This window comes from Streptomyces sp. NPDC058751 (assembly GCF_042746485.1).
In the GTDB taxonomy this organism is placed as follows: domain Bacteria; phylum Actinomycetota; class Actinomycetes; order Streptomycetales; family Streptomycetaceae; genus Streptomyces.
On record NZ_JBHYPZ010000010.1, the window covers coordinates 1 to 56851 of the forward strand.

General features: G+C 71.5%; 50 protein-coding genes and 1 pseudogene. 33 read left to right on the top strand and 18 right to left on the bottom strand.

Annotation, left to right across the window (positions count from 1 at the left end; all coding sequences use genetic code 11):
- Positions 1-292: 292 nt before the first annotated feature.
- From ACFW6B_RS11835 to ACFW6B_RS11845, 3 genes and pseudogenes are all read right to left on the bottom strand, one after another.
- Positions 293-481: pseudogene (locus tag ACFW6B_RS11835) on the bottom strand (hypothetical protein); the annotation flags it as partial.
- A gap of 264 nt (positions 482-745) precedes the next feature.
- Positions 746-1174 (bottom strand): hypothetical protein, encoded by a 429-nt coding sequence (locus ACFW6B_RS11840; RefSeq protein ID WP_386594674.1) that lies wholly within the window; start codon positions 1172-1174, stop codon positions 746-748.
- Between the two features lie 122 nt (positions 1175-1296).
- Positions 1297-2508: a pyridoxal phosphate-dependent aminotransferase gene (locus ACFW6B_RS11845; protein WP_386594676.1), complete on the bottom strand. Its 1212-nt coding sequence runs from the start codon at positions 2506-2508 to the stop codon at positions 1297-1299.
- A 126-nt stretch (positions 2509-2634) separates the two neighbouring features.
- On the opposite strand from ACFW6B_RS11845, the gene ACFW6B_RS11850 reads away from it, so the two are divergent.
- Both ACFW6B_RS11850 and ACFW6B_RS11855 read left to right on the top strand, forming a co-directional pair.
- Entirely contained in the window at positions 2635-3279 is a 645-nt protein-coding gene (locus ACFW6B_RS11850; protein ID WP_386594679.1) for a hypothetical protein, read from the top strand.
- Between the two features lie 351 nt (positions 3280-3630).
- A complete protein-coding gene (locus tag ACFW6B_RS11855) occupies positions 3631-4515 on the top strand; it encodes a serine protease (protein WP_386594681.1) in 885 nt (294 codons plus the stop codon).
- A 20-nt stretch (positions 4516-4535) separates the two neighbouring features.
- Here the strand turns inward: ACFW6B_RS11855 and ACFW6B_RS11860 are convergent, their stop codons facing one another.
- Positions 4536-6164 carry an amidohydrolase family protein gene (locus ACFW6B_RS11860; protein ID WP_386594683.1) on the bottom strand — a complete coding sequence of 543 codons (1629 nt, stop codon included), beginning with the start codon at positions 6162-6164 and terminating at the stop codon, positions 4536-4538.
- 16 nt (positions 6165-6180) lie between these two features.
- Positions 6181-7458 carry an amino acid deaminase gene (locus tag ACFW6B_RS11865; RefSeq protein ID WP_386594685.1) on the bottom strand — a complete coding sequence of 426 codons (1278 nt, stop codon included), beginning with the start codon at positions 7456-7458 and terminating at the stop codon, positions 6181-6183.
- A 165-nt stretch (positions 7459-7623) separates the two neighbouring features.
- Between ACFW6B_RS11865 and ACFW6B_RS11870 the strand changes: the two genes are divergently transcribed.
- The 5 genes from ACFW6B_RS11870 (at position 7624) to ACFW6B_RS11890 (ending at position 12445) form a co-directional block, all read left to right on the top strand.
- Positions 7624-8748, top strand: coding sequence for a sugar kinase (locus ACFW6B_RS11870; protein WP_386595014.1), 1125 nt, complete (start codon positions 7624-7626; stop codon positions 8746-8748).
- Positions 8745-9512, top strand: coding sequence for an IclR family transcriptional regulator (locus ACFW6B_RS11875; RefSeq protein WP_386594687.1), 768 nt, complete (start codon positions 8745-8747; stop codon positions 9510-9512). The genes ACFW6B_RS11870 and ACFW6B_RS11875 overlap by 4 nt, the downstream gene beginning before the upstream one ends.
- A 7-nt stretch (positions 9513-9519) precedes the next feature.
- Positions 9520-9930: a RidA family protein gene (locus ACFW6B_RS11880; protein WP_386594689.1), complete on the top strand. Its 411-nt coding sequence runs from the start codon at positions 9520-9522 to the stop codon at positions 9928-9930.
- Between the two features lie 246 nt (positions 9931-10176).
- The gene (locus ACFW6B_RS11885) at positions 10177-11706 is read left to right on the top strand and encodes a GntP family permease (RefSeq protein ID WP_386594691.1); all 1530 of its coding nucleotides are present in this window, start codon (positions 10177-10179) and stop codon (positions 11704-11706) included.
- A 64-nt stretch (positions 11707-11770) separates the two neighbouring features.
- Positions 11771-12445: a hypothetical protein gene (locus ACFW6B_RS11890; RefSeq protein WP_386594693.1), complete on the top strand. Its 675-nt coding sequence runs from the start codon at positions 11771-11773 to the stop codon at positions 12443-12445.
- A gap of 79 nt (positions 12446-12524) precedes the next feature.
- Here the strand turns inward: ACFW6B_RS11890 and ACFW6B_RS11895 are convergent, their stop codons facing one another.
- Positions 12525-13892 (bottom strand): M14 family metallopeptidase, encoded by a 1368-nt coding sequence (locus tag ACFW6B_RS11895; RefSeq protein WP_386594695.1) that lies wholly within the window; start codon positions 13890-13892, stop codon positions 12525-12527.
- A 294-nt stretch (positions 13893-14186) separates the two neighbouring features.
- Entirely contained in the window at positions 14187-15869 is a 1683-nt protein-coding gene (locus ACFW6B_RS11900) for a chitinase (protein WP_386594697.1), read from the bottom strand.
- Positions 15870-16250: 381 nt separating this feature from the next.
- On the opposite strand from ACFW6B_RS11900, the gene ACFW6B_RS11905 reads away from it, so the two are divergent.
- From ACFW6B_RS11905 to ACFW6B_RS11975, 15 genes are all read left to right on the top strand, one after another.
- Positions 16251-17132: a hypothetical protein gene (locus ACFW6B_RS11905; RefSeq protein WP_386594699.1), complete on the top strand. Its 882-nt coding sequence runs from the start codon at positions 16251-16253 to the stop codon at positions 17130-17132.
- A 237-nt stretch (positions 17133-17369) separates the two neighbouring features.
- Positions 17370-18083: a Flp pilus assembly protein CpaB gene (gene cpaB / locus ACFW6B_RS11910; protein ID WP_386594701.1), complete on the top strand. Its 714-nt coding sequence runs from the start codon at positions 17370-17372 to the stop codon at positions 18081-18083.
- 339 nt (positions 18084-18422) lie between these two features.
- On the top strand, positions 18423-20042 hold the full coding sequence (locus tag ACFW6B_RS11915; RefSeq protein WP_386594703.1) for a CpaE family protein: 1620 nt from the start codon (positions 18423-18425) through the stop codon (positions 20040-20042).
- 353 nt (positions 20043-20395) lie between these two features.
- On the top strand, positions 20396-20671 hold the full coding sequence (locus tag ACFW6B_RS11920; protein WP_386594705.1) for a hypothetical protein: 276 nt from the start codon (positions 20396-20398) through the stop codon (positions 20669-20671).
- Between the two features lie 18 nt (positions 20672-20689).
- A complete protein-coding gene (locus tag ACFW6B_RS11925; RefSeq protein WP_386594707.1) occupies positions 20690-22030 on the top strand; it encodes a CpaF family protein in 1341 nt (446 codons plus the stop codon).
- Between the two features lie 163 nt (positions 22031-22193).
- Positions 22194-23135, top strand: coding sequence for a type II secretion system F family protein (locus tag ACFW6B_RS11930; protein WP_386594709.1), 942 nt, complete (start codon positions 22194-22196; stop codon positions 23133-23135).
- Between the two features lie 13 nt (positions 23136-23148).
- The gene (locus tag ACFW6B_RS11935) at positions 23149-24039 is read left to right on the top strand and encodes a DUF5936 domain-containing protein (protein WP_329301453.1); all 891 of its coding nucleotides are present in this window, start codon (positions 23149-23151) and stop codon (positions 24037-24039) included.
- Positions 24039-25550 carry a sensor histidine kinase gene (locus ACFW6B_RS11940; protein WP_386594713.1) on the top strand — a complete coding sequence of 504 codons (1512 nt, stop codon included), beginning with the start codon at positions 24039-24041 and terminating at the stop codon, positions 25548-25550. Before ACFW6B_RS11935 ends, ACFW6B_RS11940 begins: the two co-directional genes overlap by 1 nt.
- Positions 25543-26274 carry a response regulator gene (locus tag ACFW6B_RS11945; RefSeq protein ID WP_386594715.1) on the top strand — a complete coding sequence of 244 codons (732 nt, stop codon included), beginning with the start codon at positions 25543-25545 and terminating at the stop codon, positions 26272-26274. Before ACFW6B_RS11940 ends, ACFW6B_RS11945 begins: the two co-directional genes overlap by 8 nt.
- A gap of 114 nt (positions 26275-26388) precedes the next feature.
- Positions 26389-26592 carry a hypothetical protein gene (locus tag ACFW6B_RS11950; RefSeq protein ID WP_386594717.1) on the top strand — a complete coding sequence of 68 codons (204 nt, stop codon included), beginning with the start codon at positions 26389-26391 and terminating at the stop codon, positions 26590-26592.
- Positions 26589-27197, top strand: a complete 609-nt coding sequence (locus ACFW6B_RS11955; RefSeq protein WP_386595016.1) for a pilus assembly protein TadG-related protein — start codon at positions 26589-26591, stop codon at positions 27195-27197. The genes ACFW6B_RS11950 and ACFW6B_RS11955 overlap by 4 nt, the downstream gene beginning before the upstream one ends.
- 15 nt (positions 27198-27212) lie before the next feature.
- Positions 27213-27800 (top strand): hypothetical protein, encoded by a 588-nt coding sequence (locus ACFW6B_RS11960; RefSeq protein WP_386594719.1) that lies wholly within the window; start codon positions 27213-27215, stop codon positions 27798-27800.
- Positions 27801-27803: 3 nt separating this feature from the next.
- The gene (locus tag ACFW6B_RS11965) at positions 27804-28451 is read left to right on the top strand and encodes an OmpA family protein (protein ID WP_386594721.1); all 648 of its coding nucleotides are present in this window, start codon (positions 27804-27806) and stop codon (positions 28449-28451) included.
- An 84-nt stretch (positions 28452-28535) separates the two neighbouring features.
- Entirely contained in the window at positions 28536-29120 is a 585-nt protein-coding gene (locus ACFW6B_RS11970) for a dihydrofolate reductase family protein (RefSeq protein ID WP_386594723.1), read from the top strand.
- A gap of 41 nt (positions 29121-29161) precedes the next feature.
- Positions 29162-30043, top strand: a complete 882-nt coding sequence (locus ACFW6B_RS11975; protein ID WP_386594725.1) for an LLM class flavin-dependent oxidoreductase — start codon at positions 29162-29164, stop codon at positions 30041-30043.
- Positions 30044-30419: 376 nt separating this feature from the next.
- On the opposite strand, the gene ACFW6B_RS11980 is transcribed toward ACFW6B_RS11975, so the two are convergent.
- Together ACFW6B_RS11980 and mgrA are read right to left on the bottom strand one after the other, a co-directional pair.
- A complete protein-coding gene (locus tag ACFW6B_RS11980; protein WP_386594727.1) occupies positions 30420-30764 on the bottom strand; it encodes a DUF192 domain-containing protein in 345 nt (114 codons plus the stop codon).
- A 439-nt stretch (positions 30765-31203) separates the two neighbouring features.
- Positions 31204-32241, bottom strand: a complete 1038-nt coding sequence (gene mgrA, locus ACFW6B_RS11985; RefSeq protein WP_386594729.1) for an L-glyceraldehyde 3-phosphate reductase — start codon at positions 32239-32241, stop codon at positions 31204-31206.
- A gap of 145 nt (positions 32242-32386) precedes the next feature.
- Between mgrA and ACFW6B_RS11990 the strand changes: the two genes are divergently transcribed.
- The 4 genes from ACFW6B_RS11990 to ACFW6B_RS12005 all read left to right on the top strand — a co-directional run bounded on the left by ACFW6B_RS11990 (position 32387) and on the right by ACFW6B_RS12005 (position 37487).
- The gene (locus ACFW6B_RS11990) at positions 32387-33160 is read left to right on the top strand and encodes an isoprenyl transferase (protein ID WP_386594731.1); all 774 of its coding nucleotides are present in this window, start codon (positions 32387-32389) and stop codon (positions 33158-33160) included.
- A gap of 320 nt (positions 33161-33480) precedes the next feature.
- Positions 33481-34806 (top strand): PhoH family protein, encoded by a 1326-nt coding sequence (locus ACFW6B_RS11995; protein WP_386594733.1) that lies wholly within the window; start codon positions 33481-33483, stop codon positions 34804-34806.
- 427 nt (positions 34807-35233) lie between these two features.
- On the top strand, positions 35234-35932 hold the full coding sequence (locus ACFW6B_RS12000) for a transglycosylase SLT domain-containing protein (protein WP_386594735.1): 699 nt from the start codon (positions 35234-35236) through the stop codon (positions 35930-35932).
- Between the two features lie 136 nt (positions 35933-36068).
- Positions 36069-37487 (top strand): AI-2E family transporter, encoded by a 1419-nt coding sequence (locus tag ACFW6B_RS12005; protein WP_386594737.1) that lies wholly within the window; start codon positions 36069-36071, stop codon positions 37485-37487.
- Between the two features lie 122 nt (positions 37488-37609).
- Here ACFW6B_RS12005 and ACFW6B_RS12010 read toward each other — a convergent pair whose 3' ends face one another.
- Positions 37610-38143, bottom strand: a complete 534-nt coding sequence (locus ACFW6B_RS12010) for an alkyl hydroperoxide reductase (RefSeq protein WP_386594739.1) — start codon at positions 38141-38143, stop codon at positions 37610-37612.
- Between the two features lie 6 nt (positions 38144-38149).
- Positions 38150-38704, bottom strand: a complete 555-nt coding sequence (locus tag ACFW6B_RS12015; protein WP_386594741.1) for a peroxiredoxin — start codon at positions 38702-38704, stop codon at positions 38150-38152.
- A gap of 174 nt (positions 38705-38878) precedes the next feature.
- Here ACFW6B_RS12015 and ACFW6B_RS12020 point away from each other — a divergent pair, with 174 nt between their 5' ends.
- The 4 genes from ACFW6B_RS12020 to ACFW6B_RS12035 all read left to right on the top strand — a co-directional run bounded on the left by ACFW6B_RS12020 (position 38879) and on the right by ACFW6B_RS12035 (position 42072).
- Positions 38879-39853, top strand: a complete 975-nt coding sequence (locus tag ACFW6B_RS12020) for a LysR substrate-binding domain-containing protein (RefSeq protein WP_386594743.1) — start codon at positions 38879-38881, stop codon at positions 39851-39853.
- A 277-nt stretch (positions 39854-40130) separates the two neighbouring features.
- Positions 40131-41087: a MarR family transcriptional regulator gene (locus ACFW6B_RS12025; RefSeq protein WP_386594745.1), complete on the top strand. Its 957-nt coding sequence runs from the start codon at positions 40131-40133 to the stop codon at positions 41085-41087.
- 69 nt (positions 41088-41156) lie between these two features.
- On the top strand, positions 41157-41639 hold the full coding sequence (locus tag ACFW6B_RS12030; RefSeq protein ID WP_386594747.1) for a roadblock/LC7 domain-containing protein: 483 nt from the start codon (positions 41157-41159) through the stop codon (positions 41637-41639).
- Positions 41640-41643: 4 nt separating this feature from the next.
- On the top strand, positions 41644-42072 hold the full coding sequence (locus ACFW6B_RS12035) for a hypothetical protein (RefSeq protein ID WP_386594749.1): 429 nt from the start codon (positions 41644-41646) through the stop codon (positions 42070-42072).
- A gap of 57 nt (positions 42073-42129) precedes the next feature.
- On the opposite strand, the gene ACFW6B_RS12040 is transcribed toward ACFW6B_RS12035, so the two are convergent.
- Genes ACFW6B_RS12040 through ACFW6B_RS12050 form a run of 3 tightly spaced genes read right to left on the bottom strand, consistent with a single transcriptional unit; the run spans position 42130 to position 45724 of the window.
- Entirely contained in the window at positions 42130-44505 is a 2376-nt protein-coding gene (locus tag ACFW6B_RS12040; protein WP_386594751.1) for an ABC transporter permease, read from the bottom strand.
- On the bottom strand, positions 44502-45200 hold the full coding sequence (locus tag ACFW6B_RS12045; protein WP_386594753.1) for an ABC transporter ATP-binding protein: 699 nt from the start codon (positions 45198-45200) through the stop codon (positions 44502-44504). The genes ACFW6B_RS12040 and ACFW6B_RS12045 overlap by 4 nt, the downstream gene beginning before the upstream one ends.
- On the bottom strand, positions 45197-45724 hold the full coding sequence (locus ACFW6B_RS12050) for a PadR family transcriptional regulator (protein ID WP_386594755.1): 528 nt from the start codon (positions 45722-45724) through the stop codon (positions 45197-45199). Before ACFW6B_RS12050 ends, ACFW6B_RS12045 begins: the two co-directional genes overlap by 4 nt.
- Positions 45725-46196: 472 nt before the next feature.
- Between ACFW6B_RS12050 and ACFW6B_RS12055 the strand changes: the two genes are divergently transcribed.
- Positions 46197-48518, top strand: coding sequence for a transglycosylase domain-containing protein (locus ACFW6B_RS12055; RefSeq protein ID WP_386594757.1), 2322 nt, complete (start codon positions 46197-46199; stop codon positions 48516-48518).
- 83 nt (positions 48519-48601) lie between these two features.
- On the opposite strand, the gene ACFW6B_RS12060 is transcribed toward ACFW6B_RS12055, so the two are convergent.
- From ACFW6B_RS12060 to ACFW6B_RS12075, 4 genes are all read right to left on the bottom strand, one after another.
- Complete coding sequence (locus ACFW6B_RS12060; RefSeq protein ID WP_386594759.1) at positions 48602-50764, bottom strand: SpoIIE family protein phosphatase; 2163 nt, start codon at positions 50762-50764, stop codon at positions 48602-48604.
- 397 nt (positions 50765-51161) lie between these two features.
- Positions 51162-51854 carry a DUF402 domain-containing protein gene (locus ACFW6B_RS12065; RefSeq protein ID WP_386594761.1) on the bottom strand — a complete coding sequence of 231 codons (693 nt, stop codon included), beginning with the start codon at positions 51852-51854 and terminating at the stop codon, positions 51162-51164.
- Positions 51855-51969: 115 nt separating this feature from the next.
- Positions 51970-53373, bottom strand: a complete 1404-nt coding sequence (locus ACFW6B_RS12070; RefSeq protein ID WP_386594762.1) for a class II fumarate hydratase — start codon at positions 53371-53373, stop codon at positions 51970-51972.
- 193 nt (positions 53374-53566) lie between these two features.
- A complete protein-coding gene (locus ACFW6B_RS12075; RefSeq protein WP_386594764.1) occupies positions 53567-55234 on the bottom strand; it encodes a fumarate hydratase in 1668 nt (555 codons plus the stop codon).
- Between the two features lie 255 nt (positions 55235-55489).
- Between ACFW6B_RS12075 and ACFW6B_RS12080 the strand changes: the two genes are divergently transcribed.
- Together ACFW6B_RS12080 and ACFW6B_RS12085 are read left to right on the top strand one after the other, a co-directional pair.
- Positions 55490-56218 carry a DUF1707 domain-containing protein gene (locus tag ACFW6B_RS12080; RefSeq protein ID WP_386594766.1) on the top strand — a complete coding sequence of 243 codons (729 nt, stop codon included), beginning with the start codon at positions 55490-55492 and terminating at the stop codon, positions 56216-56218.
- Between the two features lie 196 nt (positions 56219-56414).
- Positions 56415-56786: a WhiB family transcriptional regulator gene (locus ACFW6B_RS12085; protein WP_328671196.1), complete on the top strand. Its 372-nt coding sequence runs from the start codon at positions 56415-56417 to the stop codon at positions 56784-56786.
- Positions 56787-56851: the final 65 nt, after the last annotated feature.

The following is a 56851-nucleotide window of genomic DNA, read 5'->3' on the forward strand; positions in this document are numbered from 1 at the left end:
GCATGTGAGCGTGGGGCCAGGCCTCAGAACACTGGCCTGAGACAGCCCAGTTGTGACCGGGCTATCCACTTGAATGGTGCGACCTCGTGTCGCACGCGGAAGCTGTACCGAAGCTGCACGGCCATCACGCTAGGCAGGTCGAACCCGCATCGCTACCGGGAACACACGAGCGAACCGTCACCGTCGCTGCAGAGTCCGGCTCCGCCGGAACGTCACCGCGACGCTCTGAGTCGCCACCGCAGAATTCGTTTCACCCCCGGCCCGAAAGCCGGAGCACTGCGAATGAATCCCGGTAGCCCTTGGCGGCGAGGGCCTTCACCACAGCCGGATCCGAGAAGAACTCCGCCTTCTCCGAACCGATCATTCCGTGCACGGTCTTCGTTGCCGTGCCCTTGTCCTGACCAGTGCGGCCCGCGACGACGGCTGCTGCCACTCCGCCGATCAACAGGACCGCCAGGACGATTCCCGCGATGCGTCTCACGCCTGGAGCGTGCACCCCGGAATCCAACGTTCCCCGCCTCGGGGGGTGAACACGGGGTGACCACCGGGTCCCGGTACGCAACCGGAGGAGGGGCTGCCGCTACGGGGCGGCGCGGAGCTCCCGCGGGGTCGGCGGGGCGGGGGTGGCACCCGGTCCGCGCGTCGCTTCGAAGACGCGCGGACCGAGGCCGTACGGGGGGCCTCGGCCCGGGCCCGGGCGGTCCGGGCGCGTGGGCGTGGCGGGTCCGGACCGTGGGCCGGGGATTCAGTGGGTGGCCAGCTCGCGGGGTTCGGCGGCGGACGCGTGGGCGTCCATCCGCTCGGCGGAGAGGATCGCCGCGGCCGTGTCGGCGCGGGAGGCCGCGACGACCAGCGCGCGGCCCGCGAGGGCGTGGGCCCGCCGGTGGAGTGTCGCGAGGCGCGACGCGCCGGGTGCCGCGTCGGCCGGGGCGGCCGGCGCGCGCGGCGGGGTGCCGCCGCGCAGCCGCGTCACCTGCTCGGTGAGCCGCTGGACGCCGGCGTCCAGGTCCGCGGACGGGGCGAGCGTACGGATCTCGTCCGTGACGGCGAGCAGTGCCGCGAGGTGACCGGCGAGCTGGATGTCCAGCTCCTCCTCGCGCGACCGGTGGGGGAAGTCCGAGGAGGGGGCGCCGGCCATCGCGTGGACCGACTTCGAGCGGATCGGTTCGTACATGGAATGGCCTCCTGTGCCTGACAGGAAGCCATCCTAGCTTGGATTTCGTCTAAAGTTGAGCAGGTTCGCATACTGGGACGCGGCGTGCACGCAGGGTGAGCGCGGGCCGCGCCCCGGCGGGATCAGGGCTGGCTGTAGCCGTCCAGGAACGAGCCGATCCGTGTCACCGCGTCCGTCAGATCCGCGACCGTCGGCAGGGTGACCACCCGGAAGTGGTCGGGCTCGGGCCAGTTGAAGCCCGTCCCCTGCACGACCATGATCTTCTCTTGGCGCAGCAGGTCGAGCACCATCTGCCGGTCGTCCCTGACCTTGAAGACCTTCGGGTCCAGACGCGGGAAGAGGTACAGCGCCCCCTTCGGCTTCACGCAGCTCACGCCGGGGATCTGTGTCAGCAGCTCGTGCGCGACGTCCCGCTGCTCCTTCAGGCGCCCGCCCGGCAGGACCAGGTCGTTGATCGTCTGGCGCCCGCTGAGCGCCGCGACGACTCCGTGCTGCCCCGGCATGTTCGCGCACAGCCGCATGTTCGCGAGGATCGTCAGACCCTCTATGTAGGAGGAGGCGTGCGCGCGGGGCCCCGAGACCGACATCCATCCGACGCGGTAGCCCGCCACCCGGTACGCCTTCGACATGCCGTTGAAGGTGAGGGTGAGCAGGTCCGGGGCGATCTTGGCGGTCGCGGTGTGCGTGGTGCCGTCGTAGAGGATCTTGTCGTAGATCTCGTCGGAGCAGACCAGCAGGTTGTGCCGCCGGGCGATGTCCGTCAGCCCCCGGAGCATCGCGTCGTCGTAGACCGCGCCCGTCGGGTTGTTCGGGTTGATGATGACGATCGCCTTGGTGCGGTCGGTGATCTTCCGCTCCACGTCCGCGAGGTCGGGCATCCAGTCGGACTGCTCGTCGCAGCGGTAGTGCACGGCCGTGCCGCCGGACAGGGAGACCGCCGCCGTCCACAGGGGGTAGTCCGGGGCCGGCACGAGCACCTCGTCGCCGTCGTCCAGCAGCGCCTGCATCGCCATCACGATGAGTTCGGAGACGCCGTTGCCGATGAAGACGTGGTCGACGTCCGTCTCGATGCCGAGGGTCTGGTTGTGCATCACGACCGCGCGGCGGGCGGCGAGCAGGCCCTTGGCGTCGCCGTAGCCGTGCGCCGAGGAGACGTTGCGGAGGATGTCCTCGAGGATCTCGGGCGGACACTCGAACCCGAAGGCGGCCGGGTTGCCCGTGTTGAGCTTGAGGATGCGGTGACCGGCCGCTTCGAGCCGCATCGCCTCCTCAAGAACCGGACCCCGGATCTCGTAGCAGACGTTGGCGAGCTTCGTGGACTGGATCACCTGCATGTCCGTGAGCTTACGACCGCCCGCCGCGCGCCGGGGCGTGTTTTTCACCACGTGGGACGCGTCGATGTCGGCAATTTTGTCCTCCGGCTGCACCGAACGCCCTGGTGGTCCCTACAATGCGCGATCATGTCCTGGCAGTCCGGAGACCCCGAAGCCCGGCCGACGGTGTACCTCCCGCAGAGCGACGGGGCGACGCCTTCGGCCTACGAGACGTACGCCGATCCCGCCGAGGCCCACGGCTGGCAGAAGGTCTACGCGGACGGTGAGGCCACCGCCGCCCTGCCCGTCGTGCCGGGCGATCCGGCCGGGCGGCAGGAGCGGCTGCTGAACCGCAGGCGCACCCGCCGCGGCCGGTTGAACCGGCGGCTGGCCGTGGCCGGGGGAGCGGTCGGCGTCGTCGTCCTCGGTCTCGCCGTCTCCGGGGTGTTCGACTCGGGGGCGGCCAAGGGGCCCGCCGGCACACCCGCGAGCACGAGAGAGCCGGTGCGCCTCCCCACCGGACCCGTGCAGGCGGACGACGGATCGACCGGGACCGCCTCCGCGCGGCCCCTGGAGGCCCCGCCGGCCACCACGTCGGCGCCCGCGGCCTCCTCCTCCGCCCCGGGCGGGACCGCCACCACGACCGCCTCCGCACCCGGCACCGCTTCCACGGCTCCCGCGCCCTCCGCCACCACCGCGGCGCCCTCGGCCTCCCCGAGCTCCTCGGCGACCGGCGCCACCGGCGGCCGTGGCCGCGGACAGGGGCGCGGCCACGGCGGCTGGTCCGACTGAGGGCCGTCCTGCAATCCCCGGTGGATCGGTGTGCGGCGTCAGCCGCGCCCCCACGGCCCGAAAGGCGTGGGTGGTGTCCCGGCACCGGATGCCGCGAGCCCCGTTCTCCGGGCGGACGACGCCGCGGGTCGGCGCACCCGGTGCCGCAGGAGGCGAACCCGGCGCCGCAAGGGGCGGGCCCGGCTCCGCCGCGGGCCCGTCTCGCCCGCCGGTAGGCCGGAAACCACTCCTTGTTCACTTTTCCCTCCCCCCTCACAATGCGCATGACAACAACTGACCGGAAGACCTCCGGTCAGCGGAAGGCGGCCGGACGACCTTCGGCCGCCCCAAGTCGCAAGAGGGGACCCCCACATGAGAAAGCCTCTCGTCGCCGTGCTGTTCGCCCTGGTGCTGTCAGGGGCGGGCGCGGCACCCGCGGGCGCGGCACCCGCTCCCCACACGGTGCCCGCGTCCCGGCCGACTCCCGCGCGCGCGGCGGACACCGGGGCGGCGCCCGCCGTCCAGGCCGTCAGCCTGGCCGGGACCGTCGCGCTCAGCAACTGCTCGGGCTCGGTCGTCCGCTTCCCCGGCTCGGCGGACACCGACCCGGCGCTCGTGCTCTCCAACGGCCACTGCCTGGAGACCGGTTTCCCGGACCCCGGTGAGGTGATCGTCGGCCAGTCGTCCAGCCGGACCTTCGGCCTGCTGAACTCGGCGGGCACCCGGGTCGCGACGCTGCGCGCGAGCAAGGTCGCGTACTCGACCATGACCGACACGGACATCACGATCTACCAGCTCACCAGCACCTACGCGACCATCAGGAACTCGTACGGCATCAGCGCGCTGACCGTGCAGGACACGCACCCGGTCGCCGGCACCGCCATCACCGTGGCCTCCGGCTACTGGAAGCGCCTCTACAGCTGCAACGTCGACGGGTTCGCGTACCGCCTCAAGGAGGGGGACTGGACCTGGAAGGACTCGGTCCGCTACACCTCGGCCTGCCAGACCATCGGCGGCACCTCGGGCTCGCCGGTCGTCGACCAGTCCACCGGCAAGGTCGTCGCCGTCAACAACACCGGCAACGAGGACGGCGGACGCTGCACCCTGAACAACCCCTGCGAGGTCGACGCGAACGGCACCGTCACCGTCCGCCAGGGCATCAACTACGCCCAGGAGACCTACCAGATCCCGGCCTGCTTCACGACCGGAAACCAGCTGAACCTGAGCCTGAGCGGGTGCGTCCTGCCCAAGCCGTAACACCGCGGGAGGGCGGGCGGTCACGCCGTGCGGCGGACCGCCCGTCCCGCCAGCACGTCCGTCCGGCGCCCGTCCTCGACGACGAAACGGCCGTCGATCAGGACGTGCGGGATGCCGGTCGGCAGGGTGCGCGGCGCCGCGAAGGTCGAGCCCGCCGCGACCGTCGCCGGGTCGAGGAGGACCAGGTCGGCGCGGTACCCCTCGCGGACGAGACCCCGGTCGGGCAGCCGCAGCCGGGCGGCGGGCCTGCCGGTGAGGTGCGCGACGCACTCCTCCAGCGTCAGGACGCCCAGCTCCCGCACGTAGTGGCCGAGATAGTGCGGGAAGGTGCCGTAGGCGCGCGGGTGCGGTTTGGCGCCGTGCAGGATGCCGTCCGAGCCGCCGGTGTGCACCCGGTGCCGCATGATCGCCCGGACGTTCTCCTCGTGGCCGACGTGCTGGAGGATCGTGGGGCCGAGCCCGTCCTCGACCAGCAGCCGCCGGGCGGTGGTCCAGGGCTCCTCGCCGCGCAGATCGGCCGACTCCAGGACGGTCCGGCCGACGTACGGGCCGAGGCCGGGGTCGTTCACCCCCGAGATCTCGATCGTCTCCCAGTCGACGGGCACGCCGTGGCAGCCGTCCGCGCCCACGACCTCCAGGTGGTGCCGGATCCGTTCGGCGGTGGTGTCGTCCCGCAGCCGCGCGAGCACCGCCTCCGGGCCGCCCTCGTTCGCCCAGCTCGGCAGCAGCGCCGCCAGGGTGGTGCACCCGGGGGTGTACGGATAGGTGTCGAGGGTGATGTCGGCGCCCTGCGCCAGCGCCTTGTCCAGCAGGGCGAGGAGCTCCGGCGCCCGTCCTTCGTTCACCGAGAAGTTCATGGTGGCGTGGGCGAGGTGGAGCGGGCAGCCCGCCTCCCGGGTGAGGGCCACCATCTCCTCGTACGCCTCCAGGGCGCCCGCCCCGTACGAGCGGTGGTGGGGGCACCAGTAGCCGCCGTGGTCGGCCACCACCCGGCACAGCGCGGTGAGTTCGGCGTCCCGGGCGTACATCCCGGGGGTGTACGTCAGTCCCGAGGACATGCCGACCGCGCCCTCCCGCAGCCCGTCCGCCACCAACTGCCGCATCCGGTCCAGCTCCCGAGGGGTCGCCTCGCGGTCCTCCCAGCCGACGGCCAGCATGCGGACGGTGCCCTGGGGGACGAGGTAGGCGGCGTTGACCGCGATGCCCTCGCCGCCGAAGCCGTGGTCGAGCCGGTCCAGGTACTCGCCCACGGAACGCCAGCCGAAGTCGATGTCGTCTCCGTCGCCGTTCCAGCCGGTGATCGTCCGGCGGACCTCGGCGAGCGTGCGGTCGTCGACCGGCGCGTACGACAGGCCGTCCTGGCCGATCACTTCGAGGGTCACGCCCTGGGCGGCCTTCGCGCTGTGGTCCGGGTCCCGCAGCAGCGCGAGGTCGCTGTGCGCGTGCATGTCGATGAAGCCGGGAGCGAGGACGAGGCCCTCGGCGTCCATCTCCCGCGTGCCGCGCGGCCGTTGGCAGCCGGCCGCCGCGGCCTCCTTGACGATCGCGACGATCCTGCCTCCCTTGACGGCCACGTCCGCGCGGTACGTCGGCGCGCCGCTGCCGTCGGCGACGTCCACGTCCTGGAGGACGAGATCGGCGTGATCCACGGTGTGTCTCCCGCTTCTAGAAGAACGTACGGACGTAGTCGACGACCGTGCCGTCCGGCTCGACCAGTGGGATGAGCTGCCACTTGTCGAAGGACGTGCACGGGTGGGACAGGCCCATGCCGACCCAGTCGCCGACCTCCAGGTCCGCCTCGGGGGCCGTGCGCAGCCAGGCGTGCTGGTCCGAGAGCCCGCTCACCTCGATGCCGGCCGCCGGCCGCTCGGTTCCGGCGCGGCGCACGACCTGGGCGACGGGCAGGTCGAGGTCGTGGGCCGCGTCCCGCTTGCCGGCGTTGGTGAAGGCCTGTTCGGGGGAGGGGCGTGAGACGACCTGCGACCACAGGCGGAACGCCGGGTGCAGGGCGCCCTCCCGCGGGACGCGGGTGAAGGGGGTGAGCCTGCGGTAGTGGCCGTCGTCGTGCGAGACGTACGCGCCCGAACGCAGCAGCTTCAGGACGGGCAGCGAGAGTCCGGGGATCTCCGCGAAGACGTCGGCGACCGCGTCGAACCAGGCGCTGCCGCCCGCGCTGACGACGATCGTGTCGGCGTCCTTGAACCGCCCGGCGCCGTCGAAGGCCGCCGCGAGCGCGGTCAGCCGCCGCAGCCAGGCGTGCACCCGCTCGGGGTTCGCGTCCGGCACCTCGCCCTCGTACCCGGCGACGCCCGTCAGCCGGAGCGTCCCGGCCGCCGCCACCGCGTCGGCGACCGCCGCGCACTCCTCCTCCGTGCGCGCCCCGGTACGGGCGCCCGCGCCCGCGGCGAGTTCGACGACGACGTCCACCGGGCGGGCGCTCCCGCGCAGGGCCGCGTCCATCAGCTCCACCCCGCGCACCGAGTCGACGTAGCAGACGAACCGGAAGTCCGGGTCCGCCGCCAGTTCGGCGGCGATCCAGCGCAGGGCGGCGGGGTCGACGAGCTCGTTCGCGAGGAAGATCCGGTCGATGCCGAACTCCCGGGCCACCCGCACCTGGTGGGGGACCGCGAGGGTGATGCCCCAGGCGCCGTGCTCGATCTGCCGCCAGAAGAGCTGGGGCGCCATGGACGTCTTGCCGTGCGGCGCGAAGGCGAGGCCGTGCCGGGTGGCGTACGTCTCCATGAGTTCGAGGTTGTGGGTCAGGCGCTCGGCGGAGAGGGCGAGGACGGGGGTGGTGAAGCCGTCCGTGAAGAGGTTGCGGCGCTGCGCGGCCAGCTCGCCGACGCTCAGACCGCCGGCGTCCGGCGGCAGGCCCTTGAAACGGTGGTCGACGCGCTCCGCCGCGAGAGCGGCCAGCGGTGCGGCGGCGGTGTCGGCGCTCATGGGGCCTCCTCGGCCTGTCGATGGCGCGTTGCATCATGTGCAACGCTCATTGCGTATGTCGTTCGTCGCTGTCTAACATCCCAGCCGACGCAGGGTCAACGGTGCCGTCCGCCGCCGTGGGCCGCCAGAGCGAGGAGCCCGACCGCCGTGAGCAGCCAAGGACCCGTGGGTGACGAGTCCCCCGACACCGGCACCGGCGCGGGCGTCGCCCCGGGCACCGGCACCGTCGACGTGGTGGCGCTCGGCGAGTCCATGGTCACCTTCCTGCCCACCCGCCCCGGCCGCCTCGCCGACGTGCCGTCGTTCGAACGGGGCATCGGGGGCGCCGAGTCGAACGTGGCCTGCGTGCTCGCCCGCGCCGGTCACTCCGCCCGCTGGGTCGGCCGGGTCGGCGCCGACGGGTTCGGCGACCACCTGGTGGAGGCGATCACCGCGTACGGCGTCGACACCTCCGCCGTGCGCCGGGACCCCGGACGGCCCACCGGCGTCTACTTCCGCACCGCCGGCGACCGGGCGACCGACGCCCACGAGGTCGCCTACTACCGGGCCGGATCCGCGGCCTCGGCCATGACCGCGCGGAACACGGACCTGGCCGCCGCCCGCTCGGGCCGCGTGCTCCACCTGTCCGGCATCACCGCCGCGCTCTCCGACGGCTGTCTGGACCTGGTGCGCGAGCTGACCGCCCCGCGGACCGGCCGCCCCCTCGTCTCCTTCGACGTCAACCACCGCCCGGCCCTGTGGCGCGGCCGGCCCGGGGGACCGCGCGTCCTGCTGGACCTCGCGCGCCGCGCCGACATCGTCTTCGTCGGGGACGACGAGGCCCGCGACGCCTGGGGACTGCGCGGGGCCCGGGCGATCCGCGAGGCACTGCCCGAACCGGCCGTCCTGGTCGTCAAGGACGGCGGCCGGGGAGCCGTCGTGTTCGACCGGAATGCGGGCGCCGGGGGACCCGGGAGCGGCAGCGGGGCCGGCGAGGGCGCGGACGGTACCGCCGTCTTCGTCCCCGCCCCCGGGGTCGACGTCGTCGCGGCCGTCGGCGCCGGTGACGCCTTCGCCGCCGGGTTCCTCTCCGCCACCCTGCGCGGCCTGCCCGCCCGCGACCGGCTGCGCCACGGCCATCTGACGGCGGCCGCCGCCCTCACCGTCCCCGGCGACCTCGCAGAGCCGCCCGCCCGGCGGCTCGCCGACCGGCTGACGGCCCTCGACGACCGTGCCTGGGAGAGACTTCGTCTCGGCCCCGGCTGGACCGAAGCCGACGCACGGGCCGCGGAGGAGGTACGTACGCCATGAGCCAGACCGTCGACCGAGCGCTGAGCATCCTGCCGCTGCTCGCCGAGGGCCCCGCCGACCTCGGCCAGGTCGCCGACCGCCTCGGCGTCCACAAGTCCACGGCCCTGCGCCTGCTGCGCACCCTGCACGAACACGGCCTGGTGTACCGCCAGTCCGACCAGCGCTACCGCCTCGGCGCCCGGCTCTTCGCCCTCGCCCAGGAGGCCGTCGAGAACCTCGACGTCCGCGAGATCGCCCACCCCCATCTCGTCCGCCTCAACGAGAGCTGCGGACACACCGTCCACCTCGCCGTGTACGAGGAGAACGAGGTGCTCTACATCGACAAGGTGGAGAGCCGCTACCCGGTGCGCATGTACTCGCGGATAGGGAAGCCCGTCGCCATCACCGTCGCCGCGGTCGCCAAACTCCTGCTCGCCGACCTGCCCGAGGCCGAGCGCCGCGCCGTCGCCGACAGGCTCGACTACCCCGTGTACACGGCCCGTTCGACGCCGAACGCCCCCGCCTTCCTGAAGGAACTGGCGACGGTGCGCGAACAGGGCTGGGCCACCGACCTCGGCGGCCACGAGGAGTCCATCAACTGCGTCGCCGCCCCCGTCCGCGGCGCCGACGGACGCGTCGCCGCCGCGATGTCGGTCTCCGCGCCCAACGTGGTCGTCACCGCCGAGGAACTCCTCGCCCTGCTCCCGCTGGTGCGCCGCACGGCCGACGCCATCAGCCGCGACTACTCCGGCAAAACCCCCGTGAAGGAAGACACCGAGGAATGAGCACCGCATGACCGACAAGATCGCCCTCACCCCCGCGACCCACACCACCCCGCCCGCCCGGTTCTCGCACGGCGTGCGGAAGGGGAGCATCCTCCAGGTCGCCGGGCAGGTCGGCTTCCTGCCCGCCGAGGAGGGCAGGCCCCCGACGCCCGCGGGCCCGACCCTGCGCGAGCAGACCCTCCAGACGCTCGCCAACGTCAAGGCCGTCCTCGAGGAGGGCGGCGCCGGCTGGGACGACGCGATGATGATCCGCGTCTACCTCACGGACACCGGCCACTTCGCCGAGATGAACGAGATCTACGACCAGTACTTCGAGGAGCAGGGACTCACCGCGCCCCCCGCCGCCCGCACGACGGTCTACGTCGGCCTGCCGGCCGGACTCCTCGTCGAGATCGACGTGCTCGCCGTCCTCGGCTGACGTCCCCTCCGGGCCCACGCCCGCACGACCCCCGCGCGACCGTGTGACCCACACGGGCCGAACCCACACGGGCTGACCCCACACGGGCTGACCCCACACAGGCCGAACCCGCGTGATCGGCGCGACCCGCGCAACTCCCGCACCCCGTACGACGTCACGGTGCGGCACCCGCCACCCCGGGGTGCCGCACCGCGATCCGCCCTGCCCGAAAGCCCCACGCACCGACGGAAGAAGAGGCTCCCCGACATGTCGTCGTACCCGCTCGCAGCGACAACCCCGGCCCCGGCCCCGGAGGCACCACCGCACACCGGCGGTCTCCTGCTCCTCCTCGACGGCACGGCCGGACTGCTCACGGTCGCCGCCCTCGGTATCGCGCTCCTCCTCTTCCTGATCATCAAGGTCAGGCTCCAGCCGTTCGTCGCCCTGCTCGCCGTCTCCATAGCCGTCGGCCTCGCGGCCGGACTCTCGGTCACGGAGCTGTTCGGCACGGTCCAGCGGTCCACCGCCGTATCGGTCGTCGAGACCGGCATGGGCGGCATCCTCGGCCATGTCGCGATCATCATCGGTCTCGGCACGATGCTCGGGGCGGTCCTCGAAGTCAGCGGCGGCGCCGAGGTGCTGGCCTCCCGGCTGCTCGGCCTCTTCGGGGAACGGCGGGCCCCGCTCGCCATGGGCCTGACCGGCCTGATCTTCGGCATCCCGGTCTTCTTCGACGTCGGCATCTTCGTCCTCGCGCCGCTCGTCTACGCCGCCGCCAAGCGGTCGGGCAGGTCGATCCTCCTCTACTGCCTGCCGCTGCTCGCCGGCCTGTCGATGACCCACGCCTTCCTGCCGCCGCACCCCGGCCCGGTCGCCGCCGCCGGACTGCTGCACGTCCAGCTCGGCTGGGTCGTCCTCATGGGCGTCGTCTGCGGAATCCCCGCCGTACTGGCCGCCTGGGTCTACTCCGCCTGGATCGGCAGGCGCCTCTTCGTCCCCGTACCGCAGGACATGGTCGAGGCGGCCGCCGAGGCCAGGCGGGCCGTCGCCGAGGAGCGGCGGGGCGCGGGTGCCGCGCTGCCGGAGGGCACCGACGGCCCGGGCGAGGGCGCGGAACCGAGGGAGAAGCCGGTGCCGCTCGGCACGGTCCTCGGCATCATCGGCACGCCGCTGCTGCTCATCCTCGCGGCCACCTTCTCCTCGGTCGCCCTCGACCCCTCCACGCCCCGCTCCGTCATCGAGTTCTTCGGCAGCCCGTTCGTCGCCCTCACCATCGCCCTGCTCCTCGCCTCCTACCTCCTCGGCATCCGCCGCGGCTGGTCCCGCAAGTCCCTGGAGACGGTGGCCACTTCGTCCCTCAAGCCGGTCGGCAACATCCTGCTCGTGGTCGGCGCGGGCGGTGTGTTCGGCGCCGTGCTGAAGGCCAGCGGGGTCGCCCAGGCCCTGTCGGACACCTTCAACGACGTCGGCCTCCCGGTGATCGTCCTGGCCTATCTGATCTCCCTGGTCCTGCGGGTCGCCCAGGGCTCGGCGACGGTCGCGATCGTCACCACGGCCGGAATCGTCGCGCCGCTGCTCACCGAGGGCCACCACTCGCAGGCATTCGTCGCCCTCGTCATCATGGCGATCTCGGCGGGCTCGATCTTCGCCTCGCACGTCAACGACGGCGGCTTCTGGATGGTGGCCAAGTACTTCGGCATCAGCGAACGCGACACCCTGCGGACCTGGACCGTGCTGGAATCGGTGCTGTCCGTCGCCGGGTTCGCCGTGGCCGCCGCGATGAGTCCCTTCGTGTAACAGTGGCATCGCCAATTCGGGGCCGACTGTGCCTCGCACAGGATCTTCGACCATACTTCCGGCTGTGGAGCAGCGCATAGGTTCGAAGAGCCAGCCCCTGGACGCCGCCGCGGTGAACCCGGCGTACATCCCCGGGCTTACGTCACCCGTGCCGGCGGAGCCGAAGGACGCGGTCGTGGAGACCGAGGAGGCTGCCGAGGAGACCGTCGCCGACGGGACGGTCTCCGACGACGCGGCGTCCGACGCGGCGCCCGCCGACGATGCCTCGGAGGAGGCCGAGTCCGAGGAGGCCGGGTCCGAGGAGGAGAGCGGACCCGCCCCCGACGGCCCCGTCTTCGAGGCGTCCGACCGGCGTGCCTCGATCAGGGCCGACCACAGCGGCGTCCTGCTGCGCCTGGACGACCAGGAGGCGGAGTTCCGCTGGGACGAGATCGGCGCCGTCGAGACGGAGTCGCCGCGCTTCGGCAAGCGGTTCACCATCACGGTGCACACGCCGGAGCGCCGCTGGTACCCGATAGAGATCGAGGCGAACGCCCGGGCACGCTTCAAGGAGTGGGAGGAGCAGCTCGACGCCGTCCTGGACGCCTACTTCGACGACGGCGAGCCCGAGGCCGATGCCGAGCCCGAGTCGAAGGCCGAGCCCGAGTCGAAGGCCGAGGCCGAGACCCGGGGCGAGGGCGAGACCCGGGGCGAGGGCGACGACGACGGCGAGGACGGCAAGGACAAGGCCGAGAAGTAAGCGGTACGGGGATCCGCGCGCCCGGTCAGGAGGGCACGCGGATCCCCGGCCACCGGCCGGTCAGGCCGGCGCGTCCCCGCTAGGAGCAGTACTGCGCCGCCTTGCCGATGGACCGGTACATGCAGTCGGCGTTCTCCAGGAGCTGGAGCACCGCGTCCCGGTTGCGTGAGGTCTCCCGCTCGATGACCTCGTCGGGCGGGTAGAAGCCGCCGCCGGAGCTGGACGACGGGTACATCTCGAAGGTGTAGTCGAAGATCTTGTGGGCGCCCCAGAGGTAGTCGTCGATCGAGCCGTCCGTGATGTACAGGTCACTGGCCTGCTCGGCCGTGTACCCGTTGCTGGCGGCCATCTTCTGTCCGACGGCCTTGAACGCGGCGGCGTCGTCCGCCGTCAACCCCGTCGCGGTGTCGGCGGTGGTGTACCCGTACGGCCACAGCACCAGCTCGCTGTAGGTGTGGAAGTCGATCCCGGCGGTGATCTGCTGCTTGCCGCCGACGACCCGGCCGCGCACGAAGTCGGAGACCACCTTCACCTCGGGCGCCGACTCGGCCGACGTGCCCCGGTAGGTCTCGGAGGACGTGGACCCCGAAGAGCCGCCGCAGCAGCCCCACTTGTAGTTCCAGTTCCGGTTCAGGTCCGTACCGACGTACGAGGAGCCGGAGTTGGGCTGGCGGTTCTTGCGCCACGAGCGGTAGGAGCCGCTCGCGATGTCGTACTCGCCACCGTCCGGGTTGAGGTCCGGGACGATCCAGACCTCACGGTTGTTCACCATGCTGGTGATCCGGGAGTCGCTGCCGTAGCCGGCCCCGAACTCGCGCAGCAGATACAGCGCCATCTCCACCGTGAGGTGCTCGCGGGCGTGCTGGTGGAAGGTCAGCAGGACCTCGGGCTCGCTCTCGTCGGTGGCCACGTTGTCGCTGACCTTGATGGCGACGATGTCCCGGCCCTGGTAGGACTTTCCGATCACCCGCTTGCTCATGATGCTCGGGTAGGCCGTCAGCCGCTGGTTGATCTCCGTGTTCATCTCGGCGTAGTTGTGGTACTTCGAGTCCGCCGTCGGGAAGTCGAAGAGCCGTACGTCGCTGCCGGAGGAGCGGTCGGGCGCCGAGCCCAGCGGTGTGATGTCGTAGCCCTGCTTGCGCAGTGCGGCGATCTGGTCGGCGCGGCCCGAGACGACGACGGTCTCCTCGTCGGCCTCGTCCACGGTGACGCCCGACCGCTGGATCTCCGTACGGGACGCGGAGGTCGAGCCCTGGTGGATCTCGTACTGCCTGATGTCGTCGGACGACGGGGCGAGGGCCCTGGCCCCGCTCGCCGTGGCGTCGGTGGCCGTGGCGGTCAGGGGAGCCGCGAGGGCGAGTGCCGCGAGGACGGCGAGGGCGGCGGTGCGCCGGCCCCCTCTGCCCCTGCCGTCGGTTCTTCCGCTGCCACGTGGGCGAAGTCGCATGAAGTCTCCTCGTTTCTCCGGTAATTCCGGGATCTCCGGAATTGTGGGGGAGCGGAGCCGGGGGATGGCTCAAGGTGACGTGCCTGGTGCGGGTGTGGCGCTCATGGTGGGGGCTGTGGCATGAGCAGGTCAAGGAATGAGAGAGGGGTGTCGGCGGGAATCGGCCGCCCGGAACGGGGCCGGCCCCGCCCGCCGCGACTGCGGCGAACGGGGCCGGGACGGAGGACCACCGGGGTGGACCGCCAGGGTGGACCACCAGGGTGACGGGGTGGACCGTCAGGGTGGAGTCGGGACCTACAGCGCGTGCACGTGCGGGCCCACCGCGTTCGACCAGGCGTTGCCCGCCGAGGCGTCCCAGTTGGTCGACCAGGTCATGGCGCCGCGCAGGCCCGGGTAGGCCTTGGCGGGCTTGAACGAGCCGCAGTTGGTGAGCTTGGTCAGGCAGTCCAGGGCGTTGTTCACGATGGTCGGGGAGACGTAACCGCTGCCCGCGCCGCTGGTGGAGGCGGGGAGGCCGAGGCCCACCTGGGAGGCGTCGAGGCCGCCCTGGAGCTGGATGCAGGCGAGCGCCGTCAGGAAGTCGACCGAGCCCTGCGAGTAGACCTTGCCGTCGCAGCCGAGCATCGAACCGCTGTTGTAGTACTGCATGTTGACGACGGTGAGGATGTCCTTGATGTTCAGGGCGGTCTGGAAGTAGGCGTTCGACGTGGACTGCATGTCGATGGTCTGCGGGGCCATGGTGATGACCAGGGACGAGCCCGCCTTCGCGGACAGCGACCGCAGCGCCTGGGACATGTAGGTCGCGTTGAGGCCGTTCTCCAGGTCGATGTCCACGCCGTCGAAGCCGTAGGTCTGCATCAGGGAGTAGACGGAGTTGGCGAAGTTCGTGGCCGACGCGGAGTCGTTCACCGAGATGGTGCCGTTCTGGCCGCCGATGGAGATGATGACCTTCTTGCCCGCGGCCTGCTTGGCCCTGATGTCGGCCTTGAACTGGTCGACGGTGTAGCCGCCGAGCCCGGCCGAGTCGAGCGTGAAGCTCACGGCGCCCGGCGTGCTCGTGGCGTCGGCGAACGAGACGGCGATGATGTCGTACTGCGACTGCACGGCGGACAGCTTCTGCACGGTCGCGCCGTTGTTGAAGTTCTGCCAGTAGCCCGTCACGGCGTGCGCGGGCACGTTGCCGCCGCCTCCGCCGCCGGTCGCGGCCGTCGTCCCGGTGACGGCCGACGACTTCGCCGACTCACCCGCCGCGTTGGTCGCGCTGACCTGGAACGAGTACGACGTGGAGGCGCTGAGCCCCGAGACGGTCGCGGAGGCCCCGCTCACCGACTGGACCTTGGAGCCGCCCCGGTACACGTTGTAGCCGGTCGCGCCGGACACCGCGTTCCAGGCGAGGGAGACGGACGAGGAGGTCGTGCCGGACACCGCGAGGCCCGCGGGGGTGGCCGGGACCGTCGGGGCCGGGTCGCCGCCACCGCCGCCGTCGGGGCCGAACACCGAGAAGTCGTCGGCGAGGTAGGCGGGCTGTCCGTACCAGCCGTGCGACCAGACCGAGACCGACGTCGTCGAGGCGCCGGTGGTGAAGGTGGTCGTGAGCTGCGTCCAGGTGGTGTTGGGCGTCCACGTCGAGACGTCCGTCGTCCCCGTGCCGGTCACCCCGAGGTAGGTGTAGGAACCCTGCACCCAGGCGCTCAGCGTGTACGTCGAGTTGGGCTTCACGGCGACGGACTGGGAGCACTGGGCGAAGTCCTGCCCCGCGGGCGTGGCCTTCAGGGCGGCCGAGCCGCCGTGCACCGGGGAGGAGACGGTCGTACCGCTGCCCGCCGAACAGGTCCAGTTGCTCAGGCCGGACTCGAAGCCGCCGTTCTTGACGTTGTTGACGTCGGCGGCCTGGGCCTGGCCGGCCATGCCGGTGAGGGAGAGGACGGACGCGGTGACGGCGGCGGCGAGGGCTCCCGCCCATCTCCGTTTGGGCATACGGGTGACGCGGTCCACTGGGTCCTCCAGGGAGAGGTGGGGGAGGGGAGGGGGATCGGAACGGTGGCCACCGCCGGTGGGTACAAGTTGGTCCAGACCAATCTGGTTGTCAAGTCCCACGGCACCCCCAACCCCCTTGTGAGAGGCCGCAGTTGTTTTGAGACGACTTACTCTCCGTCGATCAAGCCCGCACCTTCGGTGAGATGATCTGGCAGATTCGGTGTTGAGCGGGCCATGCCGTGGATATGGTGCTGATGCAAGAGGGTGTCACCGTGGCGATCCGCGGCCGTCGAATGAACGACCGTGACGCTCCATGGCGACAAATGGGCGATCTGAGGCGGTGGTTGACCATCCCGCCGCAGCGAACGGGGTGTGTGCAGCGTGCCGACCGCGATAGCCGTCACCAGTCCCGATCTGGTGCTCCCGCCGTACGACCGGCAGACCCCGCCGGCGGTCGTCCAGCCGCTCGGCACCCTGGAGGACTCCCTCACCGGGATGCACGCGCTCATCGAGCAGCACGGGTACGTCATCTCCCTCTACCCGGCCTCGGCCGAGACCGCCGTCACCCGGCGGCTGCACACCGTCCGCTCGGTCCTGGAGAGCGACCGCATCGCGCTGCTCGGCATCGACCTGCCACCGCTCGGGGTCGCCCTGCTGGCCCAGCAGTTACGCCAGCTCTCGGTCTGCGACTTCAGCCCCGGCGTGCTCGCCTCCGCCGCCCGGCTGCTCGCGCACTACATCTACGCGGGCGCGTTGCTCGGCTCGGTCGCCAGACTCGACCGGGTCCCGGTCTCCTTGAAGTCGCACGCCAAGTCATGGGTGCCGGGCGCCCAGTTCGCCGTACTCGCCAATCCGCGCGCCGAGTTGATCAGAGTCGGCCAGGAGGACCTGCCCGGACCGGAGTTCGGGACCCGGCTGCTCTCGGCCGCCGGCCAGCCGCCCTCCGACTGGGTCACCTCCACCCTCGCGCCCGCCTGGCAGGTCCAGGGCGCCGCGACCGTCCCGCTGCCCGGTGAGTCCGTCCGCTGGTGGGGGACGAACCGGCTCGTCGAATTCGCCGCCGGGCTGTACGACGTCTCGGTCCTCTACCAGCTCGTCTCCTCCGTCCGGCGGGACGAGTGCCGCTGGTGCGGCCTCGAACTCATCGGTGACCGCTGCGGGTTCTGCGCCGCCCCGCTGTCGCCGCCCTCCGCCCAGGAGCCCCTGGCCACCACCGTCCGGGCGGCCCCCGCGGTACGCGCCCTGCCCCGAGGCGCCACATAGCCCCCTCGGCCCGTCCCCGCCGCGCACCAGGCCCGACCGGACAGCGCACCAGCACGGCAGAACAGCACCTCAGGCACCACCGCCCAGCACCTCGGGCACCACCCGCCCGAACCCGCCGTCCCCGTAGATCGAGGTTGTCCTGAACATGCTGCATCATCCCGGAGGTCACCCCCCGGATCCCCGGCAGGAACGACAGCCCGGTCCACCCCCCGGCACCGCCCCACGAGGAGAGAATCAGTGAACTCGCGCCAGCGCCGCGGCGTCATCCTGCTGGTCCTCTCGGTCCTGTGCGCCCTCGGCGCCTTCGCCGGAGTCCTCTCGGTGATCCGCGACGTGAACTCCAAGGTCGGCCCGGAGGTCACGGCGTACCGCCTCAGGAGCGACATCGCGCCCTACAAGGAGCTGACGGCCGACCAGTTCGAGAAGATCTCGATGCCCGAGCGGTGGCTGTCGTCCACCGCCGTCACCGACCTCTCCCGCATCCGCGGGAAGATCGCCGTCACCCGGCTGGAGAAGGGCTCCCTGCTCCAGGCCGACATGATCGTCGCCAAGCCGGAGCTGGCCCCCGGGCAGCAGGAGATCGCCATCATGATCGACGCCTCGACCGGCGTCGCGGGCAAGATCGACCCCGGATCGCGGGTCAACATCTACGCCACCTTCAAGGCCGAGAACGACAGGGGCAAGGACCAGTCCAAGGTGATCGTCGAGAACGCCCGCGTCATCGACGTCGGCAGGCTCACCGCCCTCGACCCCGACCAGTCCGGCTCCGACCGGCGCAACAGTGCCGCCCAGGCCGTCCCGATCACCTTCGCCCTCGGCGCCGCCGACGCCCAGCGCGTCGCGTACGCCGAGTCGTTCGCCGAACACGTCCGGCTCGCCCTGGTCGCCGGCGGCTCCGAGGCGGTCGTGGCGCCCGGCGACCGTACGTACACCCTCGACGAGGACAAGTAGGAGGCCGCGCATGAGGTCCATGCCCACGAGGCGGTGCCCGGGACCGCGTTCGAGGCCGGCGCGCACGACATGGACGCGGCGACGGGTTCCCGAGGTGCCGGGCGCGAGGGCCGACGCACGGCACGTCAGTGCCACGACAGGGCCTGGGCCCTGTCGTCAAATCCCCGTCTGCCCGGCGACGCCATGCACGCCCTCTCGCCGCACCGGCCCCAGACCCGAGTACATCCAGTACGCAGGCCTGGGGCCGGCACGCCGAGAGCACGCACCTGACGCCGCCGGGCCCGCCCTTCGGGCGGACGACGGGGATGTGACGACAGGGCCCAGCGAGGAGCTTCGCCGATGACCATCCGTATCCTTCCCGCCGTCGGCGACATCGACTCGGCCCGCGCGCTCACCACCCTGCTGAGCCAGCTGGCCGACACCGAACCCGCCCCGCCCGTACCCGACTCGACAGCACTCCTCGACACCCTCGCGCGTCTCGCCGCCGAGTCCCTCGACGAGCTCCCCGAAGTCGTCCTCGTCCACGAACGCATCGGCCCCGTACCGGCGTTGGACCTGATCCGCGAGCTCGTGATGCGCTTCCCCGCGGTCGGTGTCGTCCTCATCACCGCCGACACCAGCACCGGTGTCCTCACCGCCGCCATGGACTCCGGCGCCCGCGGCATCGTCGGCCTGCCGCTCGGCTACGACGCCCTCGCCGAACGCGTCCAGGCCGCCGCCGCCTGGTCCGCCGGAATGCGCCGCCACCTGCACAGCGGCGCGCCCGAGCTGTACACGGGCCCCGGCGGCACCGTCGTCACGGTGACCGGCGCGAAGGGCGGCGTCGGCGCGACCGTCACCGCCGTCCAGCTCGCCCTCGCCGCGAAGGCGTCCGGACACAGCGTGGCGCTGCTCGACCTGGACCTCCAGTCCGGGGACGTGGCCTCGTACCTCGACGTGCAGTTCCGCCGCTCGGTGGCCGACCTGGCGGCCATCACCGACATCAACCCGCGCGTCCTCCAGGACGCCGTCTACACCCACGACAGCGGCATCGCCCTGCTGCTGGCCCCCTCCGAGGGCGAACGGGGCGAGGAGGTCACCGACCGGGTGGCCCGCCAGGTCCTCGGCGCGCTGCGCTCCCGCCACGACGTCGTGGTCGTCGACTGCGGCTCCCAGATGAACTCGGCCACCGCCGCGGCCGTCGAGATGGCCGACCGGGCCCTGCTCCTCGTCACCCCCGACGTCATCGCCGTACGCGCCGCCAAACGCATGGTCCGCATGTGGGACCGCCTCCAGATCCGCAAGGCGGAGGAAACCACGACGGTCGTGAACCGCTCCACCCGCGGTACGGAGATCCAGCCGTCCCTCGTCGAACGCGTCACCGGAACCAAGGTCGCCCGCTCCGGGGTTCCCGCCGCCTTCAAGGAACTCCAGTCGGTCGTCGACGCGGGCCGCCTCCAGGACCTGGACGCCCGCTCGACCGTCAAGCAGGCGCTGTGGGCGCTCGCCGCCGAGGTGGGCCTCGTGATCCCCCAGGAGGGCGGCTCCGGAGGCAGGCGCCGCAAGGCGTCCGCGTCGGACCGGGGCGCGCTCTCGCTCCGCGGCCGGAACGCCGACCGGGGAGCGGTCACCCTCGAATTCGCCGGGATGTTCCCGCTGCTCCTGGTGGTCATGACGATCCTGTGGCAGTGCGTGCTGTACGGCTACTCGTACTCGCTGGCCGGGAACGCGGCGGACGAGGCGGCACGGGCCGCGACCGCCGCCTACGCGGTCCACGAAGACTACGTGGGCGCCTGCTCCTCGGCAGGCAGCAAGCACCTGCCGGGCTCCTGGAAGGACGCGGGCATCGACTGCGTCCCGTCGGGCCAGGTCATGACGGCCACCGTCGAGGTCGACGTCCCCCTGTTCTTCCCCGGATTCGACGCGGGCTTCCACGTGAAGGGCAGGGCGGGCGCGGCACTGGAGGGGGAGGCCGGATGAGGACGCACCCGCAGGCGGCATCCACTGGTACCTCACATGTCCCGTGTGAAGGACAGGACGGGCGCCGCGCCGGAAGGGGAGGCCGGATGAGGACGCACCCGCAGACGGCATCCGGCGGAAGGGGGCGTGCCGGTACATCACATGTCCGTCGCTTACGTCCGGATCGGCCGACGCTTCACACCACACCGACGTCTGATCCAACGGCGACGGACGGATGTACCGGCACGCCCCCGACCCACGACGCACCTGCGCCCACGTCCGGAGCCGCACCCACGCCCGCGCGTCGGCTCCGGCCCCGTGACGACCGCGGCGTCTCCATCCTGGAGTTCGTCGGCTTCCTGCCGATCCTGCTGATGGTCGGGATGGCGGCCGTCCAGCTGGGACTCATCGGGTACGGCGTCAACCAGGCGGGCTCGGGGGCGCGGGCCGCCGCGAGGGTCGCCTCGCAGGGCGGCGACGGCGGGGCGGCGGGAACGGCCGCCGTGAGCGGATGGCTGGACCCGAGCGTCGATCCCGTGCCGGGCCCCGACCTCACCACGGCCACGGTCACCGTCACGGTCCCCAACGTCATCCCCCTCTTCGACAGTTACACCATCACCCGCCGCGCCACCATGCCCACCGACGACTGACCGGGAGGAGCCGACACCATGAGCCTGCGTTCCCGCATCGCCTCCCCCGACGAGGGGGGACCCGCCCGTGAGGACGGACACCTCGTCGCCGTCTACCGCGCCAAACTCCTGGAGGAGATCGACCTCGCGGAGATGTCCAGCCTGGCGGCGGCCGAGAGAAGGGTCCGTCTCGAACGGGTCCTCGGCCACATCATCAGCCGCGAGGGCCCGGTCCTCTCCACCGCCGAACGCTCCCAGTTGATCCGCCGGGTCGTCGACGAGGCCCTCGGACTCGGCGTCCTCGAACCGCTCCTCGCCGACGCGTCCATCACCGAGATCATGGTCAACGGCCCCGACTCGATCTTCGTCGAGCGGGCCGGCCGCGTCGAACAGCTGCCGCTGCGCTTCGCCTCCGGCGAGCAGCTCATGCAGACCATCGAACGCATCGTCTCGACGGTCAACCGCCGCGTCGACGAGTCCAACCCGATGGTCGACGCCCGGCTGCCCACCGGCGAGCGCGTCAACGTCATCATCCCGCCGCTCGCCCTGACCGGCCCCACCCTCACCATCCGCCGCTTCCCCCGCGCGTACACGCTCCCCGAGCTGATCGGCCTCGGTTCCCTGGACGAGCAGACGCTCATGCTGCTCGCCGCCTTCGTCCGGGCCCGCTTCAACGTCATCGTCAGCGGCGGCACCGGCAGCGGCAAGACGACCCTGCTCAACGCGCTCTCCGGTCTGATCCCCGCGCACGAGCGCATCATCACCATCGAGGACTCCGCCGAGCTCCAGCTCCAGCAGGAGCACGTCATCCGCCTCGAATCACGCCCGCCGAACGTGGAGGGCAAGGGCCAGATCACCATCCGCGACCTGGTCCGCAACTCCCTGCGCATGCGCCCCGACCGCATCATCGTCGGAGAGGTCCGCGGCGGCGAGACCCTCGACATGCTCCAGGCCATGTCGACCGGCCACGACGGCTCGCTCGCCACCGTCCACGCCAACTCCGCCGAGGACGCCCTCATGCGCCTGCAGACCCTCGGCTCGATGTCCGAGGTCCAGATCCCCTTCGAGGCGCTCAAGGACCAGATCAACTCCGCCGTGGACGTCGTGGTCCAGCTCTCCCGGCACGCCGACGGCTCCCGCAAGGTCACGGAGGTCGCGCTGCTCGTCTCGCACGGCCGCGAACAGTTCCGCGTCGCCCCCGTCACCCGCTTCGTGCCCCGCCCGGTCGGCCCCGACCGCGTCGTGCGGGGCCACTTCGAGCACCTTCCGCTGCCGCGCCCGGTCGCGGAGAAGCTGTACGTCGCCAACGAGCCGCTGCCGCCCGCCTTCGGCGTCGCCGAGGCCATCGACGTACTCAATACGAGGCAGGCGATCGGTTGACGCCCGCCACCACGGAGCCCCCGGCCACGAGCCCTTCCGTCCCCGGCCCCTCCACCCCCGACCCTTACGCCCCCAGCTCCTCCACCCCCGACCCCTCCGCCTCCAACTCCTCCACCCCTGTCTCATCCACTCCCGCACCCATCACCTCCGAAGGGAGGCAACCGTGAACGACCCCGCGCTCCTCGCCCTCGGCGGGACGCTCCTCGGCGGCACGCTCGCCGTCGCGGGCGTGCACACCTACGCCTCCGGCCGGGCCCAGCGACGGGACCTCATCGACCGTCTCTCCGACGGCGACCGGGTCCTCACGGCGGGCGGCAGGACACGCCGCTTCGCGGGCGTCGACCGCAGACTGCGCCGCACCCGCCTCGGCCGCACGATCCACCTGCGCCTGACGGCCACGGGACTCGACCTCACGGCGGGGGAGTTCTTCACGTACGTCACCGCCGTGGTCGTCGCCCTGTGGCTGATCGCCGCCGCGACCCTGGCCCCCTTCTTCGGTCCGATCGCGGCCCTCCTCGGCGTGTGGAGCGCGGGCATCTTCCTCAACTGGCAGCGCCAGAAACGCATCGAAGCGTTCATCAACCAACTCCCCGACGTGGCGCGCCTGCTGGCGAACGCGACGGCGGCCGGCCTCGCCCTGCGGACGGCGCTCGCCATGGCCGCGGAGGAGCTGGAGGCCCCGGCCGGCGAAGAACTCGCGCACGTGGCCGACCAGTTGACGCTGGGCCGCACGATCGACGACGCCCTCGGGGAGCTCTCGCAGCGACTGCCCTCCCGCGAGCTGATCGTCCTCGTCACCACCCTCGTCCTGGCCAACAAGGCGGGCGGCTCCGTCGTCAGCTCCCTGCGCAACCTCACCCAGACCCTGGAGGACCGCAAGGAGACCCGCCGCGAGGTCCGCACGATGCTCTCCGAGGTCAACGCGACCGCCTTCACGGTCCCCTTCCTCGGCATCGGCTCGCTGGTGATGATCAACTCCTCGAACGAGGGAGCGCTCGCCCGCGTCACCGGCTCCCCGCTCGGCCAGGGCCTCGTCCTGCTCTCCCTCGGCCTCTACACCGTGGGCTTCTTCGTCATCCGCCGACTCGGCAAGATCGAAGTGTGAGGGAGGGGTCACCGTGCTTCCGCTGCTGCTCGCCGTCCTGATGGGGACGGCCGTCGCGGGCGTCCTCCTGGGCGTCCGGATGATCCGCTCCGAGGTCAAACTGCCCAGCGACCTCCAGCTCGCCCTGGAGGTCGGCGGCACCCGTGTCTCGGCGGCGGACTCGGCCGTCGACCGCCTCGGCATGCGCTTCGCGCCGACCGTCCTGCGCCTGATGGGACCCCGGCGCGTGGACGCCAAACGCCGGCGCATCGACATGGCCGGCAACCCCGGCGGTCTGACCCTGAACCGCTACGCGGCCCGCCGCGCGGTGTACGGCGTCTTCGGCGTCGTCCTCGGCCTGGTCTTCCTCTCCAACGGCCAGCTCCTCTTCGCCGTGCTCACCCTGGCCTTCGGGCTGGTCGCCGCGGACGCCCTCATCTGGCAGGCGGTCCGGGAGCGCAAGGAGGTCATCGACCGCACCCTGCCCGACTTCCTCGACGTCCTCGCCGTCGTCGTCTCCGCGGGCCTCGGCTTCCGCCAGGCCCTGGACCGCGTCGCGGAGAAGTACGAGGGCCCCTGGGCGGACGAACTGCGCATCACCCTGCGCCAGATGGACATGGGCGTCAGCCGCCGCCAGGCCTTCGACGAACTGCGCAGACGCAACTCCTCCGAGCAGGTCGCCCAGTTCGTCTCGGCGCTCCAGCAGGGCGAGGAACTCGGTTCCCCGATCGCCGAGACCCTCATCCAGCTCGCCACCGACATGCGCCGCACGGACGCCCAGAACGCCCGCCGCCGCGCCGCCAAGACCATCCCCAAGGCCACGATGGTCACCCTGGTGTTCATGCTCCCGGCCACGATGATCCTCATCGCGACGGGCATGTTCCTCGGCTCGGGCACCGACTTCGGCTCGATCCTGGGGCGCTGATGAGAAGCCTCCCGAGCGGCCGGTCCCACACGGCCCACGAACACCCGCACCCGTTCCCGGGGTTCACACGAGGCCGAGCGCACCGGCCCCTCGCACTCGCGCGAGACCGTGCGCGCGAGTCCCTCGCACTCGCGCGAGGCCGTACGCGCCGGTCCCTCGAACGCGCCCGGAGGCGTGCGCGCCAGGCTCTCCGGCACGCGCGGAACCACGAGCGACGGGGCACCGGCTACCTCGCGGACGACGCTCCCGCACCCGGCGGCGTCCGCCTCCAGCTCAACGCCCTCCAGGCCCTGTGCCGCCAGGCCTTCGCCGTCCGGCTCGCGGCCATCGTGGTCGGCGCCCCCTTCGCGATGACGAACGCCACGGGCGGCCTCCCGCGCCACGCGGTCCTCGCCGCGGCCGTCCTCGGGGTCATGGGCTCCTACGCCATGCTGCGGGACTGGGACCGCTTCGGCCCCCGCCTCCTCGCCCACCCGACCCTGATGGGCCTGGACCTCACCTTCGGCGCGGTCCTGCTCCTGACCGCGTCCCCGGCCTCCCCCCTCGCCTACGCCACGGTCTGCACCCCGCTCCTGTCGGGCCTGCTCTACGGCTGGCGCGGCGCGGGCGTCTTCACCGGATTCCAGCTCGTCGTGCTGCTCACGGTGTTCAGGGCCTGGGAGCACCGGCCGGGAGCGGGCTCCAGCACCCTGCTCGTCGCGGGCTTCTGCGTCGGCGCGGGCATCATCGGCGTCACCCTGCGCAATCTGCTGTTCCGCTTCGGCACGGCGGGACAGGCCCTGGCCGAGGCGACCAGCAGGCTCGCCGTGGCGGAGGCCGTGGAGTCCGAACGGGCCCGCCTGGCACGCGAGATGCACGACTCCGTGGCCAAGACGCTGTACGGTCTCGCGCTGGCCGCGGAGGCCCTGGCCGCCTCCGCCGACGGTGCGGACCCGGGGGAGCTCAAACGGCAGGCGACCGTCGTCGCGGACGCCGCGCGCCTCGCCGCCGCCGAGTCCCGCACGCTCCTGACCGACCTGCGGCGGCACACCGACCTGAGCGACCCGGACATCGACCTCCTTCCCGAACTCGACGCCATGGCAGCCGACTTCGAGGCACGGACCGGCCTCGCCCCGGTCGTACGGCACCGGGGCACGCCCCCGGTCCTGCCGGCCGCCGCCGCTCACCACGTTCTCGCGATCGTGTCCGAGGCGCTGGAGAACGCCCACCGCCACGCGGACGCGAGCGTGCTCACGGTCGAACTCGACGTGTCGAAGCGCGAGTTCTCCCTTCTCGTCCGCGACGACGGCGTGGGTCTCCCCGCCCCGGCGACCCCCGCCGCACTCGCCGCCTGGACGAGATCCGGCCATTTCGGCCTGCTCGGCATGACCGAGCGGGCCGCGTGCGTCGGCGGCCTCGTCGGGCTGGACCGGTCCCCCGACGGAGGCACCGAGGTCCGGCTGACCCTCCCGCTCTCGACGGCCGCCCTTCCCGCTCCCCCCACTTCCCAAGAGGAGGCCGCACATGCCTGACCAGGCACTTCCCGGCCCGTCCCTGCGTGTCCTGGTGGCCGACGACAACCCGGTCGTACGGGCCGGCCTGACCGCGCTGCTGGACGCGCACCCCGACATCACGGTCGTCGCGGCGGCACGGGACGGCGCCGAGGCGCTGGACCGCGCCGTCCTCCTCCTCCCGGACGTGGTCCTCCTCGACGTCCGGATGCCCGGCACGGACGGACTCACCGCCCTGCCCGAACTGTGCGCGATCGCCCCCGTGATGATGCTGACGTACAGCCGCGAACCCGAGGTCGTGGCCGAAGCCCTGCGCAAAGGCGCGTCCGGCTACCTCGTCCACGGCGAGTTCACGGCGGCCGAACTGATCGCCGCCGTGCGGGAGATGCGCCACGGGCGCCCGACTGTCCCGGATTCAATCGGAGTTTCGTACCAACCGCACCCATTCTCTTCGCATCTGCAACCTGCTGTGGCACAGTCTTCGGAGGCTCGGCCACTGCCGGTGGGGGGACTTCACCGCCATGCCGCCCATCAGTCCGCGTTCGGCCTGAGTTCGAGGGAGGTGGAGGTGATGGACCTCATCGCGGCCGGTATGAACAACCGCCAGATCGCCGCCACCTGCTTCATCGCGGAGAAGACCGTCAAGAACCACATCAATCGCATCTTCGCGAAGCTGCACAGTTCCTCGCGGAGCGAAGCGATCGCCCACTGGCTGGGCACGGCGCACGAGGGGTGGGGCCGATGACTCCGCCTCCGGCTTCCAGCCGCGGAAGTTGGGCCCAGGGGCCCACTCGCCGTAGGCGACTTCTCACGTACGGTGCTCGGGTCGTTGACGACCTCGGCAGGGAGGGCAGTCCTGATGAACAGGTTCACCAACTGGACCCGAACGGTGATGGCCCGGACCCGGGGCACCCACCGGGACGCGGGGGCGGGGTTCGTGGAGTACGCCGGCTTGATGATCATCATCGCGGGGATCTTCACGCTGATCGACCAGTTGGGGCTCGACGGCACGATCTCCAGTGCGATCGGCGATGCGGTCGACCGGGTGGTCGGCGGCGGCTGACCTCACCGCTCCTCTTCGGTGACCGAGGGCAGACTCTTCCGATATACATCTGGCTGACGGTGATTCTGCTCTTCGCCGCGCTCGCATTCTTCGCCTTCGCCCAAGCAGCGTCCGCCCGCAATGGAGCTCAGTCCGCGGCGGACGCTGCGGCGTTGGCGGCGGCACAGGACTCCCGTGACGAACTCATAGAGGGGCTGACGGGAGCCATCGGAACGGACGACGACTGGCTGGACTGGCTCGACGGCGACAAGTTCGAGGGCGCGGGGGCCTCCGCCGCCGCCGACCGGCTGGCCGCCGAGAACGACTCGACGGTGCAAGGCGGGGCTCAGCCCACCGTCGTGAACGGGTTCCCCGGCTATCGCGTGGCGATCGAGACCCGTTACACGGTCGGGGAGTCGATCATCCCGGGCACGGAGAGCCGTCATGCCACGGCCCATGCGATAGCCGTGATTCAGCCGCGCTGCGATTTCGATCCGGCCGCGGATCCCGAGAAACCCGTCGAGCTCGACTGCGACGGCGAGATCGTGGACATCGACCCCGGAGACTTCGACCCGGACGACCTACCGGACGCTTCCGTGCTGTTCTCCGTGCACCTGGCCGAGTGAGAGGAAGCCGTACCGATGGATCTCGGGCACACCATGAAGGGCCGCAGGGCCATGGCCGCGGTGGCGATCACGACTGGTCTGCTTCTCATGGTGACCGGCTGCGGTGGGAGCGGTGACGACGCCAAGCCGAAGGACGGTTCCTCCGCTCCCGCTTCCAGTCCTGGTAAGGACGGCGGCGAGAGCGAGCAGTCACCGACCGCCTCCGCGGACAGGGTGCTGGCAACGGCGAAGGACGGCGACATCACCGTCACCATCACGTCCGCCGAGCGCGACCAAGGCGGCTTCGTGACTGTGTCCGGCCAAGTGACGAACGGCGGCACCAGCTCGTGGCTGGGAGCCGACTGGCAGAGCAACGAGACCGAGTTGGCGAGCAACGGAGGCTCCCTGTCGGGTGCGAGCCTCGTCGACGAGAAGGGGAAGAAGAAGTACCTCGTTCTCAGGGACACGTCGGGACGTTGCCTCTGCACGAAGTTCTCCCGGCTCAGGTCAGGCGACTCGGCATCCTGGTTCGCCCAGTTCCCGGCTCCGCCGGAAGGCACGGACTCGGTCAACTTCCAAGTTGGCTCCCTGCCCCCCACCGCCGTCACCCTTTCCGAGGGCTGAGCCATGGCCCTCCCACCCCGTGTCGCCGCGACGACGTTCACGGCCCTCGCCGTGCTGATCACCCTCGGCCTGCCGGGCCCCGCGTCCGCGGACGACAGTGACCCCAGTGCCCCGCCCGGCAGCGTCACCACCTCCCCGCCCCCCGACGTCGACGCCAACAGCCCCGGGCTCAAGCTCGCCGACGGCGCGACCCTCGCGCCCGCCAAGGTGCTGGACATCAAGTCGGTCGTGGAGGACCTGGGCGGCGAGGAGCGCCGGGAGGACACCAACGCGGACGTGACGTTCGCGCTCCAGGCGGAGGTCCTCTTCCCCAAGGACAGCTCGAAGCTGAACTCGGACTCCCAGTCCCGTATCCAGGCGATCGCCGACGAGATCAAGGCCCAGCACGCCACCACCGTCCGCGTCTTCGGGTTCACCGACAACCTCGGCTCGTACGCGCACGGCCTGACCCTCTCCAAGAAGCGCGCGGAGGAGGTGCACGCCAAGTTGGCCGCCGCGCTCGGCTCCGCCGAGGCGGACATCACCTTCGAGGTGCGGGGCTACAGCGAGGACTACCCGATCGCCGACAACACCTCGGAACAGGGCCGCCGCAAGAACCGACGGGTGGAGGTGACCTTCCCGAGGGGCGCCGCCGACGGGAACAACGCCTGACGCGCGCGTCACCTTCTCCCGGGCCCGGCCTCCTGGCACCATTCCCCGACGAACGGGTCGTGCACGAGGTCGAGGGAGTCCGCCATGAGGAAGATCGTGTTGATGATGTCGGTGTCCCTCGACGGATACATCGAGGGCCCGAACCGCGAGATCGACTGGCACCGGGTCGACGCCGAGCTCCACCAGCACTTCAACGACCTGATCAAGCAGTTCGGCGCCCTGATGTCCGGACGGGTGACCTACGAACTGATGGCCTCCTACTGGCCGACGGCAGACAAGGACCCGGAGGCCAGTCCGCAGGAGATCGAGTTCGCCGGGATCTGGCGGAACATGCCCAAGGTGGTGTTCTCGCGCACGCTGGAGCGCGGCACGGGGCACACCACGGTCGTACGGGAGGTCGTGCCCGAGGAGATCCGGGCGCTGAAGGCGCAGGAGGGCGGCGACCTCGCGCTCGGCGGTGCCGACATCGCCGCGGAGTTCCTGCGGCTGGGCCTCGTCGACGAGATCAGGCTGTACGTGCACCCCGTCCTCATCGGAGCGGGCAAGCCGCTGTTCCCGGAGTCCGAGGCCCCCACCGACCTGCGCCTCGTCGAGACGCGGACCTTCGGCAACGGCGTCGCCCTCCTGCGCTACGAACGGGACACCACCGCCGGTGCGGAAGGCGCATAAAGAAGTCGTCCGTGAAGGGCGGCCCGGGTAGAACAGGGGGCATGACCTCACTCGGAGTTGTCTTCAGGCCCCAGTTACCCCCCGAGCGGCTGCGCGCCCTGGCGCGCGGGGCGGAGGAGGCGGGCCTCCAGGAACTGTGGCTGTGGGAGGACTGCTTCCTCGAAGGGGGCATCTCCTGCGCCGCGGCGGCGCTCGCCTGGACCGAGCGCCTGCGGGTGGGAGTGGGACTGCTGCCCGTCCCGCTGCGGAACGTCGCCGTCACGGCCATGGAGACCGCCACCCTGCACCGGCTGTTCCCCGGGCGGGCCGCCGTCGCGGTCGGCCACGGCGTCCAGGACTGGATGGGACAGGTCGGGGCACGGGCCGAGTCGCCGCTGACGCTGCTGCGGGAGCACCTGGACGCGCTGCGCGCCCTGCTGCGCGGCGAGCGCGTGACGGCCAAGGGGCGGTACGTGAACCTCGACGGGGTCGCCCTCGACTGGCCGCCCGCGCTGGCGCCCGAGGTCCTCACCGGCGCCACCGGTCCCCGTACGCTCCGCCTCGCCGGCGAGGCCGCCGACGGTACGGTCCTCACGGCCTCGACCACCGCCGACGGGGTGCGGCGGGCCCGTCGGCTCATCGACGAGGGGCGGCGGGCGGCCGGCCGGACGACGGGACACCACCGGGTCGTCGTCTACCTGCACACCGCCACCGGGGACGCCGCCGCCGCCCGGCTGCGCGCCGAGATCGAGGCCGACGGCGAGAGCGCCGTCCCGGAGCGCGGGGTCGCGGGCGACGCGGAGGCCGTCGCCGAGGCCGTCCTGCGCCTCGCGGACGCGGGCGCCGACACGGTGGTCCTCCAGCCCACCGCCGACGAGCCGGACCCCGAGGGCTTCGTCCGCTTCGCGGCCGAACAGGTGCGCCCGCTGGTCGCCCGGCCCTAGCCCATCGGCCCGGCCCTCGATCCGTGGGCCCTCGGCCCGTGGGTCCTCAGCCCACGGGCCCTCAACCCATGAGTGCCCGGCCCCGGGGCTCCGCCCGTGATCCACGGCCGCCCCGGGCAGATTGACCGAAAACCTCCGGATGAGGGCCGCTCGGCGCGAGATGTCCGTCCGGGTGGTGAACGGCGGTGCGGCGGTGCGGCGTGCCGTGTGCGGAAGATCCGTACGGGGTTTCCACATCGTTATCGATCGGCTGTCGTCAGGGGGTTTCGACTGACGTAAGTTCAGACCAAGGTAATTCGCGTCAGCAAAGCTGCGCGTGTGTGGCACCGCGCAGAGGAGGGGGCTGCGCGGTGCCGCCTTGCCTGGTGACGTGATGTCAGTCGCGTCGGACCGCGATCCGCACCCCGGGCCGTACGCCCCAGCGCTCCATCGACCCGGCCTCGGCCTCCAGGACCTGCCGGGCCCGGGGCCGCGGCAGCCCCAGCCGGCCCGGACGCATCGTGCGCACCGCGAGGACCCGCGACGACCGGTCCAGGTACGCGACGTCGATCGCGAACCGCATCCCCAGGGTGTGCACCGAGTTCGCCGGTGTGAGCAGCAGCGCGCCCTCGATCCCCGGACGCCCGAGCAGCCCCCGCCGCCGGGCGCGGGCCGTCGCGGCGAGCTCCAGGGGCACCGGCTCGGACGTCCTGTCCGGCGCGTCCGTCGTGAACGTGGCCATGGGGCGAAGTTAGCGGGCGGGTCAAGCGGGAGGGCGCCACGCGGATCACTCGCGCGGAGTACGGAAGGGTGCGGAGGGGTCACGCCCCGGGAGTGTGCGGGAACCCCCCGGTTCTCTGCCGAAACTCCATGATTTCCTTTGAATCAGCCATGATTCGGCCATGATCACACCCGGAATCGACGGTTCCATGCTCGTCGAGGCGTTGCCGGGCGACTCCGGAGAGTAGTTGTGGCACGAGGATGCACGCAGCATCACTTACGAAGGGTTATGGTGGAAACCCCCCCTCGGGCCGGTCCGTCTCCCCCCCACGGACCGGCCCGTTTTTCGTGCCCGCGACGGCCCGTCCGGCGGGCGCCCCCGTGCGCCCCTCGGGCGGGCCCGCCCCGCGCGGCGGGGACTTCGGTGACTCAGCGCCGCCCGGTGCCGTCCGGCCCGGGCGTCAGCGCGCTCCGGCCCAGATGTTCGTGCCCGGCGTCGACACCGCGAACGTGTCGATCTCCTCCAGCTCCTCGGCCGAGAGCCCCGGGGCCGCCAGTGCCTCCAGGTTCTCCTCGAGCTGCCGCACGCTGGACGCGCCGATGAGGGCGGAGGTCATCCGCGGGTCGCGCAGCACCCAGGTGAGCGCGAGCTGGGCGAGCGACTGGCCGCGCCGGGCCGCGATGCCGTTCAGCCCGTTCAGCCGGCGCACCACCTCGTCGCTCAGCAGCCCCGGGTCCAGCGACTTGCCCTGGGTGGCGCGCGAGCCCTCCGGGATGCCCTGGAGGTACTTGCCCGTCAGCAGGCCCTGTGCGAGCGGCGCGAAGGAGATGCAGCCCATGCCGGCCTCCTCCAGCGTGTCGAGCAGCCCGTCCTCCTCGGTCCAGCGGTTGAGCATCGAGTACGAGGGCTGGTGGATGAGCGGACGGACGCCCATGCCGGTCAGGATCCGGGCCGCCTCCGCCGTCTGCTCGCCGCTGTACGAGGAGACGCCGACGTAGAGCGCCTTGCCCTGCTGGACGGCGGACGCGAGCGCGCCCATCGTCTCCTCCAGCGGGGTGTCGGGGTCGAAGCGGTGCGAGTAGAAGATGTCGACGTACTCCACGCCCATCCGGCGCAGCGAGGCGTCCAGGGAGGACAGCAGGTACTTGCGGGAGCCCCACTCGCCGTACGGGCCGGGCCACATGTCGTAGCCCGCCTTGGTCGAGATGACCAGTTCGTCACGGTAAGGGGCGAAATCCTCCTTCAGTAGCCTGCCGAAGTTCAGCTCCGCCGAGCCGGGCGGCGGCCCGTAGTTGTTGGCGAGGTCGAAGTGGGTGACGCCGAGGTCGAAGGCGCGGCGCAGGATCGCGCGCTGGGAGTCCAGCGAACGGTCGTCGCCGAAGTTGTGCCACAGTCCGAGCGACACCGCGGGCAGCTTGAGTCCGCTGTGGCCCGTACGCCGGTATTCCATCGAGTCGTACCGCTCCGTCGCGGCCCGGTACGGGGTGGGGTTGTTCATGAGGGCGAACCTATGCCAGGGTGCACACTCCCCTCGGCAGCCCTCGCGTTTCGCAGAGGTTAGGCTTCGCCCCGGGGGACCGCCATATGGACAGAGACTGTGCTCGGGCGCGGCTGTCCGATCCGCACGGAGGGGCTGACAACACGTGACCTTGCGCGACAACCTGCGCCGTCTGCTGGTCAGGTTCTATGCACGCAGGGTGGAAGGCCACCTCGACCACGACCAGGTGCCCAAGCACATCGGGGTCATCATGGACGGCAACCGCCGCTGGGCGAAGGCCGCCGGCTCCACCACTGCCCAGGGCCATCGGGCCGGAGCGGACAAGATCGAGGAATTCCTCGGCTGGTGCTCCGAGACCGATGTCGAGGTCGTCACCCTGTGGCTGCTGTCCACCGACAACTTCGACCGCCCGCAGGAGGAGCTCGGTCCGCTCCTCGGCATCATCGAGGGCGTCGTCCGCACCCTGGCGGCCGACGGCCGCTGGCGGGTCCACCACGTCGGGACGCGGGACATCCTGCCCGCCCCGATGCAGTCGGCGCTCAAGGAGGCCGAGGAGGCCACCGCGCACGTCGAGGGCATAGTCGTCAACGTCGCCATCGGCTACGGCGGCCGCCAGGAGATCGCGGACGCCGTGCGCTCGATGATCCTCGACGCCGCCGACAAGGGGACCTCCATGGAGGACCTCGCGGACCGCGTCGACGTCGACCTCATCGGCAAGCACCTCTACACCGGTGCCCAGCCCGATCCCGACCTCGTGATCCGCACCAGCGGCGAGCAGCGGCTGTCCGGATTCATGCTCTGGCAGACCGCTCACTCCGAGTACTACTTCTGCGAGGTCTTCTGGCCGGCCTTCCGCAAGGTCGACTTCCTGCGCGCCCTGCGCGACTACGCGGCGCGACACCGCCGTTACGGAGGCTGAATCACCGGGTGCCCCGCGTCGTCCGGGGCACCCGGGAGGGACACCTGTCATCGGGAGTTAACGAACGCGCCGTCATATGCCCTGGCATGGCTTGGCCGGTTCGAGGGCATAAGCCTTGCAGGTCGACGCCCGAACCACGGGTGTCGTATCTCAGCGGACGGCACGGGGCCGTCCGCCCGGGAGGCCCTTTGCACCAGCCCGACCGCGCGGTCAGCACGGACGAAGCGGAGGGCCGGTTCTCGGCCCGTGCATCGGAGCCGGAAACCGGTCCAGCTCTCCTTCGTCGCTCCCCGACCTCATCCGAGGGGGTACGTCCTTCCGTGGTGACCAGCACAAAGCGCCGCACGCCAGACCGGCGCACCTATGTTCTCGACACCAGCGTCCTGCTGGCCGACCCGAACGCCGTGACCCGCTTCGACGAGCACGGGGTCGTGCTCCCGATCGTGGTGGTCACGGAACTGGAGGCCAAGCGGCACCATCCCGAACTCGGCTACTTCGCCCGGCAGGCGCTCCGCCTGCTCGACGAGTTCCGGGTCCGGCACGGCCGCCTCGATGCCCCGATCCCCGTCGGGGACCTCGGCGGGACGGTACGCGTCGAGCTCAACCACTCGGACCCCGGCGTCCTGCCCAGCGGGTACCGCCTCGGGGACAACGACTCCCGCATCCTCGCGGTCGCCCGCAACCTGCAGGCCGAGGGATACGACGTCACCGTCGTCTCGAAGGACCTGCCGCTCAGGATCAAGGCGTCCTCCGTGGGTCTCCTCGCCGAGGAGTACCGCGCGGAGCTCGCCATCACGGGCTCGTCCGGATGGACCGGAATGTCCGAACTGGCCCTGTCCGGCGAGCAGGTGGACATCCTCTTCGAGGAGGGGCACGCCCACGTCCCCGAAGCGGCCGGCCTGCCCGTGCACACCGGGCTGACGATCCAGTCGGAGCGCGGCAAGGCCCTCGGCCGTGTCACCGCCGACGGCAGCGTCCGGCTCGTGCGCGGCGACCGTGAGGCGTTCGGCCTCAAGGGCCGCAGCGCGGAGCAGCGCATCGCGCTGGACCTGCTGCTGGACCCGGACATCGGGATCATGTCGATGGGCGGCCGGGCCGGCACCGGCAAGTCCGCGCTCGCGCTGTGCGCGGGCCTGGAGGCCGTCCTCGAACGCCGCCAGCACCAGAAGGTGATGGTCTTCCGGCCGCTGTACGCGGTGGGCGGGCAGGAACTCGGCTATCTGCCCGGTTCCGAGTCCGAGAAGATGAGCCCCTGGGCCCAGGCGGTCTTCGACACGCTCTCCGCGGTCACCAGCCGCGAGGTCATCGAGGAGGTCACCGCGCGCGGCATGCTGGAGGTCCTGCCGCTCACGCACATCCGCGGCCGCTCGCTCCACGACGCGTTCGTGATCGTGGACGAGGCCCAGTCCCTGGAGCGGAACGTCCTGTTGACCGTTCTGTCCCGGATCGGCGCCAATTCACGGGTCGTTCTGACCCATGACGTGGCACAAAGGGACAATCTGCGCGTCGGGCGTTATGACGGAGTGGTCGCCGTCGTGGAGAAGTTGAAGGGGCATCCGCTCTTCGCGCACGTCACGCTGAATCGTTCCGAGAGGTCCCAGATCGCGGCACTCGTGACCGAAATGCTGGAGGACGGGCAGATCTGATCCCTGCTGTCCCACCTGCTCAAAGGGTGGTGGATACACGCTGGTTGACGCCGTCCGGCAAAGGCGAAAAGCCTAGCCGGGCGGCGTCTTGCTGCGCTGGCTTTTCCGGGAAACGGCCGAGGCAAACGGGGTGTGAGCTTTCACACGCGACGCGGAATTGCCGTGCGGCGCCGGGGAACGGCTAGAGTCTCACTCCTGTCAGGCCCCGCATACGACACAGCTGTATCCCCAGCGGTACGGCGACACCGGAACCTCAGAACTCCATAGAGACGTCGTATGCCGCCCGCGCACCACGCGGCGCTCCCCGAGCGGGAGTTGCCCACCGGGCCCGTGTCTCCCCGTGACCCCGCAGTTGGGAGGCCAGCGCCGAGGGGCACGATTGCGTCCGCGAGGGTCACCTAAACGGGCGATGCTGGAAGGAAACCGTGTGAGCCGGATTTCGGTCCGGGGATTCGCAGTGGCTTCGGCCACCGCGGTCACCGCTGTCGGAAGCGTGGTCGGAGTTGCCTCGGGCAGCGTCGCCCAGCCCTCGAACGATGCCGAGGCGACGGCGAGCGACCTGACTCTCCTCGCAGACATACCTGCCGGCCAGCAGGCGCAGGTGCAGACCGCGTCCCTGACGCAGCAGGCCGACGCCCAGGCCATCGCCGCCGACGCGAGCGCCAAGAAGGACGCGGAGGCAGCCGCCCGCAAGCAGGCCGCCGACGACGCGGTCGCGAAGCAGAAGGCCGCGGCGAAGGCGGAGCAGGACGCCAAGGAGCGCAAGGAAGCCGAGGAAGCGGCCAGCCGCTCCGCGACGCGCGAGGCATCCAGCTTCTCCGTGCAGTCCTCGTACACCGTCGCCCAGATCCAGGCGATGGCGGCCCAGATGGTGCCGAGCGGTCAGTTCCAGTGCTTCAGCAACATCGTGAACCACGAGTCGAGCTGGAACTACAAGGCCGTCAACCCCTCCTCGGGCGCCTACGGTCTCTTCCAGGCCCTGCCCGCGGGCAAGTACTCCTCCGCCGGGTCCGACTGGCAGACCAACCCGGCCACCCAGATCAAGTGGGGCCTGAGCTACATGGACGGCCGGTACGGCAGCCCCTGTGAGGCCTGGTCGTTCTGGCAGGCCAACCACTGGTACTGAGTTCCGCGCCGTACTCCGGCCGCTCAACCTTGCGAAGCCCCTCCCCGTCCTAGGGGGAGGGGCTTCGGCCATGTACGGTCGGACCCGACGACTCCAGGGGGGAGTGGTGGGGAGCAGCGGGGGAAAAGGACGCATCATGTCGCGTGTACCAGGATGGCTCGGCCGGATCGGCGCCGGACTCACCGAGCTGGGTGAGCGGCTGGACGAGCGCCGTGCCGAGGTCGAGCTGGAGTCGCGGGGCGCCCTCGACGACGAGGACGCCCGCGGCGGGGCCGTCCCCCTCGACGCGCCCGGCACCCTCCCGCAGGCTCCCGGGACTTCAGGGACCCGTGAGAAGGCGGCGGACACCGAGGGCTCCGCGCTGCCGGTCCAGCGACCCTCCGAGGAGACGGCCGCGGCGCACACCTACCCGCCGCCGCCCCACCGCCCCGATCCCGCCCTCGCCGTGCCGTGGGGCGTGCGGGTCGCCGCCGAGGCCGGCTGGCGGCTGCTCGTCCTCGCGGGCACCGTCTGGGTGCTGATGCGGGTCATCAGCGCCGTACAGCTCGTCGTGCTGGCCTTCGTGACCGCGCTGCTCATCACCGCGCTGCTCCAGCCCACGGTGGCGCGGCTGACGCGCTACGGGGTGCCGCGCGGGCTCGCGACCGCGCTCACCGCGATCCTCGGCTTCGTCGTCATGGGGCTGATCGGCTGGTTCGTGGTCTGGCAGGTCCAGGAGAACGTCGACGACCTCTCCAACCAGATCCAGGACGGCATCGACGAGCTGCGCAAGTGGCTCCTCAAGGGCCCGTTCCACGTGACGGACAAGCAGATCAACGAGATCGCCAAGAACCTCCGCGAGGCGATCGGCGCGAACACGGACCAGATCACGTCGGCGGGCCTGCAGGGCGTGACGGTGATCGTCGAGGCCCTCACGGGCATCCTGCTCACGATGTTCTCCACCCTCTTCCTGCTCTACGACGGCAAGCGGATCTGGGAGTGGTCGCTCAAGCTCGTCCCGGCCGCCGCCAGGACCGGCGTCGCGGGCGCGGGCCCGCGCGCGTGGCGCACGCTCACCGCCTACGTCCGCGGCACGGTGATCGTCGCCATGATCGACGCGATCTTCATCGGTCTGGGCATCTACTTCCTCGACGTCCCCATGGCCGTGCCGCTCGCCGTCTTCATCTTCCTCGGCGCGTTCATCCCGCTGGTGGGCGCGGTGATCTCCGGGGCGCTGGCGGTGGTGGTCGCGCTGGTGACCCAGGGCGTCTTCGCCGCCGTCATGACGCTCGTCGTGGTCCTCGCCGTCCAGCAGATCGAGGGGCACGTCCTGCAGCCCTTCATCCTGGGCCGCGCGGTCCGCGTGCATCCCCTCGCGGTGGTGCTGTCGGTCGCCGCCGGCGGCATGGTCGCCGGCATCGGCGGAGCGGTCGTCGCGGTCCCGCTGGTCGCGGTGACCAACACGGTGGTCGTGTACCTGCGTTCGTACGCGGGTGAGGCGGATCTGCGCCACGCCCCCGAGCCCCGCGGCGCCACCGCCGTGGACGCCTCCCCGGCCCACCGGCCGACGCCCTAGGGCGTATCCCCGAAGTCTCGCCTGCTCCGGCGACGCCTGGCACGCCCTGGCGGTCCCGGACGAACGCACGGGGCCCCGCCCACCGTGACGGTGGGCGGGGCCCCGTGTCTGTCGCGCGAGGACTACGCGGCGAGGTGCGCCTCGGCGTCCAGCGTGGCGCCGACGGCCTGGAGCACGGCCGCGATCTTGACGGCCTCCTGGATCGTCTCCCGGTCGACGCCCGCCTTGCGGAGCACCTGCTCGTGGGAGTCGAGGCACTGCCCGCAGCCGTTGATCGCGGAGACGGCGAGCGACCACAGCTCGAAGTCGACCTTCTCCACGCCCGGGTTGCCGATGACGTTCATCCGCAGACCGGCCCGCATGGTCGAGTACTCCGGGTCCGACAGCAGGTGCCGCGTCCGGTAGAAGACGTTGTTCATCGCCATGATCGCGGCGGCCGACTTGGCGGCCGTGTACGCCTCGGGCGAGAGCTGTGCCTTCGCCTCGGGCTCCAGCTCACGCAGCACGTGCGGGGAGCGGGAGGCGATGGCGCAGGCCAGCACCGTGCCCCACAGCTGCTGCTGCGGGAGGTCGCTGTTGCCGATCACCGAACCGAGGTTCAGGCGCAGGTCCTTGGCGTAGTCCGGTATGGCGGACTTCAGTTCGTCGAGGGCCATGGAAGGTCACTCACCGGCCAGCAGGGCGGCCGCGTCGAGGGTGCCCTCGCCCTTGGTCCAGTTGCACGGGCAGAGCTCGTCCGTCTGGAGGGCGTCCAGGACCCGCAGGACCTCCTTGGGGTTACGGCCGACGGAGCCGGCGGTCACCATGGAGAACTGGATCTCGTTGTTCTGGTCGACGATGAAGACGGCGCGCTTGGCGAAGCCGTCCTCGCCCTCGATGCCGAGGTCGCGCATGAGCTCGTGCTTCGAGTCGGCCATCATCGGGAAGGGCAGGTCACGCAGGTCGTCGTGGTCCTTGCGCCAGGCGTGGTGCACGAACTCGGAGTCGCCGGAGAAGCCCAGCACCTGCGCGTCACGGTCGGCGAACTCGTCGTTCAGCTTGCCGAAGGCCGCGATCTCGGTCGGGCACACGAAGGTGAAGTCCTTGGGCCACGCGAAGACGATCTTCCACTTGCCCTCGTAGGTCTTGTGGTTGATCTGCTCGAACTCCTGGCCCTTCTCCAGCGAGACGCAGGCGGTCAGGTCGAAGGTGGGGAACTGGTCACCGACAGTGAGCACAAACTCTCCTAGCAGCAGGGGACGGCCCTTTTTGGGGGCGTTTCCCTAGGGGGTGGACGTCCCCGATCGTGACACAGGCGGCATTGATCCGGGAAATAGCTACACTTGGTCGTGTTGATCGAGTACGGCTATCAGTGATGTCCGCCGAGCCGGCCCGGAGCGAGAGGTGCGGTCATGGCGAGCCCCGCCGGCAGAGCGGGCGGCAAGGGCGCCGGGCGCCGCAGCCCCAGCCTCGCGCAGCTCCGCGCCTTCACCGCCGTCGCCGAGCACCTGCACTTCAGGGACGCGGCCGCCGCGATCGGCATGAGCCAGCCCGCCCTGTCCGGCGCCGTCTCCTCCCTGGAGGAGGTCCTCGGGGTGACCCTGCTGGAGCGTACGACCCGCCGGGTGCTCCTGTCGCCCGCCGGTGAGCGCCTGGCCGTACGCGCCAGGGCCGTGCTGGCGGAGGTCGGCGCGCTGATGGAGGAGGCGGAGGCCGTACGGGCGCCGTTCACCGGGGTGCTGCGCCTCGGGGTCATCCCCACCGTCGCCCCCTACCTCCTGCCGACCGTCCTGCGGCTCGTCCACGACCGCTACCCAGACCTCGACCTCCAGGTGCACGAGGAGCAGACGGCCAGCCTGCTGGAGGGCCTGACGGCCGGCCGGCTCGACCTGCTGCTGCTCGCGGTCCCCCTCGGTGTCCCGGGAGTGGTCGAACTCCCCCTGTTCGACGAGGACTTCGTCCTGGTGACCCCGCTCGGCCACGGCCTCGGCGGGCGGGAGGGCATCGAGCGCGAGGCGCTGCGGGAGCTGCGCCTGCTGCTGCTCGACGAGGGCCACTGCCTGCGCGACCAGGCCCTGGACATCTGCCGTGAGGCCGGGCGCGCGGACGCCCCCGTGACCACCACGGCCGCGGGTCTGTCGACCCTCGTCCAGCTCGTCGCCGGAGGGCTCGGCGTGACCCTGCTGCCGCGTACCGCCGTCAAGGTGGAGACGACCCGCAGCAACCAGCTCCTCACCGGGTACTTCGCGGACCCGGCGCCCACCCGGCGGATCGCGCTCGCGATGCGCGCGGGCGCCGCGCGCGGCACGGAGTACCAGGAACTCGCGGAGGCCCTGCGCGAGGCCCTGCGTCCTCTGCCCGTAAGGGTGTTGGGCGCGGACGCCTGAACTTCCGTACACAGTCGGTCATCCGCGGACCGATGAAGTGCATCGACAGCCGGGATATCTCAACTTCCGTCAGGTAGTACGACTCTCGCCGGGGATATCCGCCCCGGCTGATACGAATACCTCCTCAGGGTGACTCGTCAGGCGTCTGTGCGAAGTGCCGGAAGTTCCAAGGGGAGTGATGTCGGGCATTCGGGATTCCCTTGGCAGGGTCGGACACGACCTGCTGTCGCGCGCGCTGAGCGAATGCCAGAACGCACGGGCGACGGGAAAACTGAGGGTGTCCGGAAAACCCGGCGGAGTCTTCCACCTCCGTGACGGCTGCGTCGTCGCCGTGGAGAGCCCGGGCGCCCCGGGTGCCGAGGCGCGGCTGCTGCGCTCCGGCCGTGTCAGCGGCGAGCAGTGGGCCGAACTGCTCCGGGAGGCCGGCGGCACCCGGTGGCCCGAGGCCGGGCTGATCGCCCACGGCTACGCGGGAGCGGCGCAGCTGCGGGTCGTCTGCATGATGGCGATGCAGGACGCGGTCTTCGCGGTCGTGGCCGGCGACGTGGAGGCGTGCGACCCGCTCGACCCCGCCTTCGAGCCGTACGCGCCGGTCGCCCTCGGAGAGGCTCCCGGGCGGCTGCTGCAGGACGCGGCGAGGAAGCTCGCGGCCATCGCCGCCCTGCCGCGGACCGTACGGCCGGACCGGGAGCGCCCCGTGCCGGCCGCGGTGCCGGACGGGATACGCGAGCGGCTCCCGCCACCGCAGAAGGAGCTGCTGGCCCACGCCGACGGCCGCCGGACCGCCCGTGACATCGCCTTCGCGACGGGCCTCGGCGCCTACACCGTGACGGTGGGGGTGGCCCGCATGCTCGGCGAGGGGCTGCTGGAGCTGCCGGGGGAGCCCGGTTCCGCCGGCGTCACCGTGCGGGACCTGCCGACCGGGGCCCTCAGGCAGCGGCCCACCGGCGCGCCGCCCGCCCTGGACCCCGAGGTGTTCTCCGCGCTGTCCTCCGCGGTGGCCGCCGGGGGGTTCGCGGCACCGCGGCCCCTGGCGGACCCCGCTCCGGACCGGGAGGGGACCGTTCCCGCCCTGCCCCGCAGGGAGCCCGGGGCGCACGCCCCGTCGCTGCCCCGCCGGGAACCGGGCGCGAGCGGAATCGCCGAAACCCTCGCCGACGAAACGGCCGGGGCGAACTGGAAAGGGCTTTTCCGGCTGCGGCACCGGATCTGGAGCCCGGACTCCGGGACGTGAGAAAGAAACGCCCGTCAACGAAATGCCCGTCAACGACCGAACGCGCACCGTCTTCAGGGAGTTCAACGCATGAATCACGAGGCACTGGCCAGGGAAATGAGGGAACTCCGGGAGCAGGTTCCCGGAATCACCGACACGGCGGTCGCGGCCGCCGACGGAATGCTCATCGCGGCCGACACCGCCGCCACGATCGAACCCGAGAGCCTCGCCGCGATCGCCGCCGCGGGCCTCGGCATCGCGCGCCGCGCGACCGCGGTGACCGGCCGGGGCGCGTTCCGGCAGACCGTGACCTACGGCAGCCAGGGCCTCGCCGCCTTCTACGCGGTCGGCGACACCGCGTTGATGATCGTCCTCGGCGACGAGGGCATCGACCTCGAACGGCTCCACGAACGGACCCGGCCGGCCCTCGGCCGCATCGGATCGATCCTCACCGGGACGGACCCCGGCCCGGCCGCCGGGCCCCCCGCCGCTCCCGGTCCGCTCGCCGCGGGTCCCGGCGTGCCCGGCGCACTCGTCGGAGCCGTGACCGACACCGTGACCGAAGGAGTATGACGACATGGCAGGCAAGCGAATGACGGCCGGTTTCTCCGACCAGATCATGGGCCTGGTCAAATCACTGCGCGCCGACGCCCCGGACTGCGTCGCCTCCGGGGCGGTCGACATGTCGACGGGGATGCTGCTGAGCTACGAGACCGTCGACAATCATCCGCCGGAGGTCCTGGACCTGCTCGCGGGCGCGACCCTCGACCTGTTCCAGGGACGCACGGTCCAGATGATCGAGGACGTCTTCAAGGAGCGCCGCGGCATCGAATCCGACGCGCACTTCTTCCAGGAGATCCTGGTCAACAGCGACAACCTCACCCATCTGTTCGTGCGGATGAGCGACCAGCAGGACGTGGTCGCCGTGGTCGTCTGCCGCAAGTCGGTCAACGTCGGCATGCTCTTCGCCCAGGTCCGCCGCGTGGTGAAGGAGTACAGCCTCTGAACGCGGGGACCGGTGGCCCTCCCGGACGGGGGAGGGCCACCGGTGCCGGCACGGGGTCTACTCCGTGCGCAGTCCGTCCGGCCGCATCAGCCGGATCAGCGGCGGCAGGCTGAGCAGGGTCACCAGGAGCACGACACCAGCGCCGACGCCGGTCATCGACAGCACGCTCGCCCAGTCCACGCTCACCGGGGTCCCGGTCATCTTGAGCAGGACCGTGCCGAGGGTGAGCCCCACGACGGACGCGAGTGCGAGTCCCAGCGCGATCGGGATCGCGGTCTGCCACAGCACCGACATGCTCAGGGTGCGGCGCCGGGTGCCGAAGGCGACCAGCGCCGACAGCAGCTTCTTGCGCTCGCGCAGCTGTTCGAGCTGGGAGACCAGCAGGCTCGCGCCGATCAGCGCCAGCACACAGGCGGCGCCCACGAACAGACCGGTGCGGATGGAGGTGAACCTGCCGGACTCCACGGTGGCCGACCAGGTCATCGGATGACCGAGCGGATCGATCCGAGTCACCGTGTTGCGCACGTACTCCTGCGCGTCCGGGACGGAGGGGTCGAGACCGAGGAAGACGTGCCCGCGGACGGTCGCCGCCCCCTTCGCGGGCAGCGCCGCCGGGGTGACCAGGAAGCCGCCGCGCTTCACGCCGGTCATGTCGAGGCGCGTCTGCGCCTGCTTCAGCCCCCGTGGCACGGTCCAGGCGACCGGGGTGCTCTCGGTGTCCTCGTCGCCGTCGGCGGGGTCGAGGAACAGGGTCCGGGACCCGGCCAGCTTCTGTGTGTTGTCGTCGTAGTCGGAGCCCCGCAGCGAGAAGACGTCGCCCTCGCGGCACGACGGCAGCGTCGCCACCTCGCGCAGCGCCGCACAGTCGCCCACGGTCACCTGGGCGTTCAGCTCGGCGGACATCCGCCGCTCGCCGATGTTCCCCTCGGACAGCGCGACGACCTTCCGCACCCCCTTGGTGGCGCCGAGCTCCCGGGTGACCCGTGCCATGGGGACGCCGTCCGGTACGGGCACCTCCATCTGGGCCCGGGTGACGTCCTGGCCGGTCGCCTTCGTGTAGTCCGCGTCCACTCCGCTGAACAGCATCTGCAGCGCGATGGCCCCGGCCACCGCCACGGCGATGCCGTTGACCATGCGGGCCGCCGAGCCGCTGCTCAGCTGGAGCCTGCGCACCGCGAGCTGCCAGGCGACCCCGCCCGAGTGCAGCCGCGCGACGACCGCCTCCACCACCCAGGGCAGCAGCGCGGTGATCCCCACGAGCAGCAACAGCACACCGCCGGTGACCAGGTACTCGTTGAAGTCCCCGTTCCCCCGGCCCTGTCCGAGCATCGGGTACAGCAGGGCGAGCCCGCCGGCCGGCAGCAGCAGCCGCCACCACAGCCGGCGGCGCGCGGGCCTGGCCGTGCGCACCACGCCGAGCGGCTCGATGACCACACCGCGCAGCGCGAACAGGGTGACCAGCACGGCGGCCGCCGGGACGGCCACCGCGACCAGTACGGCGAGCGCGGGGGAGGGGTTGAGGTAGCTCGGGAAGACGCTCACCCGGAACACCTCGGCGGTGCCCGCGATCTGGCGGCCGATCAGGAAGAAGAACGTGCCGAGGACCAGCCCGAGCAGAGCTCCCGCCAGCGCCTCGCCGGCCGCGATCCGCCGTACCATCCGGCTGTCGGAGCCGATCAGCCGCAGCGCCGCCAGCCGCCGGTCGCGCCGCTCGCCGCCGAACCGCACGGCCGTGGCGACGAACACGGCGACCGGCATCAGCAGGACGGCGAACACGACGAGGATGAGCAGCAGCAGCACCGGGTCGGTGGCCTCCGCGGCGAACGGGTGGGGCTCGCCGAACGCGCTGATGCGGGCCACGTTCGGCGGGTCGATCTTCTCGGCGAGGCCGTCGACGCCCGCGTAGTAGGCGAGTTCGTGCGAACCGATCAGGCCGCTCTCGCCGATGGTCCCGGTGATCCGGTACGGCAGCCGCTCGCGCAGCAGCGCGCCGTCGTCGGATTGGAGCAGTTCCTTCAGCGCGGGGGAGACGACCATGTCGCCCACCGCCGGGAACGTCCGCAGGCCCGGCGGCAGCGGTGCCCGCGGTCCGTCCGGCTGCATCAGCCGGCCGCGCACGTCGTCACCGCGGTAGGTGGTGTCGAGGTCCGCGATCACCAGGGTGTCGTCGGCAGGCGGCTTCGGGGTGTAGTCGTAGGTGTAGTCCCGCCGCGCCTGCTCACGGTCGTGCCGCGCGCTCAGCACGTTCGGCAGCGCGGTGCTGAGCAGCAGCAGTGCCACCCCCAGGCCCACGCCGACGGCCGTGAGCAGCGTCCGGATCCAGCCCTCGCGCCCGCCGGTGAAGGCGAAGCGGACCCCCATGGCCAGGTCCCCGGACCAGCCCCAGGACCTCGGCCCCTCCGGTGCGCCGGTACGTTCCCCCCGCACGCTCATACGATCCGCTCCATGTCCCTGGACCTGCCGTCGCGCACGACGACCTCGCGGTCCGAGTACGCGGCCACGCGGGCCTCGTGCGTGACGAGCACGACGGCGGCGTTCGTCGAGCGGGCCGCGTCGGTCAGCAGCTCCATCACGCGCTCGCCGTTGAGGGAGTCGAGCGCGCCGGTCGGCTCGTCGGCGAACAGCACCCGGGGGCTGGTGACCAGCGAACGGGCGACGGCCACCCGCTGGCCCTGACCGCCGGAGACCTCGCCCGGCCGCTTGCCCTTGAGGTCGTCGACCTCCAGCCGCTCCATCCACGACAGCGCGGTGCGCTCGGCCTCCTTGCGGCCCGTGCCGTTCAGCCGCAGCGGCAGCGCCACGTTCTCGACACAGGTCAACTCCGGTACGAGCTGGCCGAACTGGAAGACGAACCCGAACTCGGAGCGGCGCAGCGCACTGCGCCCGGCGTCGTTCATCGTGGCCATCTCACGGCCGTCGTACGTGATCGACCCGGAGTCGGGCGTGACGATGCCGGCGAGACAGTGGAGCAGGGTCGACTTGCCGGAGCCCGAGGGGCCCATCACGGCGACGACCTCGCCGGGGTGGATGGAGAAGTCGGCGCCGTCCAGCGCGGTCGTCGGGCCGTACGTCTTGCGCAGCTCCGAGGCGGTGAGCAGGGAGCCCGGGGGAGGGGTGGTCCGGGTCATCGGGCCGTCACCGCCTCGGCGAGCCTGTCGAGGCGCGCGGCCGTCAGCTCCAGCCATCGCAGATCGGCCTCCAGGTGGAAGAGGGCGTGGTCGCAGATCAGCTGATCGGCCAGGTCGCCCTTGCGCTTGCGTTCGGTCAGCGCGCGCATCATCCGCAGGTGCTCCGAGCGCTGGGTGTCGAGGAGTTCGCCCGCGTCCCGGTGGGTCAGCAGGGCGAGGACGACCTTCGTGTACAGGGTCGACTGGAGGTAGGGCTCGGGCGGCTCCGGCGTCGCGAGCCAGCGCTGCACGTCGGTGACGCCGGCCTCGGTGATCGCGTACCGCTTGCGCTCGGGCCCGTCGCCCGCCTCGATCCCGTCGAGTTCGACGAGGCCGTTCTTCAGCAGCCGCGACATCGTCGAGTAGACCTGGCCGTAGTGCAGGGGCCGGTCGTGACCGAATTTCTCGTCGAAGGCCCGCTTCAGGTCGTAACCGTGGCGCGGCCCGGACTCCAGGAGCCCTAGAAGGGTGTGACCGATGGACATGCCGAGCACTCTACACACGGCGTATACACCACGTGTATACGCGACGTGTACAGGTCGTCGGAGGGGCGGTCGAAGCGGAGGGAACACGCTGGTCACGGCCGATTGTCACGGTTCTGGAACCGTCCGCCCGTTCCTCCCGGGGCCGGGGTCCGCGCATTTTCGGCCGCGAGGCGGCGCCCGCGCGGGAAGGGGTGCCCGCCCTCCCGCGACCGGGGAGCGCGTGGCACCACGGGGGACCCGGTCCGCGCGCCGGACGTGCGCTGTTCGTCATCTCACTTTCTTCCCTCCCGGCAACCTTCCGGCCCTTTTGCACGTCGGATTCAGTGAGGTGGTGCCCAAGGCGTGCCGATTGTCACGTCCGGAAAAGGCCGGATCGGCACCCCTTTGTCATAGGGCGCGGTGTTAGCTTTCTGAGCTGACCTGACCGGCGGACTTGTGTGCCACACGAGAATGAAGCGGAGCGGATCGACCCATGGGACGAGCTGAAGAGAGACGAGCGCGGCAGGTACAGGGCCGCCGCGCGGCGCCCCAGAGCTCGTCCGGGCAGGAGTCCGCGGAGCCCGCGCCCGGCGCGAAGGCGGGCGGCAAGCCCCGCCGCACCGGCATACGCCGGTTCCTGAACTGGAAGACGCTCCTCGGGACGTTCTTCGGCTTCTGCCTGCTCGTCATGGGCGGCTTCATCGTGCTCTACCTGGTCGTGCCGGTGCCCGAGGGCAACGAGGCCGCCGAACGCCAGAGCAACGTATACAAGTACAGCGACGGCTCGATGCTCGGCCGCATAGGCAAGGTCAACCGCGAGATAGTCGACCTCGCCAAGGTGCCCAGGGGCGTCCAGAAGACCTTCGTCGCCGCCGAGAACAAGAGCTTCTACAGCGACTCCGGCATCGACCTCAAGGGCACCGCCCGAGGAGTGGTCAACACCCTCTCCGGCAAGGGCAAGCAGGGTGGTTCGACGATCACCCAGCAGTACGTCAAGAACTACTACCTCAGCCAGGACCAGACCGTCACGCGCAAGCTGAAGGAAATGGTCATCTCGCTGAAGGTGGACCGCCAGAAGACCAAGGAGGACATTCTGGCGGGCTACATCAACACCAGCTACTACGGCCGCAACGCGTACGGCATCCAGGCGGCCGCGCAGGCCTACTACCGCGTCGACGCCGAGGACCTCTCGGTAGCGCAGGGCGCCTACCTCGCCTCGCTGCTCCAGGCCCCGAGCCAGTACGACTGGGCGGTCGCCTCGAAGACCGGCAAGAAGCTCGTCCAGGCCCGCTGGAACTACACCCTCGACAACATGGTCGAGATGGACTGGCTCGACGCGGGCAAGCGCGACGGCCTGAAGTTCCCGGTCCCCGAGGACCCCAAGGGCGCGCCCGGCATGGAGGGCCAGACCGGCTACCTGGTGGAGACGGCCAACAGCGAGCTGGCCAAGCAGCTCGTCGCCGAGGGCACCGCCGAGGACCTGGACGACGCCAAGGCCCTGATCGTCAAGGGCGGCTGGACCATCACGCTCAACGTGGACAAGAAGAAGCAGGCGCTGCTGGAGAAGACCGTCAAGCGGCAGCTCACCAGCAAGCTGGACCCGAAGAAGCGCAAGGTCGACGCCAACGTCCAGGCCGGCGCCGTGTCGGTCGACCCCAGGAACGGCAAGGTCCTCGCGATGTACGGCGGCGTGGACTACTTCAAGCACTACATCAACAACGCGACGCGCCGCGACTACCAGGCCGCCTCGACGTTCAAGCCGCTGATCCTCGCCGCCGCCCTGGAGGAGGGGGCCAAGACGCGCTCCGGCCGGCCGATCGTCGCGAACACGATCTACGACGGCACCAGCCGCCGTCCCGTCGTCGGCAGCGACATCGGCTTCGCGCCGCCGAACGAGGACGAGCGCAGCTACGGCCCCGTCACCGTGCAGACCGCGATGAACAAGTCCATCAACTCCGTCTTCGCGCAGATGGGCGTCGACGTCGGCATGGACGAGGTGCTGAAGGTCGCGGGCAAGCTCGGCATGAACACCAAGGGCCTGCCCGCCGTGCCCGCCCAGACCCTCGGCTCCATGGGCGCGAGCCCGCTGGAGATGGCGGGCGTGTACGCCACGCTCGACAACCACGGCAAGAAGGTCACCCCGGCGATCGTCGCCAAGGCCGAGCACAAGGACGCCACGGTCACGATGCCGGACCCGGTCGGCGAACAGGTCATCGGCGAGGAGGCCGCCGACACGGTCACCTCGGTGCTGACCGGCGTGGTCGACGACGGTACGGCCCGGGTCTCGGTGCGCGAGAACCCCTCCCGCGGCGGCCAGCAGGTCGCCGGCAAGACCGGTACGTCCGACAAGAACAGGTCCGCCTGGTTCACCGGCTACACGCCGAACCTGGTCACCTCGGTCCTGATGTTCGGCGAGGACGCGAAGACCCACAACCAGGTCTCCATGAGGGGCGCCACGGGCCTTTACCTGGAGGGCGGCCGCGTCAACGGCGGTGGCTACCCGGCGCAGATCTGGGCGGCCTACACGTTCGCGGCGCTGGGGGGGAAGGTCACCGAGTTCGACCTGAACACCACCTCGGGCGCGGCGGTGGCGCCGACCGACCTGCCCACCGCCACCCGGACGCCGTCCAGCACGCCGTCGGAGACCCCGACCACCGAGGAACCGACGACGGAGCCGCCCACCACGAGCGCTCCGCCGACCCCCACGACCGAGCCGACGACGACCGCGCCGACGACGACGGCCCCGTCCACACCGACGGGCTCGCCCACCGACGGCGGCATCCTGGAGAACCCGTTCGGCCAGACGGACCAGTAGCGCGTACGTCCTGGACGCGCGAGGAGGGCACCCGCAGCCGGGTGCCCTCCTTCTCCGTTCACGGGGTCCGCTCCGGTGCCCGGTCAGCTCCGGTTCAACTCGAACCAGACGACCTTTCCCGTACTCAGCCGGGTGGCCCCCCACCGCCGTGCCAGCCGGTTCACCAGGAACAGGCCGCGGCCGCCCTCGTCCGTGGCCCGTGCCTGCCGCAGCCTCGGCAGCTGGGGCACGTCGTCACCGACCTCGCAGCGCAGCACGTCCGTCCGCAGCAGCCGCAGCGTCACCGGCCGTGACGCGTACCGCACCGCGTTCGTCACGACCTCGCTGACCAGCAGCTCCACGGAATCGGTCAGATCCTCCATGCCCCAGCGGGACAGCGCCCGCCTGGCGAGGCGCCGGGCCCGGCCGGGCGCCGCGTCCTCCGGCTCCAGGAACCAGTACGCGACGTCGCTCGGCGCGATCCCGTCGAACCGTGCCGCGAGCAGCGCGATGTCGTCGTCCCGGTCCCCCGGGCCGAGCATGTCGAGCACCTCGTCGCACAGCGCTTCCAGCGGCGGCGGATGGTCCGGCCCCGTCAGCGCCGCGACCGCCGCGAGCTTCTCCCGCAGCTGCTCTATGCCCGTCCAGACGTCCCGCAGCCGCGACTCGACCAGACCGTCCGTGTACAGCAGCAGCGTCGCCCCGGCCGGCGCGTCCAGCTCCACCGCCTCGAAGTCGACGCCGCCCACACCGATGGGGGCGCCCGGAGGCACCCGCAGCACCTCGGCCCGCCCGCCCAGGTGCAGCAGCACCGGCGGCGGATGGCCCGCGTTGGCGATGGTGATCCGGTGCGACACCGGGTCGTAGACCGCGTACAGGCAGGTCGCCATGCGGTCGGTGCCGAGCCGCTGCGCCTGCTCGTCCAGATGGTGCAGCACCTCCTGCGGCGGCAGATCGAGCCCCGCGAGGGTCTGCGCCGTCGTCCGCAGCTGACCCATGATCGCCGCCGACGTCATGGAGTGGCCCATCACGTCACCGACGACCAGCGCGACCCTGCTGCCGGGCAGCGGGATCGCGTCGTACCAGTCGCCGCCCACCCGGGCCGTCTCCGCGGCCGGCAGATAGCGGGACGCGAGCCGCACCCCCGTGGGCCGCGGCAGCGTCTCGGGCAGCATCGTGCGCTGCAGCTCGTCGGCGATGTACGCCTCACGGCCGTACAGCACCGCCTTGTCGATGCCGAGCGCGCTGTGCGTGGCGAGCTGCGCCGCGACCAGCAGGTCGTCCGCCTCGAAGGCGAGCCGCTCGGGCCGGCGCAGGAACAGCGCCGCCCCGATCACCCGGCGCCGGCCGCGCAGCGGGGCGAGGATCGCGCGCTGCCCGCTCGGCACCGGCAGGTCGTCGCCGAGCAGCTCGGGCAGCGCGGCCCGCGCGGCGGGCGCGTCCGCGAACACCGGCCGCACCCCGCGCAGCACCTCGGCCAGGGCGCCGCCCGGGCGCACCTCGCACAGCTCGGCCGTCATCGCCGACAGCTCGCTGGGCTCCGGCCGCAGCGCGGGCAGGAAACCGCTCTCGGTGTCCCGCTCCTCGGGAATCCGGTCCGTGCGCCTCAGGCGCAGCACCAGCGGACCCGTCGGCCGCTCGTCACCGACCGGCAGCGGGTCGCGCAGATAGACGAGGATCGCGTCGGAGAAGGTCGGCACGGTCGCCCGGCACAGCCCCATCACGATCTCGTCGAGGTCGATGCCCCGGGCGATCCGCCGGGTGGCGGCGCCCACGAAACGCAGCCGGTCCCCGTCGCGCCGCATCGGCATCGGACCGCCCTGCGGCACACCGCGCCCGGTACGGCGCTCCTTGCCGCCGGAGGAACGCGGGGTCCGCCCCTGCTCGGCGTCCGGCTGGATCAGAATGCCCTCCGGAACGGGCCGGGGACGGTGCGTGTCGGGCTCGGTCACCGAGGGCTGCGAGTGCTCGGAGCCGGGACCGGAGGGGGCCGGCGAGGACGACGGCACGTCCGTGCCCGAGGACGCGGACACGCCTTTGCCGGCGGACGCCTGCCCGCCGGTCTTGCGCTTGCCGCGCGGCTTCGACGCGCCCGGGTCCCTCGGCGCGTCGCCCGTGCGGGCCTGTACCGGTAATGCGCCGGAACCCGGCAGCGGGGACGGCGGCTCCGAGGTACGCAGGAGCGCCCCGCGAGGGTCCGCGGGGGTGGCGCCGCTCTGCCGGCGCTCGTGCGAGGTGGGGTGCTCCGTCACGCGTGTCGAGTCCATCCGTCCGGGGCTGCGCGCCGGGCGCGCAGGTCTTCCCGCAGCCCCGATACCCGGAATGTGTGTCCCAGGAACGGATTCTGCGTGTCGTCAGGGCCGGGAACGACGGCGCGAACGGCCCCCGCCCGGCACGGTACGGCCCGCCGACGGCCGGAAGCGGCCCGCTTCGGCAGCGGGGCGGCGGCCGGAGCCCCGGTCCGCACGGCCGTCGCGGCGAGCCCACGCGGTGCGACCGGTCTTGGGCCGGCCGCGCCGCCGTACACCTCGTACCCCTCGCTCACGTCCTGCCGCCCCTCGGTGACATATGGTCAAGCCCGGCTCATCCTGCGGGAGTTGTTGTTGCCGTGCGCCCTTGCGGAAGACGATCCTACGGTTGTACCACGGGGGCGCATCAAGGGTCTCATGAGGACACGTGCGCAGGCGTACGGTCCCAGTCATCCGGCAGAGCCGGAACCGGCCAGCCCGGATCCGGTCTCCAGTGCTGCCAGCCGTCCGAGAACGGCGCGCCCCAGGCGCGGATCACCTCCACCGCAGACCACCCCGCTTCCCTCACCCGCGTCGCCAGTTGAGCATCCATCAGACCGGCCCGCTGCGCCATGGCGAATTCGTCCTCGTCGAGCCAGCGCCAACTGCGGTCCGGGTGGACAGAGATGTCGAGGAAGTGGTCCTCGGAGTCCACCCCGCCCGCCCAACGGGTCAGCGGAGCCTCCAGGTTCACGTACCAGTTCTTGAAACGCCAGCCCTGTTCCCAGAACAACCACACCGACCAGGCCTCGCCGGGCCGCGCCAGCTTCAGCACACCGGTCCCGCGCCAGTGTCCCCGCCGCACCGCGCGGGGCTTCGTGTAGCGAGACTCCAGCGGTTCTCCGTGCACCGGCGAGCCGTCGGCGAGCACCGGCCTCACGCACTCCGTGCCCGGCGCCATCCACACCGCGAGCAGGTCGGCGTCGTCGCGTACGACCGTCACGGGACGGCAGATGTGGACGTGGTGGCCCGCGTTCTCCCGGTACCGCCACAGGATCTGGCTCCCGGGCTCCCAGTACGCCGCCCGCCCGCCCGCTTCCGCTCGTCTCACCGCTCCACCCTCTGCCATGACCAGATATTAGGTGCCCCAGGCATACGACGCCCTGGTCCGCGTCATGGTTCGCCCCATCGAGAACACGCTGTTACGGAGCTGTCATCAGGCGTTTCTCCGCGGACGCGGACCGTTACGGACGCGTCATCCGCAGGACATCCAGGGCCTCGTCCAACTGCTCCTCGGTCAGGTCCCCGCGTTCCACGTACCCCGACTCCAGCACCACCCGGCGGATCGTCTTGCGCTCCGCCAGCGCCTTCTTCGCTACCTTGGCGGCCTCCTCGTACCCGATGTACCTGTTCAGCGGCGTCACCACGGACGGCGACGACTCCGCGTACTCACGGGCCCGCTCGCGGTGCGCGACGATCCCGTCGACCGCGCGGTCGGCGAGCAGCCGCGAGACGTTCGCGAGCAGCCGGACCGACTCCAGGACGTTCTTCGCGATCACCGGCAGCATCACGTTCAGTTCGAAGTTCCCGGCCGCGCCCGCGGCGGCGACGGTCGCGTCGTTCCCCGTGACCTGCGCGGCGACCATCAGCACCGCCTCGGGAATCACCGGGTTCACCTTGCCCGGCATGATCGAGGAGCCGGGCTGGAGGTCCGGGAGACTGATCTCGGCCAGTCCGGTGCGCGGCCCGGAGGCCATCCAGCGCAGATCGTTCGCGATCTTCGTCAGTCCGACGGCGACGGTCCGCAGCTGTCCGCTGGTCTCCACGATCCCGTCGCGCGCCCCCTGCGCCTCGAAGTGGTCGCGGGCCTCGGTCAGCGGCAGCCCGGTCGCCCGCGCCACCTCCGCGATCACCGCGGCGGAGAACCCGGGCGGCGTGTTGATCCCCGTCCCCACGGCCGTGCCGCCGAGCGGCAGTTCGGCCAGCCGCGGCAGCGAGGCCTCCAGCCGCTCGACCCCGTACCGCACCTGGGCCGCGTACCCCCCGAACTCCTGGCCGAGCGTCACCGGCGTCGCGTCCATGAGGTGGGTGCGCCCCGACTTCACCACGTCGGCGAACTCCGCCGCCTTGCGCTCCAGCGCGGCGGCGAGATGCTCCAGCGCGGGTACGAGGTCGCGCGTGACGGCGGCGGTCGCGGCGACGTGGATCGAGGACGGGAACACGTCGTTGCTCGACTGCGAGGCGTTGACGTGGTCGTTGGGGTGGACGTCCCGGCCCAGCCGCTCGCCGGCGAGCGTCGCGATCACTTCGTTGGCGTTCATGTTGGAGGAGGTGCCCGAGCCCGTCTGGAAGACGTCGACCGGGAAGTGCTCGTCCCAGCGCCCCTCGGCGACCTCCGCCGCCGCCTCCTGGATCGCCCCGGCGACGTCCTCGCCGATCACGCCCAGTTCGCCGTTCACCTTCGCGGCCGCCCCCTTGATCCGGGCGAGGGCCTCGATGTGCGCGCGCTCCAGCCGCTGCCCCGAGACGGGGAAGTTCTCCACGGCGCGCTGCGTCTGCGCCCGCCACTTCGCCTCCACGGGCACCCGCACCTCGCCCATGGAGTCGTGCTCGATCCGGTACGCGCCTTCGCCCTGGCCATCCGCCATCGGTGACACCTCCACGGGGAACAGCGTCCGGGGGCCCGCCCGTGTTCCCGCCCGCCGCGCGGAGATCCGCGCCGCGCCGGGCCCGTGACGCACGAACGGCCGCCTGAGCGGCGGCCGTTCACCTGCGCGTACGACGTCACGCGCGTCACCCGTACGGCGTAACCCATGGGCGCGCGCCGTACGGGATCCGCCACTAGGCCAGCCCGGGACCGCGCACCGGGATCGTGGTGAAGGTCGGGGCGGGGGCGGGGTCCTGGAAGAAGTCGTTGCCCTTGTCGTCCACGACGACGAAGGCCGGGAAGTCCTCGACCTCGATCTTCCAGACCGCCTCCATGCCGAGCTCCTCGTACTCGACGACCTCGACCTTCTTGATGCAGTCCTGGGCCAGGCGGGCGGCCGGGCCGCCGATGGAGCCGAGGTAGAAGCCGCCGTGCGTGCCGCAGGCGTCCGTGACCTGCTTGCTGCGGTTGCCCTTGGCGAGCATCACCTTGGAACCGCCCGCGGCCTGGAACTGCTCGACGTAGGAGTCCATGCGGCCGGCCGTGGTCGGGCCGAAGGAACCGGACGCGTAGCCCTCGGGGGTCTTGGCCGGGCCCGCGTAGTACACCGGGTGGTCCTTCAGGTACTGCGGCATCTCCTCGCCCGCGTCCAGCCGCTCCTTGATCTTGGCGTGCGCGATGTCGCGCGCCACGACGAGCGGGCCGGAGAGCGAGAGACGGGTCTTGACCGGGTACTTCGTCAGCTCGGCCAGGATGTCGTCCATCGGCTGGTTGAGGTCGATCCGGACGACGTCGCCGGCCTCGTCGAGGTGCTCATCCGTCGTGTCCGGCAGGAAGCGCGCGGGGTCGGTCTCCAGCTGCTCCAGGAAGACGCCCTCGGCGGTGATCTTCGCGACGGCCTGGCGGTCGGCCGAGCAGGACACGGCGATCGCGACCGGGCAGGACGCGCCGTGCCGGGGCAGGCGCACCACGCGCACGTCGTGGCAGAAGTACTTGCCGCCGAACTGCGCGCCGATGCCGATCCTCTGGGTCAGCTCGAAGACCTTCTCCTCCAGCTCCTTGTCCCGGAAGCCGTGGCCGAGCTCGGAGCCCTCGGAGGGGATCTCGTCCAGGTAGTGCGCGGAGGCGTACTTCGCGGTCTTCAGCGCGTACTCGGCGCTCGTGCCGCCGACCACGATCGCCAGGTGGTACGGCGGGCAGGCGGCCGTCCCGAGGGAACGGATCTTCTCCTCCAGGAACTTCATCATGGAGCCCTCGTTGAGGACCGCCTTCGTCTCCTGGTAGAGGAAGGACTTGTTGGCCGAGCCGCCGCCCTTGGCCATGAACAGGAACTTGTAGGCGCCGCCGTCGGTGGCGTACAGCTCGATCTGCGCCGGCAGGTTCGAGCCGGTGTTCTTCTCGTCCCACATGGTCAGCGGGGCCATCTGCGAGTAGCGCAGGTTCAGGTTCTTGTACGCGTCGTAGATGCCGCGGGAGAGGGCGGCCTCGTCGCCGCCCTCGGTGAGCACGTTCTGTCCGCGCTTGCCCATGACGATCGCCGTGCCGGTGTCCTGGCACATGGGCAGGACGCCCGCGGCCGCGATGTTCGCGTTCTTCAGCAGGTCCAGGGCGACGAACTTGTCGTTCGCCGAGGCCTCCGGGTCGTCGATGATGCGGCGGAGCTGGGCGAGGTGGGCCGGGCGCAGGTAGTGCTGGATGTCGTGGATCGCCTCTTCGGCGAGCTTGCGCAGCGCCTCCGGCTCCACCTTGAGGAACGTGCGCCCGTCGGCCTCGAAGGTGGAGACACCCTCGGAGGTCACCAGCCGGTACGGGGTGGTGTCCTCTCCCTGGGGGAGCAGATCGGTGTACGCGAACTCAGGCATCTCGCCCATTCCTCACTCGACAGACAGCGTTCGGGGCCAACCCCTTGTTCCGCCTCGGGCGCGCCCCGTCGACTCGCTCGCCGGAGGCGTGCCGTCATCGGCAGCGTCCACCAGCGTAGGACCTGGCGGGGACGCCGAGGTTGTGAGGTAAGGCTCAGTTCGGACACCGGATCCCCGGCGCCGGCGGAGGGCGGGTTTCCTGCGGGGGCGCTCGAGGGGTAGTCGCGATCTATCGCGTTTGGGTACGCTGTCGCCGTGGACCTTCAGAAGAGCCCCGACGCGAGCGCCGCCACGGCGGCGAAGCCGGCCGAGCTGCGCGCCTCCGACGCCGACCGGGACCGGATCACCGACATCCTGCGCGAGGCCCTGGCCGAGGGCCGCCTGACCGCGGAGGAGCACGCCGAGCGGGTCGAGGGGGTGCTGGCCACCAAGACGGTCGGCGGGCTCGACCGGTTCGTCCGCGACCTGCCCGCCGCCCACACCGGCCGCGCGGCCTCCGCGTACGTCTCCGCGCCCAACCGCCCCACCCAGGGCGCGATCCCGGCCGAGGCCGACGAGAACGTGGTGGCGGTCTTCAGCTCCGCCGTCCGCAAGGGCCGCTGGCGGGCGGGCCGGCGCATCCACGCGTACTCGGTCTTCGGCAACGTCGAGATCGACCTGAGCGAGGCGATCTTCGAGTACCAGCAGGTCGTGATCAAGGCGATCTCGGTGTTCGGCAACGTCGAGATCTTCGTGCCGGAGAACATCTCGCTGCGCGGCAGCGGCGGCGGCGTGCTCGGCAACTTCGAGGTGGACACGCTGGACTCGGGCGACGCGGACGCGCCCGTGGTCTACATCGACGGCCTCGCGGTCCTGGGGAACGTCGAGGCGAGGCCCCGGCGCGGCAAGCGCGTCGCGGACATCCTCGACCGGGTCGCGAGCCGGGTGAACGAGCGGGTGGCGGACCGGCTGGACCGGAATTTGCGCAAGCACCTCGGTCATTGACGCCCGTGAATATGCGGGCGGCGCATGCGGTCGTTGCACGGTGGACGATCGATCACGTGTGAGAACGCCCGGGCTTCGGCACGCAGTGCATAGGCGCGCGCACAGCGGGTAGGGCTTGCTGCATCGTCTCTTGGAGGGCGCTGTGGGACTTCCCCGGCGCCCGGCACGCTCGCGAAGCCGTCGTCAGGAGTAGACCGTGCTGCAACCGCCGCATCAGTCCCTGCAGGTAGCTGCCGTTCCGGCCCAGCGGGCGCCCGTGCGGGACAGGGATCAGGAAGCGCCATGGCACACGGAGGCGGTGTGCAGGCGTGACGAGGCCGGCCTGTTCTTCGCCCCCTCCAAGGAGCCCACCGCCTCGCGGCTCTCCCGCGAGGAGGCGGCCAAGCGGGTCTGCGCGCGCTGCCCGGTCATGGTCGAGTGCCGCGAACACGCGCTGCTGCAGCCCGAGCCGTACGGCGTCTGGGGCGGCCTGACCGCCGCCGAGCGCCGCGTCGTGCTCGCCAGGCGCCGCCGCCGCGACCTGGAGCTCAAGAAGGCGGCCCGCGGCACGATAGCCGCGGCCGGCTGACCCTCCGGCCGGGAGATCCGGCCCCCGCCCGGCGGGGCCGGGGCCGGGGTCGGGCCTCTCGCCCC

Coding starts and splice junctions, on each gene's coding strand:
- ACFW6B_RS11960 (WP_386594719.1), top strand. CDS start 27,213: ATGGATCTCGGGCACACCATGAAGGGCCGCAGGGCCATGGCCGCGGTG.
- ACFW6B_RS11845 (WP_386594676.1), bottom strand. CDS start 2,508: ATGCAGGTGATCCAGTCCACGAAGCTCGCCAACGTCTGCTACGAGATC.
- ACFW6B_RS12040 (WP_386594751.1), bottom strand. CDS start 44,505: ATGAGCGTGCGGGGGGAACGTACCGGCGCACCGGAGGGGCCGAGGTCC.
- ACFW6B_RS12075 (WP_386594764.1), bottom strand. CDS start 55,234: ATGCCTGAGTTCGCGTACACCGATCTGCTCCCCCAGGGAGAGGACACC.
- ACFW6B_RS12005 (WP_386594737.1), top strand. CDS start 36,069: ATGTCGCGTGTACCAGGATGGCTCGGCCGGATCGGCGCCGGACTCACC.
- ACFW6B_RS11900 (WP_386594697.1), bottom strand. CDS start 15,869: ATGCCCAAACGGAGATGGGCGGGAGCCCTCGCCGCCGCCGTCACCGCG.
- ACFW6B_RS12060 (WP_386594759.1), bottom strand. CDS start 50,764: ATGGACTCGACACGCGTGACGGAGCACCCCACCTCGCACGAGCGCCGG.
- ACFW6B_RS11980 (WP_386594727.1), bottom strand. CDS start 30,764: ATGGCCACGTTCACGACGGACGCGCCGGACAGGACGTCCGAGCCGGTG.
- ACFW6B_RS12020 (WP_386594743.1), top strand. CDS start 38,879: ATGGCGAGCCCCGCCGGCAGAGCGGGCGGCAAGGGCGCCGGGCGCCGC.
- ACFW6B_RS11975 (WP_386594725.1), top strand. CDS start 29,162: ATGACCTCACTCGGAGTTGTCTTCAGGCCCCAGTTACCCCCCGAGCGG.
- ACFW6B_RS11945 (WP_386594715.1), top strand. CDS start 25,543: ATGCCTGACCAGGCACTTCCCGGCCCGTCCCTGCGTGTCCTGGTGGCC.
- ACFW6B_RS11880 (WP_386594689.1), top strand. CDS start 9,520: ATGACCGACAAGATCGCCCTCACCCCCGCGACCCACACCACCCCGCCC.
- ACFW6B_RS12010 (WP_386594739.1), bottom strand. CDS start 38,143: ATGGCCCTCGACGAACTGAAGTCCGCCATACCGGACTACGCCAAGGAC.
- ACFW6B_RS11895 (WP_386594695.1), bottom strand. CDS start 13,892: ATGCGACTTCGCCCACGTGGCAGCGGAAGAACCGACGGCAGGGGCAGA.
- ACFW6B_RS12055 (WP_386594757.1), top strand. CDS start 46,197: ATGGGACGAGCTGAAGAGAGACGAGCGCGGCAGGTACAGGGCCGCCGC.
- ACFW6B_RS11970 (WP_386594723.1), top strand. CDS start 28,536: ATGAGGAAGATCGTGTTGATGATGTCGGTGTCCCTCGACGGATACATC.
- ACFW6B_RS12030 (WP_386594747.1), top strand. CDS start 41,157: ATGAATCACGAGGCACTGGCCAGGGAAATGAGGGAACTCCGGGAGCAG.
- ACFW6B_RS11920 (WP_386594705.1), top strand. CDS start 20,396: ATGGTCGGGATGGCGGCCGTCCAGCTGGGACTCATCGGGTACGGCGTC.
- ACFW6B_RS12065 (WP_386594761.1), bottom strand. CDS start 51,854: ATGGCAGAGGGTGGAGCGGTGAGACGAGCGGAAGCGGGCGGGCGGGCG.
- ACFW6B_RS12045 (WP_386594753.1), bottom strand. CDS start 45,200: ATGACCCGGACCACCCCTCCCCCGGGCTCCCTGCTCACCGCCTCGGAG.
- ACFW6B_RS12050 (WP_386594755.1), bottom strand. CDS start 45,724: ATGTCCATCGGTCACACCCTTCTAGGGCTCCTGGAGTCCGGGCCGCGC.
- ACFW6B_RS11925 (WP_386594707.1), top strand. CDS start 20,690: ATGAGCCTGCGTTCCCGCATCGCCTCCCCCGACGAGGGGGGACCCGCC.
- ACFW6B_RS11915 (WP_386594703.1), top strand. CDS start 18,423: ATGACCATCCGTATCCTTCCCGCCGTCGGCGACATCGACTCGGCCCGC.
- ACFW6B_RS11950 (WP_386594717.1), top strand. CDS start 26,389: ATGAACAGGTTCACCAACTGGACCCGAACGGTGATGGCCCGGACCCGG.
- ACFW6B_RS12070 (WP_386594762.1), bottom strand. CDS start 53,373: ATGGCGGATGGCCAGGGCGAAGGCGCGTACCGGATCGAGCACGACTCC.
- ACFW6B_RS11965 (WP_386594721.1), top strand. CDS start 27,804: ATGGCCCTCCCACCCCGTGTCGCCGCGACGACGTTCACGGCCCTCGCC.
- ACFW6B_RS11865 (WP_386594685.1), bottom strand. CDS start 7,458: ATGAGCGCCGACACCGCCGCCGCACCGCTGGCCGCTCTCGCGGCGGAG.
- ACFW6B_RS11875 (WP_386594687.1), top strand. CDS start 8,745: ATGAGCCAGACCGTCGACCGAGCGCTGAGCATCCTGCCGCTGCTCGCC.
- ACFW6B_RS11840 (WP_386594674.1), bottom strand. CDS start 1,174: ATGTACGAACCGATCCGCTCGAAGTCGGTCCACGCGATGGCCGGCGCC.
- ACFW6B_RS11885 (WP_386594691.1), top strand. CDS start 10,177: ATGTCGTCGTACCCGCTCGCAGCGACAACCCCGGCCCCGGCCCCGGAG.
- ACFW6B_RS11940 (WP_386594713.1), top strand. CDS start 24,039: ATGAGAAGCCTCCCGAGCGGCCGGTCCCACACGGCCCACGAACACCCG.
- ACFW6B_RS12035 (WP_386594749.1), top strand. CDS start 41,644: ATGGCAGGCAAGCGAATGACGGCCGGTTTCTCCGACCAGATCATGGGC.
- mgrA (WP_386594729.1), bottom strand. CDS start 32,241: ATGAACAACCCCACCCCGTACCGGGCCGCGACGGAGCGGTACGACTCG.
- ACFW6B_RS11855 (WP_386594681.1), top strand. CDS start 3,631: ATGAGAAAGCCTCTCGTCGCCGTGCTGTTCGCCCTGGTGCTGTCAGGG.
- ACFW6B_RS11850 (WP_386594679.1), top strand. CDS start 2,635: ATGTCCTGGCAGTCCGGAGACCCCGAAGCCCGGCCGACGGTGTACCTC.